At 66.0% G+C, this 55,820-nt stretch carries 58 protein-coding genes and 1 pseudogene (1 of these 59 cut by a window edge); 27 read left to right on the forward strand and 32 right to left on the reverse strand.

The features are described 5' to 3' along the window. From ACZY0Q_RS18640 to ACZY0Q_RS18650, 3 genes are all read right to left on the reverse strand, one after another. Positions 1–854, reverse strand: the 5' portion of a protein-coding gene (locus tag ACZY0Q_RS18640; RefSeq protein WP_463919043.1) for an alpha-ketoacid dehydrogenase subunit beta. 127 nt of this gene lie to the left of the window's left edge; 854 of the gene's 981 nt are visible here — the first part of the coding sequence; it begins with the start codon at positions 852–854; its stop codon lies off the left edge, out of view. Next, positions 854–2,137, reverse strand: coding sequence for a thiamine pyrophosphate-dependent dehydrogenase E1 component subunit alpha (locus ACZY0Q_RS18645; protein ID WP_463919045.1), 1,284 nt, complete (start codon positions 2,135–2,137; stop codon positions 854–856). The genes ACZY0Q_RS18640 and ACZY0Q_RS18645 overlap by 1 nt, the downstream gene beginning before the upstream one ends. A 149-nt stretch (positions 2,138–2,286) precedes the next feature. Further along, positions 2,287–3,405 carry a histidinol-phosphate transaminase gene (locus tag ACZY0Q_RS18650; protein WP_463919047.1) on the reverse strand — a complete coding sequence of 373 codons (1,119 nt, stop codon included), beginning with the start codon at positions 3,403–3,405 and terminating at the stop codon, positions 2,287–2,289. Between the two features lie 82 nt (positions 3,406–3,487). On the opposite strand from ACZY0Q_RS18650, the gene ACZY0Q_RS18655 reads away from it, so the two are divergent. Then, entirely contained in the window at positions 3,488–3,916 is a 429-nt protein-coding gene (locus ACZY0Q_RS18655) for a phage holin family protein (protein WP_463919048.1), read from the forward strand. Between the two features lie 86 nt (positions 3,917–4,002). On the opposite strand, the gene ACZY0Q_RS18660 is transcribed toward ACZY0Q_RS18655, so the two are convergent. Together ACZY0Q_RS18660 and ACZY0Q_RS18665 are read right to left on the reverse strand one after the other, a co-directional pair. Continuing rightward, on the reverse strand, positions 4,003–5,517 hold the full coding sequence (locus ACZY0Q_RS18660) for a hypothetical protein (RefSeq protein ID WP_463919049.1): 1,515 nt from the start codon (positions 5,515–5,517) through the stop codon (positions 4,003–4,005). After that, positions 5,514–5,831 carry a hypothetical protein gene (locus ACZY0Q_RS18665; RefSeq protein ID WP_463919050.1) on the reverse strand — a complete coding sequence of 106 codons (318 nt, stop codon included), beginning with the start codon at positions 5,829–5,831 and terminating at the stop codon, positions 5,514–5,516. Before ACZY0Q_RS18665 ends, ACZY0Q_RS18660 begins: the two co-directional genes overlap by 4 nt. 170 nt (positions 5,832–6,001) lie before the next feature. On the opposite strand from ACZY0Q_RS18665, the gene purB reads away from it, so the two are divergent. From purB to ACZY0Q_RS18705, 8 genes are all read left to right on the forward strand, one after another. Further along, on the forward strand, positions 6,002–7,444 hold the full coding sequence (gene purB, locus ACZY0Q_RS18670; protein WP_463919052.1) for an adenylosuccinate lyase: 1,443 nt from the start codon (positions 6,002–6,004) through the stop codon (positions 7,442–7,444). 103 nt (positions 7,445–7,547) lie between these two features. After that, entirely contained in the window at positions 7,548–8,219 is a 672-nt protein-coding gene (locus tag ACZY0Q_RS18675) for a histidine phosphatase family protein (RefSeq protein ID WP_463919054.1), read from the forward strand. Between the two features lie 97 nt (positions 8,220–8,316). Further along, on the forward strand, positions 8,317–8,820 hold the full coding sequence (locus ACZY0Q_RS18680; protein ID WP_463919056.1) for a GNAT family N-acetyltransferase: 504 nt from the start codon (positions 8,317–8,319) through the stop codon (positions 8,818–8,820). A 76-nt stretch (positions 8,821–8,896) separates the two neighbouring features. Then, entirely contained in the window at positions 8,897–9,331 is a 435-nt protein-coding gene (locus tag ACZY0Q_RS18685) for an acyl-CoA thioesterase (protein ID WP_463919058.1), read from the forward strand. 226 nt (positions 9,332–9,557) lie between these two features. Continuing rightward, positions 9,558–10,634, forward strand: a complete 1,077-nt coding sequence (locus ACZY0Q_RS18690) for an extracellular solute-binding protein (RefSeq protein ID WP_463919060.1) — start codon at positions 9,558–9,560, stop codon at positions 10,632–10,634. Positions 10,635–10,674: 40 nt separating this feature from the next. Further along, positions 10,675–11,742, forward strand: coding sequence for an ABC transporter ATP-binding protein (locus tag ACZY0Q_RS18695; protein WP_463919061.1), 1,068 nt, complete (start codon positions 10,675–10,677; stop codon positions 11,740–11,742). Further along, positions 11,739–13,595 (forward strand): ABC transporter permease, encoded by a 1,857-nt coding sequence (locus ACZY0Q_RS18700; protein ID WP_463919063.1) that lies wholly within the window; start codon positions 11,739–11,741, stop codon positions 13,593–13,595. Before ACZY0Q_RS18695 ends, ACZY0Q_RS18700 begins: the two co-directional genes overlap by 4 nt. Before the next feature lie 118 nt (positions 13,596–13,713). Beyond that, positions 13,714–14,340, forward strand: a complete 627-nt coding sequence (locus tag ACZY0Q_RS18705) for a thymidine kinase (protein WP_463919065.1) — start codon at positions 13,714–13,716, stop codon at positions 14,338–14,340. 61 nt (positions 14,341–14,401) lie between these two features. Here the strand turns inward: ACZY0Q_RS18705 and ACZY0Q_RS18710 are convergent, their stop codons facing one another. Then, positions 14,402–15,493, reverse strand: a complete 1,092-nt coding sequence (locus ACZY0Q_RS18710) for an FUSC family protein (protein WP_463919067.1) — start codon at positions 15,491–15,493, stop codon at positions 14,402–14,404. Between the two features lie 148 nt (positions 15,494–15,641). On the opposite strand from ACZY0Q_RS18710, the gene ACZY0Q_RS18715 reads away from it, so the two are divergent. The 6 genes from ACZY0Q_RS18715 to ACZY0Q_RS18740 all read left to right on the forward strand — a co-directional run bounded on the left by ACZY0Q_RS18715 (position 15,642) and on the right by ACZY0Q_RS18740 (position 21,957). Continuing rightward, positions 15,642–16,478, forward strand: coding sequence for an ACT domain-containing protein (locus tag ACZY0Q_RS18715; protein WP_463919069.1), 837 nt, complete (start codon positions 15,642–15,644; stop codon positions 16,476–16,478). A gap of 329 nt (positions 16,479–16,807) precedes the next feature. Next, positions 16,808–18,166 (forward strand): MFS transporter, encoded by a 1,359-nt coding sequence (locus tag ACZY0Q_RS18720; protein WP_463919071.1) that lies wholly within the window; start codon positions 16,808–16,810, stop codon positions 18,164–18,166. A gap of 108 nt (positions 18,167–18,274) precedes the next feature. Then, a complete protein-coding gene (locus ACZY0Q_RS18725) occupies positions 18,275–18,958 on the forward strand; it encodes a GntR family transcriptional regulator (protein WP_193341293.1) in 684 nt (227 codons plus the stop codon). Next, a complete protein-coding gene (locus tag ACZY0Q_RS18730; RefSeq protein WP_463919073.1) occupies positions 18,955–19,770 on the forward strand; it encodes an aspartate/glutamate racemase family protein in 816 nt (271 codons plus the stop codon). The genes ACZY0Q_RS18725 and ACZY0Q_RS18730 overlap by 4 nt, the downstream gene beginning before the upstream one ends. 7 nt (positions 19,771–19,777) lie before the next feature. After that, positions 19,778–21,220 (forward strand): amidohydrolase family protein, encoded by a 1,443-nt coding sequence (locus tag ACZY0Q_RS18735; RefSeq protein ID WP_463919075.1) that lies wholly within the window; start codon positions 19,778–19,780, stop codon positions 21,218–21,220. An 8-nt stretch (positions 21,221–21,228) separates the two neighbouring features. After that, entirely contained in the window at positions 21,229–21,957 is a 729-nt protein-coding gene (locus ACZY0Q_RS18740; protein WP_463919077.1) for a maleate cis-trans isomerase family protein, read from the forward strand. A 135-nt stretch (positions 21,958–22,092) separates the two neighbouring features. Here the strand turns inward: ACZY0Q_RS18740 and ACZY0Q_RS18745 are convergent, their stop codons facing one another. From ACZY0Q_RS18745 to ACZY0Q_RS18825, 17 genes are all read right to left on the reverse strand, one after another. After that, on the reverse strand, positions 22,093–23,010 hold the full coding sequence (locus ACZY0Q_RS18745; protein ID WP_463919078.1) for a diacylglycerol/lipid kinase family protein: 918 nt from the start codon (positions 23,008–23,010) through the stop codon (positions 22,093–22,095). A 42-nt stretch (positions 23,011–23,052) separates the two neighbouring features. Further along, complete coding sequence (locus ACZY0Q_RS18750; RefSeq protein WP_463919080.1) at positions 23,053–23,322, reverse strand: hypothetical protein; 270 nt, start codon at positions 23,320–23,322, stop codon at positions 23,053–23,055. Between the two features lie 61 nt (positions 23,323–23,383). Then, entirely contained in the window at positions 23,384–24,757 is a 1,374-nt protein-coding gene (locus tag ACZY0Q_RS18755; RefSeq protein WP_463919081.1) for an NAD(P)(+) transhydrogenase (Re/Si-specific) subunit beta, read from the reverse strand. After that, positions 24,754–25,074: an NAD(P) transhydrogenase subunit alpha part 2 gene (locus ACZY0Q_RS18760; protein WP_463919082.1), complete on the reverse strand. Its 321-nt coding sequence runs from the start codon at positions 25,072–25,074 to the stop codon at positions 24,754–24,756. The genes ACZY0Q_RS18755 and ACZY0Q_RS18760 overlap by 4 nt, the downstream gene beginning before the upstream one ends. Next, on the reverse strand, positions 25,074–26,327 hold the full coding sequence (locus ACZY0Q_RS18765) for a Re/Si-specific NAD(P)(+) transhydrogenase subunit alpha (RefSeq protein ID WP_463919084.1): 1,254 nt from the start codon (positions 26,325–26,327) through the stop codon (positions 25,074–25,076). Before ACZY0Q_RS18765 ends, ACZY0Q_RS18760 begins: the two co-directional genes overlap by 1 nt. Before the next feature lie 125 nt (positions 26,328–26,452). Next, positions 26,453–27,265, reverse strand: a complete 813-nt coding sequence (locus ACZY0Q_RS18770) for an IclR family transcriptional regulator domain-containing protein (RefSeq protein WP_463919086.1) — start codon at positions 27,263–27,265, stop codon at positions 26,453–26,455. Between the two features lie 108 nt (positions 27,266–27,373). After that, entirely contained in the window at positions 27,374–28,066 is a 693-nt protein-coding gene (locus tag ACZY0Q_RS18775; RefSeq protein WP_463919087.1) for a 3-oxoacid CoA-transferase subunit B, read from the reverse strand. Positions 28,067–28,068: 2 nt separating this feature from the next. Beyond that, positions 28,069–28,728, reverse strand: coding sequence for a 3-oxoacid CoA-transferase subunit A (locus ACZY0Q_RS18780; RefSeq protein WP_463919088.1), 660 nt, complete (start codon positions 28,726–28,728; stop codon positions 28,069–28,071). A gap of 3 nt (positions 28,729–28,731) precedes the next feature. Next, positions 28,732–29,946 (reverse strand): thiolase family protein, encoded by a 1,215-nt coding sequence (locus ACZY0Q_RS18785; RefSeq protein WP_463919089.1) that lies wholly within the window; start codon positions 29,944–29,946, stop codon positions 28,732–28,734. Next, a complete protein-coding gene (gene pcaC, locus ACZY0Q_RS18790; RefSeq protein ID WP_463919090.1) occupies positions 29,943–30,398 on the reverse strand; it encodes a 4-carboxymuconolactone decarboxylase in 456 nt (151 codons plus the stop codon). The genes ACZY0Q_RS18785 and pcaC overlap by 4 nt, the downstream gene beginning before the upstream one ends. Then, positions 30,395–31,213: an alpha/beta fold hydrolase gene (locus ACZY0Q_RS18795; RefSeq protein ID WP_463919091.1), complete on the reverse strand. Its 819-nt coding sequence runs from the start codon at positions 31,211–31,213 to the stop codon at positions 30,395–30,397. Before ACZY0Q_RS18795 ends, pcaC begins: the two co-directional genes overlap by 4 nt. Continuing rightward, positions 31,206–32,723 carry a lyase family protein gene (locus tag ACZY0Q_RS18800; RefSeq protein WP_463919093.1) on the reverse strand — a complete coding sequence of 506 codons (1,518 nt, stop codon included), beginning with the start codon at positions 32,721–32,723 and terminating at the stop codon, positions 31,206–31,208. Before ACZY0Q_RS18800 ends, ACZY0Q_RS18795 begins: the two co-directional genes overlap by 8 nt. Further along, positions 32,720–33,295, reverse strand: a complete 576-nt coding sequence (gene pcaG / locus ACZY0Q_RS18805; RefSeq protein WP_463919095.1) for a protocatechuate 3,4-dioxygenase subunit alpha — start codon at positions 33,293–33,295, stop codon at positions 32,720–32,722. The genes ACZY0Q_RS18800 and pcaG overlap by 4 nt, the downstream gene beginning before the upstream one ends. Continuing rightward, positions 33,285–34,067: a protocatechuate 3,4-dioxygenase subunit beta gene (gene pcaH, locus ACZY0Q_RS18810; RefSeq protein WP_463919096.1), complete on the reverse strand. Its 783-nt coding sequence runs from the start codon at positions 34,065–34,067 to the stop codon at positions 33,285–33,287. Before pcaH ends, pcaG begins: the two co-directional genes overlap by 11 nt. Before the next feature lie 67 nt (positions 34,068–34,134). Next, on the reverse strand, positions 34,135–36,042 hold the full coding sequence (locus ACZY0Q_RS18815; protein ID WP_463919098.1) for a bifunctional sugar phosphate isomerase/epimerase/4-hydroxyphenylpyruvate dioxygenase family protein: 1,908 nt from the start codon (positions 36,040–36,042) through the stop codon (positions 34,135–34,137). After that, on the reverse strand, positions 36,042–36,923 hold the full coding sequence (locus tag ACZY0Q_RS18820; RefSeq protein WP_463919099.1) for a shikimate dehydrogenase: 882 nt from the start codon (positions 36,921–36,923) through the stop codon (positions 36,042–36,044). The genes ACZY0Q_RS18815 and ACZY0Q_RS18820 overlap by 1 nt, the downstream gene beginning before the upstream one ends. Positions 36,924–37,062: 139 nt before the next feature. Beyond that, a complete protein-coding gene (locus tag ACZY0Q_RS18825) occupies positions 37,063–37,878 on the reverse strand; it encodes an IclR family transcriptional regulator (RefSeq protein ID WP_463919101.1) in 816 nt (271 codons plus the stop codon). 231 nt (positions 37,879–38,109) lie between these two features. Between ACZY0Q_RS18825 and ACZY0Q_RS18830 the strand changes: the two genes are divergently transcribed. Then, positions 38,110–39,429, forward strand: coding sequence for an MFS transporter (locus ACZY0Q_RS18830; protein ID WP_463919102.1), 1,320 nt, complete (start codon positions 38,110–38,112; stop codon positions 39,427–39,429). Between the two features lie 135 nt (positions 39,430–39,564). Here ACZY0Q_RS18830 and ACZY0Q_RS18835 read toward each other — a convergent pair whose 3' ends face one another. Then, a complete protein-coding gene (locus tag ACZY0Q_RS18835; RefSeq protein WP_463919104.1) occupies positions 39,565–40,653 on the reverse strand; it encodes an ATP-dependent DNA ligase in 1,089 nt (362 codons plus the stop codon). 123 nt (positions 40,654–40,776) lie between these two features. Between ACZY0Q_RS18835 and ACZY0Q_RS18840 the strand changes: the two are divergent. Next, positions 40,777–42,001 (forward strand): annotated as a pseudogene (locus ACZY0Q_RS18840) (pyridoxal phosphate-dependent aminotransferase). Between the two features lie 149 nt (positions 42,002–42,150). Next, the gene (locus tag ACZY0Q_RS18845) at positions 42,151–42,387 is read left to right on the forward strand and encodes a hypothetical protein (protein WP_463919106.1); all 237 of its coding nucleotides are present in this window, start codon (positions 42,151–42,153) and stop codon (positions 42,385–42,387) included. A gap of 168 nt (positions 42,388–42,555) precedes the next feature. Here ACZY0Q_RS18845 and ACZY0Q_RS18850 read toward each other — a convergent pair whose 3' ends face one another. The 3 genes from ACZY0Q_RS18850 to ACZY0Q_RS18860 form a co-directional block, all read right to left on the reverse strand. Beyond that, positions 42,556–42,843, reverse strand: coding sequence for a MoaD/ThiS family protein (locus ACZY0Q_RS18850; RefSeq protein WP_463919108.1), 288 nt, complete (start codon positions 42,841–42,843; stop codon positions 42,556–42,558). Beyond that, entirely contained in the window at positions 42,836–43,972 is a 1,137-nt protein-coding gene (locus ACZY0Q_RS18855) for a WD40/YVTN/BNR-like repeat-containing protein (protein WP_463919110.1), read from the reverse strand. Before ACZY0Q_RS18855 ends, ACZY0Q_RS18850 begins: the two co-directional genes overlap by 8 nt. Positions 43,973–44,089: 117 nt before the next feature. Beyond that, positions 44,090–44,290 carry a hypothetical protein gene (locus ACZY0Q_RS18860; protein ID WP_463919178.1) on the reverse strand — a complete coding sequence of 67 codons (201 nt, stop codon included), beginning with the start codon at positions 44,288–44,290 and terminating at the stop codon, positions 44,090–44,092. A gap of 276 nt (positions 44,291–44,566) precedes the next feature. Here ACZY0Q_RS18860 and ACZY0Q_RS18865 point away from each other — a divergent pair, with 276 nt between their 5' ends. From ACZY0Q_RS18865 to ACZY0Q_RS18890, 6 genes are all read left to right on the forward strand, one after another. Further along, positions 44,567–45,199, forward strand: a complete 633-nt coding sequence (locus tag ACZY0Q_RS18865) for a hypothetical protein (RefSeq protein WP_463919111.1) — start codon at positions 44,567–44,569, stop codon at positions 45,197–45,199. 102 nt (positions 45,200–45,301) lie between these two features. Further along, positions 45,302–46,045, forward strand: a complete 744-nt coding sequence (locus ACZY0Q_RS18870) for a class F sortase (RefSeq protein WP_463919113.1) — start codon at positions 45,302–45,304, stop codon at positions 46,043–46,045. Between the two features lie 65 nt (positions 46,046–46,110). Further along, entirely contained in the window at positions 46,111–46,629 is a 519-nt protein-coding gene (locus ACZY0Q_RS18875; protein ID WP_463919115.1) for a universal stress protein, read from the forward strand. Between the two features lie 325 nt (positions 46,630–46,954). Further along, on the forward strand, positions 46,955–47,302 hold the full coding sequence (locus ACZY0Q_RS18880; protein WP_463919117.1) for a metal-sensitive transcriptional regulator: 348 nt from the start codon (positions 46,955–46,957) through the stop codon (positions 47,300–47,302). Positions 47,303–47,365: 63 nt separating this feature from the next. Next, on the forward strand, positions 47,366–47,596 hold the full coding sequence (locus tag ACZY0Q_RS18885) for a heavy-metal-associated domain-containing protein (protein ID WP_185261998.1): 231 nt from the start codon (positions 47,366–47,368) through the stop codon (positions 47,594–47,596). Positions 47,597–47,620: 24 nt separating this feature from the next. Next, positions 47,621–50,038 (forward strand): heavy metal translocating P-type ATPase, encoded by a 2,418-nt coding sequence (locus ACZY0Q_RS18890; protein ID WP_463919119.1) that lies wholly within the window; start codon positions 47,621–47,623, stop codon positions 50,036–50,038. A gap of 20 nt (positions 50,039–50,058) precedes the next feature. Here the strand turns inward: ACZY0Q_RS18890 and ACZY0Q_RS18895 are convergent, their stop codons facing one another. Further along, entirely contained in the window at positions 50,059–50,331 is a 273-nt protein-coding gene (locus ACZY0Q_RS18895; RefSeq protein ID WP_058930686.1) for a DUF2277 domain-containing protein, read from the reverse strand. 289 nt (positions 50,332–50,620) lie between these two features. Here ACZY0Q_RS18895 and ACZY0Q_RS18900 point away from each other — a divergent pair, with 289 nt between their 5' ends. Then, positions 50,621–50,884 (forward strand): WXG100 family type VII secretion target, encoded by a 264-nt coding sequence (locus ACZY0Q_RS18900; protein ID WP_111908407.1) that lies wholly within the window; start codon positions 50,621–50,623, stop codon positions 50,882–50,884. A gap of 93 nt (positions 50,885–50,977) precedes the next feature. Here the strand turns inward: ACZY0Q_RS18900 and ACZY0Q_RS18905 are convergent, their stop codons facing one another. Continuing rightward, entirely contained in the window at positions 50,978–51,982 is a 1,005-nt protein-coding gene (locus tag ACZY0Q_RS18905) for an EamA family transporter (protein ID WP_463919121.1), read from the reverse strand. Between the two features lie 71 nt (positions 51,983–52,053). Between ACZY0Q_RS18905 and ACZY0Q_RS18910 the strand changes: the two genes are divergently transcribed. Then, positions 52,054–52,599, forward strand: a complete 546-nt coding sequence (locus tag ACZY0Q_RS18910) for a CGNR zinc finger domain-containing protein (protein ID WP_463919123.1) — start codon at positions 52,054–52,056, stop codon at positions 52,597–52,599. Between the two features lie 143 nt (positions 52,600–52,742). On the opposite strand, the gene ACZY0Q_RS18915 is transcribed toward ACZY0Q_RS18910, so the two are convergent. The 3 genes from ACZY0Q_RS18915 to ACZY0Q_RS18925 all read right to left on the reverse strand — a co-directional run bounded on the left by ACZY0Q_RS18915 (position 52,743) and on the right by ACZY0Q_RS18925 (position 55,188). Continuing rightward, positions 52,743–53,114, reverse strand: coding sequence for a hypothetical protein (locus ACZY0Q_RS18915; RefSeq protein WP_463919125.1), 372 nt, complete (start codon positions 53,112–53,114; stop codon positions 52,743–52,745). A 105-nt stretch (positions 53,115–53,219) separates the two neighbouring features. Continuing rightward, positions 53,220–53,810, reverse strand: a complete 591-nt coding sequence (locus tag ACZY0Q_RS18920; protein ID WP_463919127.1) for a hypothetical protein — start codon at positions 53,808–53,810, stop codon at positions 53,220–53,222. Positions 53,811–53,835: 25 nt separating this feature from the next. Then, complete coding sequence (locus tag ACZY0Q_RS18925; RefSeq protein ID WP_463919128.1) at positions 53,836–55,188, reverse strand: MATE family efflux transporter; 1,353 nt, start codon at positions 55,186–55,188, stop codon at positions 53,836–53,838. Positions 55,189–55,316: 128 nt separating this feature from the next. On the opposite strand from ACZY0Q_RS18925, the gene ACZY0Q_RS18930 reads away from it, so the two are divergent. Beyond that, positions 55,317–55,751, forward strand: coding sequence for a DoxX family protein (locus ACZY0Q_RS18930; protein WP_463919130.1), 435 nt, complete (start codon positions 55,317–55,319; stop codon positions 55,749–55,751). Positions 55,752–55,820 lie beyond the last annotated feature (69 nt).

Genomic DNA, 55,820 nt, shown 5'->3' on the forward strand with positions numbered 1-55,820 from the left:
GAGAGGAACGCGCGTTCGCTGATCCGGGCTGCGATCTCGCCCCCGATGCCGCCGAAGGTCGGTGCCTCGTGTGCCACAACAAGCCGGCCGGTCTTCTTGGCGGACGCCGTGACGGTGTCGAAGTCGATCGGCGAAATCGAACGCAGGTCGATGACCTCGATGCTGTGGCCGTCCTCGGCAGCGGCGTCGGCAGCGGCAAGGGCCACCGGCACGAGCGGGCCGTAGGCCACCACCGTGGCATCCGTGCCCTCGCGGAGCACATGCGCTTTGAAAGGATCGGCAGACGCGCCTGGAGATTCCGTGTCCACCTCGCCTTTGAGCCAGTAGCGGCGCTTGGGTTCGAAGACGATTACGGGGTCCTGGCATTCCACTGCCTGCCGGGTCATCCAGTAGGCGTCGTGGGCGTTGGACGGTGTGATGATCCGCAAGCCGGCAGTGTGGGCGAACAGCGCCTCCGGTGATTCCGAATGGTGCTCAATGGAACCGATGCCGCCGCCGTAAGGAATCCGCACAACGACGGGAACGGTGAGGTTGCCGTTGCTGCGGGCGTGCATCTTGGCCAGCTGGGTGGTGATCTGGTTGAAACCGGGGAACACAAACCCGTCGAACTGGATCTCGCAGACGGGCAGGTAGCCGCGCAGGGCAAGGCCGATCGCGGTGCCGATAATGCCGGACTCCGCGAGCGGTGTGTCCACCACGCGGTCCGCGCCGAACTCCGCGAGGAGGCCGTCGGTGACGCGGTAGACGCCGCCCAGTGCTCCGATGTCCTCGCCCATGAGCAGGGTCCGCGGATTGTTGTCCAGGGTGGCTCGCAGGCCTTCGTTAATGGCCTTGGCTATGGTCATGGTGGTCATCAGCGGGCCACTCCTGTCGCTGCATCATCCGGGGCCGGGCTGCCAGGTTTGGCGCTGTGGTGCTCCGGCGTTTCAGCGAACCCCGCGCTGTATTCCTCAAACCAGGCGAGTTCCTCAGCCACCAGGGGGTGGGCCTCAACGTAGGTGTTGGCGAATGCGGTCCTGATGTCCGGGGTTTCGAGGTCGTAGGTGGTCTTGCGGACGTAGGCGGCGAGTTCGTCGCCGTCCGCCTTGACTTTGTCAAAGAAGGCGTCATCTGCCAGCCCTTGGGCCCGCAGGTACTTTTCAAGGCGGTCAAGCGGATCCTTGGCCCGCCACAGGGTTTCCTCGGCGGATTCCCGGTACTTTGTGGGGTCATCAGCAGTGGTGTGCGCCCCGACGCGGTAGGTGAAGGCCTCGATCAGCACTGGCCCCTTGCCCTCGCGGGCATGTTCGAGCGCCCACTCGGTCACTGCGTGGACGGCGATCGCATCGTTGCCGTCCACCCGGATGCCAGGGAAACCGTAACCCTTGGCCCGGTTGGACAGCGGAATGCGGGTCTGCACCGAGCTGGGAACGGAGATGGCCCAGTGGTTGTTCTGGCAGAAGAACACCACCGGAGCGTTGTAGGAGGCGGCGAACACCATGGATTCGTGGACGTCGCCCTCGGAACTGGCACCGTCACCGAAGTAGACCATCACCGCCGCCTTAGGCTCGGTCGGCCGGTCCGCAGCTGCATCCGCGGCGACTGCCGCTGCCGCGAGCTTCTGGTCCCGCTGGATCCCCATGGCGTAGCCGACGGCGTGCGGCGTCTGCGCGGCCAGGACCAGGGTGTAGAGATGGAAATTGGTGTCCTTCGGGTTCCAACCGCCGTTCGAGACGCCGCGGAACTGGCGCAGGAGCTCAGCAAGGTCCACATTGCGGGTCAGGGCCACGCCGTGCTCGCGGTAGGTGGGGAAGATGTAGTCCTGGGGCTGGCTGGCCCGGCCGGAGCCGATCTGCGCGGCCTCCTGGCCGGTCAGCGGGACCCACAGGGCCAGCTGGCCTTGGCGCTGCAGTGCGGTTGCCTCCACGTCAAAGCGGCGGATCTTGGCCATGTCAGCGTAGAAGCCACGCAGCTTTTCACCGTCCAGCCGGTCCGCATACGCGGAGAAGACCGGGTCTGTCCCCAGGGTCCCGTCAGGCGCCAGCAGCTGCACCATAGGCTCGGTCGGGCTGCCCAGTTGGGCCTCGGCCTCAGCCTCGAGCTGGTCGTCTGCCGCTGTCTGATCGAACTCGGTGGAGGGCAGATGTGTGGCGCCCATACCGTCTCCTTGCTTGCCGCATGCGGATGCATTGCAATGTCGCTGGGATATATGCCGCTGGAGGAATGCATTCCGTTGTTGGCATATATATTGGCTTACTGGTCCTTACTTTATCTTCAGTAGGTGCCGCTCCTGACGCATGTTAAGCGCTAGGAACGTCGCGGCGCCTTTGTATAGTCTGCACAGAGTTCGAGGAACCGGCTATTGGCCTCCGCCTCCCCGATGCTGACCCGCACGCCTTCACTGCCGAACGCACGCACCGAAAGCGCCTGTGTCCCCGCCAGATCGGCAAACTCCGAGCTGTTTTCGCCCAGGTTCAACCAGATGAAGTTGCCCTCCGCCTTGGGCACAAACCAGCCGAGCTCACGCAACCCGCGGGTTACCCGGGTTCGTTCGTCCACGATGCTTTGTACCCTTTCTACAACCAGCGGGTAATTCTGCAACGAGACGATGGCTGCTTTCTCAGCGATCTGTGACACAGCGAATGGAGTGGCCGCCACACGCAGGTACTGCGTCAGCCCGGGGTTCGAGATGCTGTAGCCCACGCGCAGACCCGCCAGTCCGTGTGCCTTGGAGAACGTCCGGAGCACCACAACATTCGGGTATTTCCGGTACATCGAGATGCCGTCCACGGCGTACTTGTCGCGGACGAACTCCTGGTAGGCCTCATCAATAACCACCACAACGTCGGCCGGGACTGTCTGGATGAACCGCTCCGTTTCGGCGGTGGTCAGAATGGGGCCGGTGGGGTTGTTCGGGGTGCAGAGCAGGATGACCCTGGTGCGTACCGTGACGGCGGCAGCCATGGCCTCAAGGTCGTGGCGCCCCTCTGCCGTCAGCGGGATGCGGACGCTTTCCGCGCCCACCAGGCCCACGCTGATGGGGTAGGCCTCGAAGGACCGCCACGCGTAGATTACTTCGTCCGCTTTGCCGTCGTCATTCTGGCCCGCAAACGTGGACAGCAACTGGTTCAGGGCACCGAGGCTTCCGGCTCCGGTGACGATATCCTCGGCCGGCACCGCCAGGAACTCGGCGAGCGCAGCACGAAGCTTGCTGCTGAGGGGGTCGGGGTAGCGGTTGAAATCCGTCTGGTTGGAAATCGCCTCCAGCACCGCAGGAAGAGGGGGCAGGGGGTTCTCATTGGAGGACAGCTTGTAGCTGGCCAGCCCGTCAACGGCGACGGGAGGCTTTCCTGCGGCGTAGCGGGGAAGCCGGCCAACCACGGGCCGCGGCCGGATTTCGCCAGGCAGGATCTCTGATGAAGTCATGCAAACTAGCCTACTTCGCCTGAACGGCACGGGTTGGGCGGGCGCACAGGCGGGGCTCAGGGCAGTGTGACAGCATGGGCGTATGCGCTCTTTTATTGTTCGAGTCCTCATCAACGGGCTGGCCCTCTGGATTGCCAGCTGGATACTGCCGGGCCTTGATATCGCTACTTCGGCCACGACCGCGGCGGTGGCCGATACGGGCGTAACGCAGGGTACGGAGACCGTCGGCATCATTCTCGCGTACCTGTTCATCGGGTTGATCTTCGGTGTGGTGAACGCGTTTGTCCGCCCCCTGGTCAGCTTCCTGTCCTTGCCCATCACCATCCTCACGCTTGGGCTGTTCACCATCGTTATTAACGCCGCCATGCTGTACCTGACGTCCTGGCTCAGCAGCTACACGCCGGTGCATTTCACCATCGACTCGTTCTTCTGGACGGCGGTCCTCGCGGCCATCATTATCACGCTCATTTCTCTGGTTGCCGGGCGGCTGACAGGGGCCGGCAAGCGCTGACCGGCGATCCGTTCGGCCGGATTGCCTCGCAGAGTCACTGAGCGCTGTGTCGGCTGCGGCGACTAGCGCTGTGTCGGCTGCGGCGACTAGCGCTGTGTCGGCTGCGGCGACGGCCCCGGACTGTTGTCTCGCACCGGCTGGGGCGAGGACTGTTGCGCTGTGGATTGCGGCGGCTGCGGTGGCACCTGCGCCATGGGCGTCGGCACCGGCCCACGGCCTATCGCGGTCTCGGGAGGCTTCGAACGGGTCAGCGCGAAGCGGGTGGCCGTTGCCGTGCCGCCTGCCCCCAGGACGCCGCTCAGGACGGCGGTTGAGGCCATCAGGGAGGGATCGTCGCTTGCCGCGACCAGCCGGGCGCCTTCCTGATAGTTACTGAGCTTGTGACCGGGGCCCAATCCAGGGTCCTCGCCCGCTGGCGTCCACACTGGTTTGTTCAGCGTGACCGTAACCCTGTTCCGGGCGTCGGGACCTGGTGTGCCGTCACTTCCCGGAACCCAGTCTTCGCGGTGCTCCAGGTGAAGGCTGCTGACACCCTCATCCGGGATGATCCCGCCAACCGGGGAACCAGCGGTCAGAACATATTTCATGTCGTATTTGGACTGAAAGAGCTCGTCAGCAGCGAGATTCATGGCGTGCACGCCACCCTGGCTATAGCCAACGGCAACGACAGGAGAGCCTTCTGGTGCTCCTGCAGCCTGAAGGCTCTGCAGGACGCCGGCGCTGACTTCTGCCGAACCATAGCCGAGTCCCTCGGCGATCCCTGCAATATCGAAGGGGTTGTCGCCTCCAGTTTCAGCGCCCGCCTGTGTCCCGGGGATCACCACCACGTACGCCTTCTGACCGGCACTATCCACTTCGATTACTTCCACGTAGCCGTCCCCTCTTTCGTCGACGATCCGCGCACGGTCCAGTAGGCCGGCGAGGGAAGCATCCAGCTGGATGGGCACACTCTCACGCTGTTCAACAGTGAGGGAACGCGGTTTCAGCTCCGGCCTGGATCCGTCGGCGAGACTTCGAATCAGGGGACCAACCGCCGATATGTTCCTGCCGGCCGCCATGTCAGCCGCTAATGCGACCGCCAGGTGGGCCGGCGAGAGACCCAAGAGCGCACTGAGGGAGAGCGCCACGTTGCCGGTCAACAATTCCATCGCGTTCCTGTTAGGCAGGCCGGTTATTTGTTGGTCCGTGCATGAGTACAAGAAGTCTTTAACGCTGGGGATGCCTAGTCCGCGCGCAACGCCAGCCGCCAGCTCAGCGAGTTCGTAGTCGTTTTTGCTGGCCCGAACCTGGCCACTAATCCCTTGCAGGTCTGCGCGGACCGCCTGCACGCTTCGCTGGGCCTCCCCCAAGGAGATTTCGGCGTCCGTCCCGAAGGCCTGGGCCTGAGATAGGGCCTGGGACAGGCGCAAACAGCCCTGGATCCGGCTCACTTCGGCCTCTACCGCTGCCAGCTCGCTGGCTAGGTCATCGAGCTTTTCCGCCCCGCCAATGAGTTCCTCGAACTGGAAGGTGATGCCGCCAATTCCGCCCCTAATTTCCAGGGCACCATCGACAGCAGGTCCGCTGACCTGGATGGGGCCACCGCTGCCAGATGACGTCACCTCGGCCAACGGTACTGCCCAGCCTGGCTGGCGCCGGAGGACGGCCCCACTTCCTGCGCATGGCGGTTCACTGCCAGCCGTGCGTCTTCGAGCCGTGCGAGCGCTCTTCCGAGCGCAACCTCCTGCAGACCCACCGAGACCCGGTACGCCCGGCCGGCCGGTGACTGCCAGTCCAGCATCTGGATCTCCCTGAACCTGGCAAGAACGGTATCCACGCGTCCTTCACACACGGCAACCCGCCCCGCCAGGTGCTCAACCTCGTTGCCCCTCGCTACGAGCGCCGCCAAGTCAGGTGCTATCAAGTCGCTGCTCATTCCCTCTCCCCCTGCCACCACATGTGAAGCCCACCTCCTGAACCCCGACGCTACGTAAGGCCACCCACCCAACGGAAGCACCGGTGTCGGCTATGTGGACAAGTCACGACGATGTCCACATAGGACGGACCGCTTAAGCGGCAGTCAAGAGTTCATGAAACAATCAGCACATGCCTGAAACTGCCACCACAGCTGATACCCGCACGCCCTCTGGACGCCTGGCCCTGGCCGCGTCACCGGACCAGATCGCCCTGGGCCCGCTGGACGGCCGTTACCAGTCCGCCGTCGCACCCCTCGTTGACTACCTGTCCGAGGCAGCCCTGAACCGTGACCGTGTGGCCGTGGAAGTCGAGTGGCTCATCCACCTGACCAGCAACAACGTCCTCCCCGGCGCAGCCCGGCTCACCGCGGAACAGCAGGAAAAGCTCCGCGCGATCGTCACCGAATTCAACTCCGCCTCGGTGTCCGAGCTCGCCGAAATCGAAGCAGTCACCGTCCATGACGTCAAGGCCGTGGAGTACTACATTGGCCGCCGCCTGCCCGCCGTCGGCATCGAGAACCTGACCGCCATGGTGCACTTCGGCTGCACGTCCGAGGACATCAACAACCTCTCGTACGCCCTGGGCGTCAAGGGTGCTGTGGAGGACGTGTGGCTGCCCGCCGCACGCGCCCTCGTGGCCCAGATCAGCAAGATGGCCGAGGACAACCGCGCCGTCCCCATGCTGTCCCGCACGCACGGCCAGCCCGCCACGCCCACCACGCTGGGCAAGGAACTGGCCGTCATCGCGCACCGCCTGAGCCGCCAGCTGGACCGGATCGCGAAGACCGAATACCTGGGCAAGATCAACGGCGCCACCGGAACCTACGCCGCCCACGTCGCGTCCGTTCCGGGCGCCGACTGGCAGCAGGTGGCCAAGTCCTTCGTCGAGGGCCTCGGCCTGACCTGGAACCCGCTGACCACCCAGATCGAAAGCCACGACTGGCAGGCCGAGCTTTACGCCGACGTCGCCCGGTTCAACCGGATCCTGCACAACGTCTGCACGGACATGTGGAGCTATATCTCCATCGGCTACTTCGCCCAGATCCCCGTGGCCGGCGCCACCGGCTCCTCCACCATGCCGCACAAGGTCAACCCGATCCGGTTCGAGAACGCCGAGGCCAACCTGGAAATCTCCTCCGGCCTCCTGGACGTGCTGGGCTCCACGCTGGTGACCTCCCGCTGGCAGCGCGACCTCACCGACTCCTCCAGCCAGCGCAACATCGGTGTGGCATTCGGCCACTCCCTTCTGGCGATCTCCAACGTGGCCAAGGGCCTGGACCGCCTCGACGTTGCCGAAGACGTCCTCGCCGGCGACCTGGACACCAACTGGGAAGTCTTGGGCGAGGCCATCCAGATGGTCATGCGCGCCGAGGCGATCGCCGGCGTCGAGGGCATGGAAAACCCCTACGAGCGGCTCAAGGACCTCACCCGCGGCCAGCGTGTGGATGCGGCCCGCATGCAGGAATTCGTGCAGAGCCTGGGACTGTCCCCCGAGGCCGAGGCACGGCTCCTCGCCCTCACACCGGGCAAATACACCGGCATCGCGGACCAGTTGGTGGACCACCTCAAGTAAGCCGGCACCCCGGCATTAACGTACGACGGCGGCGTCGGGTCCTTTGAGGGCCCGGCGGCTTCCGGTGGTGGAGCCTCCCGCTGCCGGATGCGAAACTGGAGTCATGAAGCTGCTCCTCATCCGCCACGGACAGACCCCCGGAAACGTCCTCGGCCAACTGGACACCGCCCACCCCGGGCCCGGGCTAACCGAACTGGGCGAACGCCAGGCAGAGGCCATGGCACGGTCCCTGGCCAACGAGCAGATAGGCGCACTGTACGCGTCCACCCTTCTGCGCACCCAGATCACGGCCGCCCCGCTGTCACGGCTCCACGGGCTTGAGGTTGAAGTCCTGGATGGCGCGCACGAAATCGAGGCAGGGGCACTGGAGAAACTGACCGACCATGAATCGCACATGCGGTACATGGGCACGGTGTTTGCGTGGGCAGCCGGTGACCTGGACCGCAGGATGCCTGCCGGCCCGAACGGCCACGACTTTTTCGAACGGTTCGACGCGGCCATCAACCACATTGCCGAGCGCGCGGCCAGCAACGGGGGCCCCGCCGTCGCGGCCTTAGTGAGCCATGGCGCGGCCATTCGCACGTGGACAGGGCTCCGCGCCGCCGGAGCCGACCATAGGTTCGCGGCCCGCCACGTCCTGTCCAACACCGGCATCGTGGCCCTCGAAGGGGACCCCGGCGCCGGCTGGAAGCTGATCCATTGGGACGGGAGCCCGGTGGGCGGCCTCGCCCTTACGGATCCGACCGCCGAGGACCCCACCGGCACCCAGAGGTAGCGGGCAAGTTCTCCATCCCCTTACGCGCAGGAAACATGGCGTTAATGGTGGGCTCGTAGGCTTGTTCTGCATCACCCTTCGGCGAAACGAGGCAGTCATGCAGACCAATCCGCGGCTCAACATCCGTTCGGTCACCTGGTCCAACCCCGTGGGCGCCGATCTGCGCAGGGCCCAGCAGGCAGAACTGGACGCCCGCTTCGGTACGCCTGACCACGAACCGGGGACCCCGCCGTCGGGCGCCGACTGTGCAGTGTTCCTGGTGGCGTACGACAAAGGCTCGGGACAGCCCGTAGGCTGCGGCGGACTGAGGCTCCTGGACAGCGCCACGGCCGAAATCAAGCGGCTTTACGTACTCCCGTATACGCGGGGATCTGGTGTGGCCAGCTCCATTCTGGCGGCCCTCGAAGCAGAGGCGCACCAGCAGGGCATCACGCGCATCAAGGCCGAAGCCGGCTCGGCGCAGCCGGACGGCCGGAACTTCTACGAGAACTCCGGCTTCGAATCCGTCCCCAACTTTGGCGCTTACGTGGGCGTGGAGCATTCGTACTGCTACGCCAAGTCGATTGACTCGCACAGCGCCGCCCACACCGCCATGGCCTGAGCCAAATCCGGGCGGCGGCCCGTTACACAACAACCGACACGACGTAACGTGCGCCGCGGCACGCTACCCTCGCCATATGGAATCCACTGACATCACCTTCCGCACCCGCAAATGGATCCGGCCGGAGGACCTGAACGCCAACGGAACCCTTTTCGGCGGAAGCCTGCTGAAATGGATCGATGAGGAAGCCGCGATCTACGCCATCCTCCAGCTTGGCAACGGCCGCGCCGTCACGAAGTACATCTCGGAGATCAACTTCGTAAGCTCCGCAGTGCAGGGCGACCTGGTGGAAATGGGCCTGACGGCAACGCGCTTCGGCCGCACGTCGCTGACCATGCGCGCCGAAGTCCGCAACATGATCACGCGGCAGAGCATCCTCACCATCGAAGAGATCGTCTTTGTGAACCTCAGCCCGGCCGGTATGCCCGAGCCCCACGGCTACACAGAAATCACCTATGAGCGGGACCGGATTCCCACACATCACCTGACTGAAACGCTTATTCAGGACTGAGCCCCAGGACGTGTCAGTCATCCGTCGCTGACACGTCAGGAGCAGGTCCCTCAACGTTCACGGCAAGTTAATGAGCCATGCGCTGGATGTTCCCTTGACAGGACAAGACTAGTCAGCCGGGCTGTTTATCAAATCGATAGCAGATATAGCCTTCATCTGACCGGTCCGGCTATAGAGTTGCCGGAATATGCTCCGGTTCGCTCCTGTGAAGAAATGAGTCCTGATCGTGCGTAAAGTCCAAACCCTGGCCGCCGCCGTCCTCGCCGTCACCCTGCTTGCCGGTTGCGGCGGAGGAACACCCACGCCTGCAGCCTCCGGTGATGCCTCGTCCGTACCGGCCGGGGGTTCCGGCGAAACCCTCGTGATCTACACAAATTCCAATGGGGAGGGCCGGGGTGAGTGGCTGACCGCGGAGGCCGCCAAAGCAGGCTACAAAGTCGAAGTTGTTGGCGCCGGCGGAGCAGACGCCACCAACAAGCTGATCGCCGAAAAGAACAACCCGATTGCTGATGTGGCATATGGACTGAACAACATGTACTTCGCACAGATCAAGGCCGCGGACGCACTTGAGGCCTACAAACCAGCCTGGGCGGGCGAAGTTGACCCGGCGCTCGGTGACGGCGAAGCCTACTGGCCGCTGGTAAAGCAGGCCATCCTCCTGGGCTACAACTCGGACAAGATCGCCGCCGACGCCGCTCCCAAAGACTGGACGGACCTCTGGACCAAGAACGAGTTCAAGGACCGCTACGAACGGGTCACAGGCATGGGTACGGCCACGGCACAGCTCGTGTTCGCCGGTATCCTTACCCGCTACAAGGACGACTCCGGCGACCTCGGCATCTCCGACGAAGGCTGGAAGCAGGCGGAGCAGTACTTCCAGCACGGCAGCCCAGCGGTGCCCAAGACCGATCTGTTTGCCCGCATTGCCAGCGGCGAAGCGGACATGGGCCAGATGCCGTCCTCGATCGTCGCCGAACGTGAGAAGACCTTCAAGGTCAACGTGGAAACCGTCAAGCCGTCGGTCGGCGTTCCCCTCGCCGTCGAGCAGGTGGCCCTAGTCAAGGGGACAGACAAGAAGGAAGAAGCGCAGAAGTTCATCGACTGGTTCGGCAGCACGGACGTTCAGGGCGCCTGGGCCAAGAAGTTCAATTCGATGCCTGTGAACAAGCGTGCCGCCGCGCAGGCCAACCCTGACGTGGTGGACTTCTTCGCCGACCTCAAGCAGCAGGACATTGACTGGGAATTCGTCCAGAAAAACATGGGCTCGTGGGTGGAGAAAATCGAGCTGGAGTACATGCAGTAATCGTCCCCACCTTCCCAGCCCCACTCAGACAGGTGTCACCATGATCCGCTTGGACAACATCGAAGTCACGTTCGGCGATTTCACTGCCATCCCCAACCTTGACCTCCATGTCAGGCCGGGAGAATTCTTCACCCTGCTGGGTCCATCCGGCTGCGGCAAAACGACGGCGCTGCGTACGCTGGCGGGGTTCATTGAGCCCTCCAAGGGAACCGTGAATGTGGACGGAAAGAATGTCACGAAGCTGCCCAGCGACAAGCGACAGGTGGGCATGGTGTTCCAGAACTATGCCCTGTTCCCCAGCATGAGTGTGTGGGAAAACATCGCGTTCGGCCTCCGGGTCCGAAAGGAGGAATCGGCTGAAAGCGACCGCCTTGTGCGCGACATCGCGCACCGTGTGGAGCTCAGCGAAGAACAGCTGCACAAGAACGTGGCGGAGCTTTCGGGCGGCCAGCAGCAACGCGTGGCAGTTGCCCGCGCACTGGTGCTCAAGCCCAAGATCCTGCTCCTGGACGAACCGCTGTCCAACCTGGACGCGAAGCTCAGGCACCAGCTGCGCCAGCAGCTAAAGGACCTTCAAAGCGAGTTCGGGATCACCACGGTCTACGTCACGCACGACCAGGATGAGGCCCTGGCTATGAGCGACCGGGTGGCCGTCTTCAACAAGGGAGTGGTGGAGCAGGTGGGCACGCCCCAGAGCATCTACGACCAGGCAGCCACGGAGTTTGTCTGCAACTTCATCGGTGACAGCTCCGCCCTCACTCACGAGTTCATTGCCGAAGTGAACCGGATCTCCGGCGCCGGACTCAGCCTCGCGGCGAACTCCTACCTCCGTGTGGAAAAGGCGTCCCTGACCCCGCCAGCGGACGGAGGCACCGCCGTCGGCCTGTCCGGGAAAGTAGTGTCACGCACTTACCACGGCCTCCACAGCCGCTATGTTGTCCGCAGCCACGGCGCTGAGGTCCGGCTTCTGGTCAAGGAGGACGGCGGTGTGCACCCGGCTGCCGGCGCCCCGACCACCCTTTACGTCCAGCCCGGACACATTCTGCAGTACCACCCTGACAGCGGCAAGGCACTCGACAGGCAGGACCAGGCAGTGTCCCTGCCATGAGCGCACCGTCCACCAAGAGTATGGTTCGCTCCCCGTTCGTCCTGATCGTGGGGGTGATCCTCACCTGGTTCATCGCGGCGTTCCTGGTCTGGCCCAACCTCAACGTCCTCATCGCCACGTTCTTTCCGGACGGCAGCTTCTCCGGCCGCGCGGCCGAAAAGCTGTTCTCCTCGCAGCGGGCCATGAAGTCCCTGGGCAACAGCTTCCTGCTGGCGGTGGCACTGTCCGTCACGGTCAACGTGGTGGGGATTTTCATTGTGCTGGTCACGCAATATTTCAGGATCCGCGGATCACGAATCCTGTTCCTGGGCTACGCGTCCACGTTCATCTACGGCGGGATCGTGCTGGCGGCGGGCTACAAGTTCATTTACGGGGACAAGGGCATCGTCACGTCCCTGCTGGTGCAAGTGTTTCCCAGCATGGATCCGGCATGGTTCTCCGGATTCTTTGCAGTCCTGGTGGTCATGACGTTCGCCACCACCACCAATCACATGCTGTTCGTGGCCAACGCACTCAAAGGTGTGGATTACCAGACCATCGAGGCGGCCAAGAACCTCGGCGCGTCCGACTGGACCATTCTGCGCCGCGTTGTCCTTCCCATGCTCAAGCCCACGCTGTTTGCCGTCACCATCCTGTCTTTCCTCACCGGCCTGGGTGCCCTCAGCGCCCCCCAGGTACTGGGTGGCAGGGATTTCCAGACCATCACCCCCATGATCCTGACCTTCACCAACAGCCCCACATCCCGAGACCTGGCAGCCCTCCTTGCCGTCATTCTTGGCGTGGCCACCATCCTGATGCTCGCGGTGATGTCACGGCTGGAAAAGGGCGGCACGTACTTCTCGGTCTCCAAGGTCTCGTCAGCCCTGCAGAAACAGCAGATCTCTAACCCCGTGACCAATGCAGTCGTCCACATCATCGCCTATCTGCTGTTCGCGGTGTACACGCTTCCGGTGGTGCTGATTGTTGTGTACTCGTTCGCCGATGGCGCCGCCATCCAAACCGGGCAGATCTCGCCCGGCAGCCTCACCCTGGACAATTATGCGCGGGTCTTGACCCAACCGTCGGGGCTCCGGCCGTTCATCATCAGCGTCGTATACAGTGCCCTGGCCGCCATCATCGCGGTGGGCGGGCTGCTGTTTGTGGCCCGCCTGCTGCAGAAGTACAAGAACTGGGTCACCACGGTTTTCGAGTACCTGCTCCACATCCCTTGGATCCTGCCGTCGGCGCTCCTCGCCCTGGGACTGATCATCAGCTACGACCACCCCAATCCGCTGGTGGGCGGGGCGGTGCTCACGGGCACCACCGTGATCCTGCTGATCGCCTTCGTGACCGTCAAGATCCCGTTCACTCTCCGCATGCTCAAGGCATCATTCGCTTCGGTGAACTCGTCACTGGAGGAAGCGGCGGCCATCATGGGCGCCAAGACCCTGTACGTGTTCCGCCGCATCCTGCTGCCCTTGGTGCTTCCGGCCGCTGCCGCCATTACAGCGCTGAATTTCAACAGCATGCTGGACGACTACGACACCGCCATATTCCTGGCCCACCCGCTGGTCCAGCCCCTTGGCCTTGTCATCAAGGCAAACACCGATGGCGCTGAAGGCGTGGCCGGCGTTGCCAACACGTTCGTATACACCGTGCTGCTGATGGTCATCACCGGATTGACGATGTACTTGGTCTACGGCCGGACCAGCAGACGCCGCACCCCGCAAAAGCCCCGTGGGACCCCGGCCGCTGCGCCTTCTAGCCCGGGTCCGGGTCCGGATCCGGATCCGGATTCCACAGTGACCGATGCCTCGGGCGGCGCTTCGGGCAACGTTTCGGGCGACAAGGAGCCTGCGGCTCCCGTGCGCTGACCCGCCGGGCGGAACGGCGTCCGACGGCGGCGGGGCAGCGTCCGCGGAACGGGCGGCAGCCGCGTGCCCTGGGGCGTACGGCATAGGATCGATAGCCGGACCCCTTGAAAGGACTCTCTTGGCCAAGCTCTACTTCCGCTACGGCGCCATGAACTCCGGAAAGTCCACCGGACTCCTGCAGGCCGCCTTCAACTACGAGGAGCGCGGACAGCGCGTCCTGCTGGCCAAGCCCGGTGTGGACACCAAAGGCGATACGGACATTGTGTCCCGGCTGGGTATGACCCGGTCCGTGGACTTCCTGCTGGCCGCCACCACCCCCGTGCGCGAACTCTTCGCCGCCCATGCGGCCGGCGATGACCCGAATGCACTGCTGGAGCACATGGACCAGAAGCCGGTGGCCTGCTTTCTGGTGGACGAGGCACAGTTCCTGAAGCCGGACCAGGTGGATGACCTGTTCCGCATCGCCGTCCTGGACAACGTCCCGGTGCTGGCCTACGGCATCAGGACCGACTTCCTGACCCATGCGTTCCCGGGATCACGCCGGCTTCTGGAGGTGGCCCACACGCTGGAAGAGCTCAAAACCATCTGCCGGTGCGGGCGCAAGGCTATCTTCAACACGCGGCGCGTTGGCAACAAGGTGGTGTTCGACGGCGACCAGGTCGCCATCGACGGCCAGGACGTCTGGTACGAATCCCTCTGCGGTTCCTGCTACCTCGAGGAATCCGGCGGCCGCCTGGGCTCCTGAAGCCTGGCCCCACGCCTGAGCCCGTGCCCGGCACCCGCCTCGCGTCGGATTTACATCCGGCTCAGCTCACACCCGGCGAACCCGGCACACGCCGCTCCCGCCGCTCCCGCCGCTCCCGCCGCCAAAGGACCGGTGCCAGCACCACGGCAATCCCGACGGCGGCACCGATCACCGTCTCGACGATCCGGTCCCGGAGCAGGCTGGTGGGCGAGGCCGGCGCCACCAGAAGCGTGGAGATCAGGGCCAGCGGCGTCACGAAGACCTGCGCCAGCAAGTACTGGCGGGCAATGAACAACTCGGCGCCGAACTGACACAGGGCCATCACCAGGACGGTCTGCCAGGGTGCCAGGCCCAGCAACAGGATCCCCGCCAGCACCACGAGCCCAAGGACGGTGCCGATGATCCTCTGCACGCCGCGGCGGACGCGGTGCACAGTGGAGTGGCCTACCAGCGGCACCACCGCCGCCACCATGGCCCAGTAGTTGTGGCCAAAACCCAGGCGTTGCCCCACCAGAGTCGCCAACGAACCGGCCAGCCCGGCTGCCACGAAATAGCCCAGGCCCTCCAGCCAGGCCGCCCGCCGCTCATCCGGAGTCCGGCGAAGCGGGCGCGGCCACGCCCAGGGCGTGCGGTGGCTGGGCAGCACGCGCGAAGAGAAGCCGATCAGCAGGCAGAAAGCGGTGGTGAGGACGGCCACCAGCATCCCTTCCCAGAGCGGCGGCTGGTTGGGGATCGAGGCAATGGCCGCGAACGCGAAGATGTGGAACAGGGACCCGGCAGGCCGCAGCCGAAGCCAGGAGATGGCCACGGAACAGCCTCCGGCCACCACGGTGGTCGCTAGGACGAGCAGCCACGTGGTGCTGGCCCCGTCCAGGCCCCAGGCCCCGCCGACGCGTGCCGCGAGAGAGGCCAGGAGAATGACCAGCAGCATCAGCAGGCCGCCGCGGAGCTGAAGGAAGAAGCGTGAACCGTGCGGCTCGCCGCGGCCGTAGATCCCGGTGAACGCACCGAACGAGGCGAAGATCGCAAGGTCCAGCCGGCCCGTCACTACCAGGGTGAGGAGCGGAACAAACACTCCCACAGCGCAACGGAGGGCCGGGTGATGGTCCTTGTTTGCGGGAGCGATACTGAACATCTCAACGAAGATCTTCACGTGCTGAGGGCGCCTTCCTGCAGTCCAACCGGTACATCACTGGCGGGCGGCCGCGCTGACGTCCACATCGATCCTACGCCGCAGCATGTTCCCACGAACGGAACGGCAGGGCAACGCCACCGAAACACCACCCTGTGATCCTTGACGCATGAAGCCCACTGCAAGGAACCATGCCGCGGCTGATTTGAGCTGTGAAGTCTGCGGCCTCATGCCGGAACCCACGAAGGCCCGCCTGACCTTGGCCAACGTGGCCGTTATGCTCCCGATCGAACTGCTGGTCCATGCCCTCGTGGTGGAAACGCACCTGCCATATTTTGCCAAGGTCCTGGTCCTCACTCTCACCGCCACCGTGCTGGTGATCTGGGTGGCGGAGCCCTCCGCCGCCCGCATGCTCCGCGGCTGGCTGCACGCGCCGGCGCTCCGGCACCGCAGGAAGCTGGGCAGCGCACCGGCGCTGTGGCGGGCGCGCACGGTACTCCAGGACCACCCGGGTTCGCTGCAGAAAATCACCCGGGCGCTGGCCCGCCTGGATACCAACATCCTCAGCATCCACGTTCACCCCGTTGCCGGCGGCGTGCTGGACGAGTTTGTGCTCTCGGCGCCGGGGAGCCTCAGTGAACGGCATCTGCTGGAGGCACTGGACGACGGCGGCGGCTCACGTTCGCGGGTCTGGCCCACCACCGCGCTGGCCATGGCGGACGGCCAGACGAAGGCCCTGAGCCTGGCGGCCAGGATCGCCGATGCCCCGGACGAACTGCCGCTGGCAGTGGCCGAACTGCTTCATGCCCGCATCCTCACGCCTGCGGAGGCGATCCTGGAAAAGCACGACGCCGGCACGCGCCTGAAGATCCCCACCGCCTGGCACGGACCCATCACGTTCTCCCGTCCCGGCGAACCTTTCACACCCGCCGAGTCAGCCCGCGCGCACCGGCTTGCCGAGCTTGCCGAAATCCTGGCCCACCGGCCGGCCGCCAGCGGCCAGTAGCAGCACACGGCACTGGGCCGTCGTCGACCTGAACCCGGCAAGCGGAGGGCCGAACCAAACGTTTCCATGCCGTGGCGCGGCCAGTCACAATCCGTATTTAGGGCCCGCGCCGGTGGAATTCCAGAAAACCCTTGACAGTGGCGCGGGTCACTTCTACCTTTAATTTTGGGATCCCAAAACGGGATCCCAAAAATGCAGAATACTTTCCGGCGCTCCCCAACGCGCCATCCGAAGCCTCGCTCTTCAATCCCCGCCCACCCCGCGGGCCTTATTTCCAATACCGGATCTCTCCATTCCCCCATCCGTAACTTCCCCGTGAAGGAGAAGCTGTGTCCATTCCGAACACCGAAACAGCACCCGCTGACGGCACCTTGAATCCCGCGACCAGCGACGAGCAGCAGAAGGACGGCGTGCAACGGCGCACCAACGTCCGGTGGAAGCTGTTCCTGCTGTTGCTGGTCCTCGTGGCCGTCAATTACATCGACCGGGGGTCCATCTCGGTGGCCCTCCCGATCATCCAGAAAGAATTCAATCTCGCCCCGGAGCTCGTGGGGCTCCTGCTCTCCGCCTTCTTCTGGACCTACGCGCTGATGCAGGTCCCGGTAGGCCTGCTGATCGACAAGTTCGGTCCCCGCAAGGTCATGACGGCATCCTGCGTCGGATGGGGGGCGGCCACGGCCGCCTCCGGCTTCGCCGGCGGCTTCCTCAGCATGTTCATTGCCCGGATGGGTATCGGCGTTACGGAAGCCGGCGTTATGCCGGCCGGCGGCAAGCTGAACGCCATCTGGATGCACAAATCCGAACGTGGCCGCGGTGCCACCATCCTCGACGCCGGGGCCCCCCTCGGTGCCGGCCTGGGCGGCATCCTCATTGCCGGCCTGATCGCCTCCACCGGCAGTTGGCGCCTCGCGTTCATCATCGCCGGCGCCGCCACCGTCCTGATGGGCCTTGCCGTGTGGTGGTACGTCCGGGACAACCCGCGGCAGCACCCCGGGGTCAACGAAGCAGAGGCGGAATACCTTGAGGCCTCTCACGCCGCGGAGGATTCGGAAGCTGAGCTGGGCGGCAGCAAAGGAAAGCGCGCGCTTCTGCCCTACCTGCGATTCCGGTCTTTCTGGGCAATGTGCTTCGGCTGGCTGGGTTTCAACGGCGTTTTCTATGGCCTGCTGACGTGGGGCCCGCTGTACTTGGCCCAGGCCAAGGGTTTTGACCTCAAGACCATCGGCTGGTCCACCTTCGTGATCTTCGGGGCCGGATTCGTCGGGGAAATCCTGGGCGGCACCATCGCCGACAAATGGCGCAACTCCGGAGCTTCGGCCAACCTCGTTATGCGGACCCTCCTCGGTATCTCCAGCATCGTGGTAATCGGCGGCCTCATCGGAGTTACCATCGTTGCCGATTCGACGACCGCTGTTGTCCTCCTGTCCGTGGTCATGTTCTTCCTCCGCTGGGTGGGCCTGTTCTGGAGCATCCCCTCCATCCTGGGCGGCCGGACGAACGCCGGCGTCCTGGGCGGCGCCATGAACTTCAGCGGCAACATCGCCGGTTTCGTCACTCCGATAGCCGTGGGCCTGATCGTCGGGGCGACCGGCTCCTACACGTGGGCTCTGCTGTACTTCGTGGGATCCGCAATCATCATGGGCGCCTCTGTCCTGACGTTGAACTACAACAAGCGGCTTCCCGTCTAGGCCACCTGTTAGGACAACCGTCCACGCCGGCCCGCCCTAAGCTAGGCCACAGCACCATCTCCCGGCCGCCGGGAGCGCAACGTCACCAAAGAATCCGAATGGAGCACCATGCTTACCGCCGAAGAGACCCAGGACAAGGAACGCCCTCTCCGCGAGACTGTCCGGGACACCCTCCGCACCAGGATCTTTGAAGGGCATTACGCTCCCGGCACACGGCTGGTGGAGCGCGACCTGGCAGCCGAGTTCAATGTCTCCCGGCTGCCGGTCCGCGAGGCGCTCCGGATGCTGCGCCAGGAGGGCCTCCTCAGCGACCGGGGAGCCCGCGGAGCCGAGGTCAGCTCACTCAGCCCCAAGGACGTGGAGGATCTCTTCGACGTCCGGCAGTCACTCGAGGTGCTGGCCTGCCGGCTTGCCGCCGTCCGCGCAACACCGGAGGACCTGGGCTACCTCGACGGCCTGCTGGAGGAGGCCGAACGCTGCCTCGCCAAGGGCGCCGTCATGGAAGCCCACCGGGCCAACAGCGAATTCCACGACGCCATCACCCGGATCGCGGACAACGGCTTCCTCAAATCCGCACTGGAACCACTGCAGGGCCGCATGCACTGGCTGTTCCGGCACGTCAGCGACCTGCCCGAACTGATCCAGGAACACCGGGAATTGTACGGCGCCATCGCCAGCGGCGATCCGGACCGTGCCGCGGCCCAGTCTGCGTCGCACATCGGCAAGTACCGCGAGCAGTTCCCCGACGACTTCCAGAAAACAGAACCCGCTCTTCACCGGAAGAAAAAATGAAACTCCTTGTCATCAACCCCAACATCAGCCACGACGTTACGGCCCTGATTGAATCCGAAGCCCTCCGCTCGGCCGCGCCGGACACCGAACTCGTGGTCCGCACGGCAGGGCACGGCGTCGAATACATCGAAACCCGCTTTGAGTCCCTGATCGCCGCCGGCGCGGTGGCAGAGGTCATTGCCGAATTCACCGCAGAAGCTGCCAGCGGCACCATCTCTGACGGCGCCTCACACGGGGACCGCATCGACGGTGTCGTCGTGGCGGCCTTCGGCGATCCGGGCATGCCTGCCCTGAAGGAACTCACAGACGTGCCCGTCATCGGCATCACGGAAGCCGCCCTGTGCGCCGCCGCCCTGCAGGGCCACCGTTTCTCCATCATCGCCATCTCGGACCGGATCAAACCCTGGTACCTGGACTGCGTGGAACGCTTCGGCCTCGGCGGCCGGCTGGCCTCCATCCGCTCCATCAACGAAAGCCTCAACGGCATCGGTTCCGTGCAGCAGGACTTCAAGGAAACCCTTCTGGCACTTAGCCGGCAGGCCGTCACCGAGGACGGCGCCGACGTCGTGATCCTCGCCGGGGCACCCCTCGCCGGGCTGGCGCGCGAACTCCGGGGCCAGATCCCTGTTCCGGTGGTGGACGGAATCTCAGCCGGCATCCGCATGGCGGAGGCCGTCGTCGGGCTTCAGTCCGGCCCGCACCGGGCCGGCGCCTTCGCGCCGCCGCCGGTCAAGGCCCGCAGCGGCCTCTCCGAAAACCTCGACGCCGCACTGGCCGCCGCCCAGTCCGCACCCGCCGCTTCAAAGAACTAGGAGGACAATGATGTCCCGCCAGCCCGACCTTGTCATCGCCAACGCCACCGTAGTTAACAGCTTTGGCCGCCAGAACGCCCACATCGTGATCCAGGATGGCCTGATCACCCAACTCGTGGAGGCCGCGGAACCTGTACCCGCAGCTGAACGCACCATCGACGCCGCCGGCCTCCTTGCGGTCCCCGGCGGGGTGGACGGACACTGCCACGTGGCCCAGGTGACCGGACGCTTCCGCACCCTCGACGACTACCGCACCACGTCGACCGCGGCGCTGTGGGGCGGCACCACCACGATCATCGACTTTGGCATCCCCCGGGACGCCCAGGAAACCCCGCTGGCCGCCGTCCGGCATAAGAAGGAACTCGCCGTTGAGTCCCGCTGTGACGTTGCCCTGCACGGTGCGGTGGTGAGCTGGGACGAAACAGTGCCGTGGCAGCTGGAGCAGCTCGCCGCCGAAGGTGTGCGCTCCGTGAAGATGTACACCACCAACCGCGGCTCCACCATGGCGGACGGGGACACCATCCTGAAGGTCATGCGCGAGATGGTCCGGCTGGACGGCCTCACCTACATCCACGCCGAACACGACCCCATCATCAGCGACTGCACACAGCAGCACGCCGACGACGGCAGGATCGGCATCGAACACCTGCACCGCACACGCCCGGAGCTCGCCGAGGAAATCTCGGTTAGGGAAACGCTGGCCATGGCCGAGTACACCCGGGCCCCCGTCTACTTCGTGCACCAGTCCACGCCGGGTGCCGTGGATCTGGTCACCGAGGCACGTGCCCGCGGCCAGGAAGCGTATTCCGAGACGTGCCCGCACTACCTCACGCTCGACGACACGGTGTACGGGTCAGCTTTCCCGGAGTGGTACGCCTGCTGCCCGCCCATGCGCAGCCCCGAAACTGTGGCCGCGCTCAAGGAACGGCTGGCTGGCGGCGCCATCCACACCGTCTCCTCGGACCACTCCTGCTACGACCTGTCCCAGAAACGCGAGCGCACGGACGACGTCCGCGCCATGCCGCACGGCCTGCCCGGCGTGGAAACCCGGATGCCCGTCACCTTCACGGCCATGGCTTCCGCCGGCAGCTCGGTGGAAGAATTCGTGGAGGTCTTCGCCGCAGGCCCGGCGCGCATCAACGCGGTGCCCGGCAAAGGCCGAATCGCCGAAGGCTTCGACGCCGACCTGGTGCTCTTTGACCCCGCCGAGGAACGGACGGTCGACGGCAGTGCATTGCACATGGGCACTGATTTCTCGCCGTTCGACGGCCGGACGCTCACGGGGTGGCCTGCCGTCGTTGTGTCCGCCGGACGTGTGGTGCTCGACGGCGGCGGCTTCCACGATCCCGGCGCCGTGGGGCGTTTCGTGGCCCGCAACGGCTTCCGCGAACACCTCTCGTCCGCCGCGGCGCCCGTCACCACCCCCGCAACCCTTTCTGCAGCAAAGTAGGAGCAGCCATGCCATCCGCAGCACGCAAGACCCGCATCGGCATGATCGTGCCGTCCTCGAATACCTGCCTGGAGCCGCAGAGCTACCGCATCCTGGGCGACCGGGACGACGTCACCATCCACTTCACCCGGATACCCGTCACCCGGATCGCCCTGGATGACTCCTCGGACAGGCAGTTTGATCCCGCGGTCATGCGCACCGCCGCCGAGCTGCTGGCAACGGCCGATGTGGATGTCATCGCCTGGAATGGCACGTCGGGCTCGTGGCTCGGCGCGGACCACGACCGGGAGCTGGTCGGCGAGATCACGGACGCGACGGACATCCCGGCCACCACCTCCACGCTGGCCTATCTGGCGGCTTTCGAGTCCTTCGGCACGGAGCGGATAGGGCTTTTCACGCCGTACACGGAAGACGTCAACCGCGCGATCATGGAGTCCTACCAGCGGGACGGCATCAAAACCATCGGCCACCGCGCCCTGGGGCTGAGCGACAACGAGTCGTTCGCCCGGGTCACGGAGGACGAGATGCGGCCGGGGTCGCTGGAGCTGGCGGCAGCCCGTCCGGATGCCCTCGTCTACCTCTGCACCAACCTGTACGGCGCCAACATCGCGGCGGAAGTGGAGGCAGAAACCGGCGTTCCGGTGCTGGACTCCGTGGCCGTGACGCTGTGGCACTGCCTCAAACTTGCCGGGTCCCCCTTGCTCGCACCGAGGTGGGGCAGGCTGCTGGCCGGCTAACGGCCAGGCAGCAGGTCAGTGGCCTGCTGTTCCAGCAGCCCAGGCAAGAAAACGACGGCGGCCCGCCCACTGGGAGCGGGCCGCCGTCGACCCCTAACGTCTGTGCCCGGGCTGCCCGAGTTCCTGCGTCCCGGGCTACATGCGCACGGTCAGCGCGCCGGGTTCAATGGTCATCAGGAACTGCTTGCCGTCGCCTTCGTGATCGCCGTCGAGCTGGTAGTCATCGTCGTGTTCGAGCGTGATCTCCACGGATTTGCCCTGGTAGTACTCCACGGACGTGTCCTTGCCCTTTCCCTTTCCGATCATGCCGGCGATCACGGAGAACCAGCCCAGCTTCCCCCTTGGGGCAAGCACCGCCACGTCCAGCAGGCCGTCGTCCATCTTGGCGTCCGGGAAGATCTCGAGCCCGCCCTGGACCTTGCCGCAGTTGCCCACCATCACGCTGCGGACACCGCGGTGCACCACGTCCTTGCCGTCCACCACAATGGTGGCCTTCACCGGCTTGCCCGGCAGGTTGCGGATGCCGGCGTCCACGTAGGCCAGCCAGCCCACCTTGTCCTTGAGGTCCTCATTGGTGTCGGCCATGATGGTGGCGTCGTAGCCCACGCCCGCCATGACCAGGAAGACCTGCTCCTTGTCCGGGTCATTGCGGACGGCCCGGACCACGTCGATCTTCCGCTCCGTGCCCGCCAGCGCCCCGGCCATGGCGCCGTCAAAGTCGGTGACGTCCATGCCCAGGTTCCGGGCCAGCAGGTTTCCCGTGCCGAACGGAAGCAGCCCCATGGGCACGTCCCCGCCGGCGAGGACCTCGGCCACGCACCGCACGGTACCGTCGCCGCCGGCGGCAATAACGACGTCGGCCCCTTGCTTGAGTGCCTCCTTCGCCTGGCCGACGCCGGGGTCCTCCTTGGTGGTTTCCAGCCAGATTGGCTCGCCCCAGCCATTCTCCGAGCAGTGCTTGGCCGCCAGGGCGCGCACGTCAATCTCCACCGGCTTGGCAGGATTGATGATGATGGCCGGGCGCTTGAGGGAAGTGGGGCTGTTGGCTGTCATGGTGTCCTTTGACGTGACGTGGAATGTGGCTGTTGGAAAGCGTTAGGGGCGGTTCCGGGTTTCCTGGTTCAGGATTTCCTGGGCTCGGGCGTCCTGGTTCAGGGCGTTGTTCCGGGCCGTTCGGATGATGGTGAAGACGCCGAGGGCATCAACCAAGGCAATGACGGCGATCATCCAGTACAGGCCCTGCCCCGCCACCAGGACCATGCCGATCACGCCGGTGGCAATGGTCATGATGACCGGCAGAAGCCAGACCGGACGTGCCGACCGGGGAGCTGCGGATACGTCAGGCGGCGTCTGCGGGTTGCTCAAGGGTCTCCTCGTGAATCTTTTCAGGGCGTGAAGTGTCTGGGTTGATCCTACGGCCCGCACGTTAGAGCGCCTTCACCGCGCCCAGCACCTTGGCCAGGGAATCCTTGGCGTCGCCGAACAGCAGGGAGGTCTGCGGTTCGTATAGGAGCTCGTTCTCGATTCCGGCGAATCCGGGCCGCATGGAGCGTTTCAGGAAGATCACCTGCCGGGCGTCGGCCACTTCCAGGATGGGCATGCCGTAGATCGGCGAGCCGGAGGACGTCTTCGCGGCGGGGTTCACGACGTCGTTGGCGCCCACTACCAAAGCGACGTCGGCCATGCGGAACTCGGAGTTGATCTCGCCCATCTCCTTGAGTGATTCGTACGGCACGTTGGCCTCGGCCAGGAGCACGTTCATGTGCCCCGGCATCCGGCCGGCCACGGGATGGATGGCGAAGTCCACCTCGATCCCGCGGGCTTCGAGGGCCAGGGCCAGCTCTGCGGCTGTGTGCTGGCCCTGCGCCACCGCCAGGCCGTAGCCGGGGACAATGATCACCCGCTGCGCGTAGCCCAGGAGCACAGCGACGTCCTCCGGGCTGGAGGACCTGACGGGACGTTCGCTCACGGCGGTGGATCCCGCCGTCGACCCTCCCTTGAACGCGCCGAACAGGATGCCGGCCACGCTGCGGCCCATCGCGGCCGCCATGGCCCGGGTGAGGATGGTACCGGAGGCGCCCACCAGCGTGCCGGCCACCACCAGCAGCACGTTGCCGAGCACCACGCCCGACGCCGCCACGGCCAGGCCGGTGAACGCGTTCAGGAGCGAGATGACGATGGGCACGTCCGCGCCGCCCACTGGCAGCACCAGCAGCGCGCCGGCCGCCAGGCTCAGCACCATCAGCAGCACCGCGAGCGCCAGGGAACCCGTCAGGACAACGGCGACGGCGGTGCCCACCGCTGCGAGCAGCACCGCGGCCATCACCACGGGGAGGCCCGGAAAAACGACAGGCCGGGTGGTCATAAGTTCCTGCAGTTTGGCGAAGGTGACCCCGGAGCCCGCGAAGGACACGGCCCCCACGAGGAGGGTAAAGACGATGGCCAGCCGGACCCAGGGGTCTGCGGTGTGGCTGAGTTCCAGCAGCGCCACCAGGGCTGCGGCGCCGCCGCCAACCCCGTTGAACAGCGCGACGAGCTGGGGCATCTGGGTCATCTGCACGCGCCGGGCCACCGGCGCCGCCACCGCGGTCCCCACAGCGATGGCACCGATGATCCAGGGGATGTTGTCCAGCCGGGCGGAAAGGAAGACCGTGACCACGGCGAGCAGCGCACCGAAGGCGCCGATCAGGTTGCCGCGGCGGGCAGTCCGGGGCGAGCTGAGGCCGCGTAGCGCCAGGATGAAGAACACCGCGGCGGCGAGGTAGAGGAGCGAGGTCCAGACCGGAGCGAGGAGGCTCATTTTGCGTCCTCCTTGCCGGTGGCGCCTTGGCGGACGGCGTCCTTCCGGGCACGGAACATATGCAGCATCCGGTCCGTCACCACAAAGCCGCCCACCAGGTTGGCGGTGGCCAGCACCACGGCGAGCAGCGCCACGGCCAGGATCCACGGGTCCGCGGCCTGGCCGGCCACGATGATGGCGCCCACCAGGATGATGCCGTGGATGGCGTTGGCGCCGGACATCAGCGGTGTGTGCAGGGTGCTGGAGACCTTGGAAACCACTTCGAAGCCCACAAACACCGCCAGGACGGTGACCGTCAGCAGGCTCATGCCGTCCATCAGATTCCCCCCTCGTTCTGGAACCTATCGCTACGGATCCCCTCGGTCTGGACCCGATCGTTCTGGACCCCTTCGTTCTGGAGCTGGGGCGCATGGTCGGGCAGGGCAGGCACGAGTGCCGCCAGAGCCTCGGCCGTGGGCGGGTGCCGCACCGCGCCGTCGTGCGTGAGGCACGCGCCCGCGATCACCTCGTCGGCGAAATCGGGGGCAACGGCGCCGTCCCGGACCATCAGGGCAAGCAGGTTGGCCACGTTCTTGGCATACAGCCGGGACGCGTCCTGCGCCATCGCGGACGGCGCGTCCTTCAGCCCCACCAGCGTGACGTGGCCTTGGCCGTCGGCGGTGGGCACCAGGATGTCCTCGCCGGGAACGGCGCCCTCCACGTTGCCGCCGGACTCTGCGGCGAGGTCGACGACGACAGAACCGGGGCGCATGCCCTGCACCATCTGGCGGCTGACGAGGAGCGGTGCGCGCCTGCCCGGGACGGCCGCCGTCGTAATCAGGACATCCGCGGCGGCGACGTGCGGGGCGAGGAGTTCACGCTGCAGGGCGCCGCGGTCGGCACTGAGTTCGCGGGCGTAACCGCCGGAAGCCTCGGCCGTTTCCAAATCCAGTTTGATGAAGGTGCCGCCCATCGACGCGACCTCGTCAGCGGAGGCGGGCCGGATGTCGTTGGCAGACACTCGGGCACCGAGCCGTTTCGCGGTGCCGATGGCCTGCAGCCCGGCAACCCCTGCGCCGAGCACCAGCACCCTGGCAGGCGGGACGGTGCCGGCCGCGGTCATGTACAGCGGGAAGAAGCGCGGCAGCCGGATGGCGGCTTCCAGCACGCAGCGGTAGCCGGCCACCAAGGCCTGGGAGCTGAGCGCATCCATGGACTGGGCCCTGGAGATGCGGGGCACCAGTTCCAGGGCGAAGGCGGTCACGCCGGCCTCCACGAGCGCCTGCACGGTGGCGAGTTCGGACGACGGCGACGCCAGGCCAACGGTGACGGCGCCCCTTTTCAGGGCTGCCGCCGTCGGGGGTTCCAGCGGGCGGACGTGGACCAGAACGTCCAGGTCGCCGGGGTCCAGGTCCTGGACAATGCGGGCGCCCGCGTCATCGTAATCGTGGTCAGAATGGCCGGCGGCGGTCCCTGCTCCTGCCTCGATCAGGACGTCCAGGCCCAGCCCGGCCAACTGCTTGACCGTTTCCGGCGTGGCGGCCACACGCTGCTCACCCTCATGACGTTCCCGCGGTATGCCCAGTTTCAAACCGCCAACTCCCTTACGGACGTAGTTGGCTCGAGTCTATGGCGCCTTGCGCGAACTGGCAGCTAATTCCCCCAGATTCGCGTTTTGGGGGCATTTGCTGCGTGATCGTGGCGGTGCTGCCGTGGTCAGCGCCGCGCGGTCAAGTCCGCTGAAATAAGGTTCGCTGTCGCCACGATTTCGCGGGCCACGGCGGCCAGGTACGCTTCCGGGTCCGGCTGGGCCGCCACCGACTGGGCCTGGAGGGACACATTCACCGCGGCCACCACCTTGGTTGGCCCGTCGTACACGGGAGCGGCAACGGACATCAGCCCGAGCTCAAGCTCCTGGTCCAACAGGCACCAGCCCTGGCCGCGGACCGTGTCCAGCTCGGCCAGCAGCTCGGGGACAGTATCCAGCCCGCGCGGCGTCAGCGGTTTGATATCCGCCGCCGCCAGGTAGTCCTTGAGCCCGGCGGGCGGCAGTGCGGCGAGCAGCACCCTGCCCATGGACGTGGCGTAAGCCGGGAAGCGGGTGCCCACCGTGATGCCCACATTCATGATGCGGCGGGTGGTCACCCGGGCGATGTAGGCGATGTCCGTGCCGTCCAGCACCGCCGCGGACGTGGACTCGCCCAGCTTGAGGGACAGTTCCTCCAGGTGCGGCTGGGCAAGCTGCGGCAAAGACAGCCCGCTGAGGTAGGCGTAGCCGAGCTGCAGCACCTTGGCCGTGAGCGCAAACGTCTTGCCGTCGGTCCGGACGTAGTCCAGCTCAACGAGGGTGTGGAGGAAGCGCCGGGCCGTGGCGCGGGTCAGGTCCGTCCGGGCCGCGACCTCGGTGAGGGTCATGACCGGGTGGTCGGTATCAAAGGCGCGGATCACGGCCAGCCCGCGCGCCAGCGACTGCACGTACTGGTCGCTCGCCTGCGGGGCGGCCCGTGAGTCTGCTGCTGCGTTGGTCATGGTTACCAATCCTATTCGGCGCGAACGTACACTTGCGGCCCTGGAAACGCCGGTTTTTGGGGCCCCAAGTGTACGTTCGCGCAGAAGGTGGGTTGAGGGGCGACAGGCTCAACCAACGACGGCGGGGGCTGCCTTGAGCGGGACGGGCACGAGGTCCTGGAGTTCCGCGAGGGTGCAGCCGAACGTTTCGCGGACGGTCACGCCGCCGGGCCCGGTGAGGAAGACGGCTTTGTCGGTGTACACGCGGGTCACGCAGCCGACGCCGGTGAGCGGGTAGGTGCACGCTTCCACGATCTTGGAGGCCCCCTCGCGGGTCAGGAGCGTCATCATCACAAACACGTCCTTGGCGCCGGTGGCCAGGTCCATCGCGCCGCCTACGGCCGGGATGGCGTCAGGGGCACCGGTGTGCCAGTTGGCGAGGTCGCCCGTGGCCGAGACCTGGAACGCGCCGAGCACGCAGATGTCCAGGTGTCCCCCACGCATGATCGCGAAGGAGTCCGCGTGGTGGAAGTAGGACGCCCCGGGCAGCTCCGTGACCGGGATCTTGCCGGCATTGATCAGGTCGCCGTCGATGTCGTCCCCTTCAGCCGCGGGGCCCATGCCCAGCATGCCGTTCTCCGTGTGCAGCGTGATGTTCTGCTCCGGCTTGAGGTAGTTGGAGACCAGTGTGGGCTGGCCGATGCCGAGGTTCACGAACGAGCCCGGCGCGATGTCGCGGGCCACAAGTTCGGCGAGGTCGTCGCGGCCCAGGGGCGTATCGGACGTCTGAATGCTGGCCTGGCTGTTGGTCCGTGCGCTCATTCTCAGGCCACCTTCACGATGCTGTTGACGTAGATTCCAGGGGTGACCACGTTCTCCGGGTCGAGTCCGCCGGTGGGGACGATTTCGGACACCTGGACCACCGTGTGCTTGGCCGCGGCGGCCATGATGGGGCCGAAGTTCCGGGCGGTCTTGCGGTACACAAGGTTACCCACGCCGTCGGCTTTCAGGGCCTTGATCAGCGCCACGTCGGCGTGGATGGGGGTTTCGAACACCTGGCCGCGGCCGTCGATGATGCGGGTTTCCTTGCCCTCGGCCAGCATCGTGCCGTAGCCGGTGGGGGTGAAGAACCCGCCGATGCCGGCTCCGGCCGCGCGGATCCGCTCGGCCAGGTTGCCCTGCGGCACCAGTTCCAGCTCGATCTCGCCCGCGTGGAACTTGGCGTCGAAGTGCCATGAATCGGACTGCCGCGGGAAGGAGCAGATCATCTTCTTCACCCGGCCCTCCTTGATCAGCAGCGCCAGGCCCTGGTCTCCCTGGCCGGCGTTGTTGTTCACCACGGTCAGGTCCTTGGCGCCGCAGTCCATCAGCGCGTCGATCAGTTCGAATGGCTGCCCGGCGTTGCCGAACCCGCCGATCATCACGGTGGAGCCGTCCTTGATGCCGGACACGGCGTCGGCAACGGTATCTACAAAAGTCAGCATCTCTTAGCCCTTCACTGGGTGTGCCGACGGGGCGGCGGTGACGTTTTCGAGCACCACGGCCAGGCCCTGGCCCACGCCGATGCAGATCGCCGCGACACCCCACCGCTGCCCGGAGGCCTGCAGGGACCGGGCGAGGGTGCCCAGGATCCGGGTGCCGGACGCGCCCAACGGGTGGCCCATGGCGAGCGCGCCGCCGTGCCGGTTCACGATGGTTGGGTCGATGCCCCAGGCGTTGATGCACGCCAGGGACTGTGCGGCGAACGCTTCGTTAAGTTCGACGGCGCCCACCTGGTCCCAGCCGATGCCCGCCTTCGCGAGGGCCTTGTTCGCGGCCTCCACCGGGGCGTAGCCGAAGAACTGAGGGTCGTTGCCGTGCGCGCCGCGCCCGGCAATGCGGGCCAGCGGTTCCAGGCCCAGCAGCCCGGCGGCGGCTTCGGATCCGATCCAGGCCGCGGAGGCGCCGTCGGACAGCGGGGACGAGTTCCCGGCGGTGACGGTGCCGCTCTCGGCACGGAATACAGTTTTCAGCCCGGCGAGCTTCTCGGCCGAAGAACCGGCGCGGATCCCCTCGTCACGGACCAGGTCAGTGCCCGGCACCGGGGCCACGAGGTTGTCGTAGAAGCCCTCGTCCCAGGCGGCGGCGGAGAGGTTGTGGGAGTCCGCGGCGAACTCGTCCTGCTGCTCACGGGTCACGCCGTACTTCTCGCGAAGCCGCTCGGTGGCCTCGCCCAGGGAGATGGTCCACTCCTTCGGCATGGCCTTGTTCACCAGGCGCCAGCCCAGCGTGGTGGATGCCAGGGTCATGTCCCCGGCCTGGTACGGCTTCTCCGTCTTGGGCAGCACCCAGGGGGCGCGGGACATCGACTCGGCTCCGCCCACGAGCATCAGCTCGGCGTCGCCGGCGTTGATCTGGCGCGAGGCGATGATCGCCGCGTCCAGCGAGGAGCCACAGAGCCTGTTCACCGTGGTGCCCGGAATCGACACCGGCAGGCCGGCCAGCAGGGTTCCCATCCTGGCGATGTTGCGGTTCTCCTCACCGGCACCGTTGGCGTTCCCGAAGACGACCTCATCAATCCGCTCAGGGTCCAGCCCGGGGGCGCGCTTCACCGCTTCGGTGATCACGTGCGCCGCCAAGTCATCCGGGCGGACTCCCGCGAGGCCGGAGCCGAACTTACCGAACGGGGTGCGCACGGCGTCGTACACAAAAGCCTGATTCATGAATTGCTGTCCATTTCTGCGTTGTCCATGGAATGGAATACCTGCTGTGCTGTCTTGAAAGCTGTATTGGCGGAGGGAACTCCGCAGTAGATCGCGGTCTGGAGCAGGATTTCCTTGATCTCGTCCCGGCTCAGGCCGTTGGTGATGGCCGCACGGATGTGCATGGCCAGCTCCTCCCAGTGCCCGTGCGCCACCATGGCGGTGATGGTCACGGCAGAGCGCATCTGCCGGGTGAGGCCCGGGCGGGTCCAGATGCCACCCCACGCGATCCGCGTGATCATGTCCTGGAAATCCTCGGTGAACCCGTCCTTGTTGGCATTGGCCCGGTCCACATGCGCGGCCCCCAGCACCTCGCGGCGGACCACCATGCCGCCGTCGTAAATCTCCTGGCTGGTGGCGTTCGGCCGGACCACACCGCCCCGGTCTGCGTTTGGAACGTCTGCCCCGCTCATTTGGATGCTCCCTGGGATTCGGCCCACGAGATGAGGTTCCGGAGCAGGTCGGCCACGTGCCCGGGCGCCTCAAACGGGGCCAGATGGGCCACTCCGCCCAGCGTCACGGCGTTGGCGGTGCCCCCGCCGGCGGTGATGCCCGCCGCCACTTCCTCCGCGAACGACGGCGGCGCAACAGTGTCCTCCGCACCGGCCAGCGCCTGCGTGGGGACGCTGATGCTGCCGAGGTCCGCGCGGACGTCAAAGGATGCCAGGGCCTCGCAGCAGAAAGCGTAGCTGAAGCGGTCGGCGTCGCGCAGGGCGTGCAGGAGGCGGCTGCTCCGCGCGGGTTCGCGGTCCATAAAGCCAGGCGCGAACCAGCGCTGTGCGGAGCCCTGGATCATCACTGGGGTGCCCTGGTTGCGGACGGTTTCGGCGCGTTCCAGCCAACCTTCCGGGGTGCCGAGCTTGGCACCGCTGCACTGGACCGAGAGGCTCTTGAGCCGTTCGCCGTGCTTGATCCCCAGCTGCAGGCCGGTGGCGCCGCCAAGGGAAACGCCCGCGTAGTGGAAGCCGGCGCCGGGCGCGATGGTGTCCACGAGGTCCACTACGGCGTCCGCGAGGTCGGCCACGTCAAAGCTTTCGGTGGCTGCCGGTGAGACGCCGTGGCCGGGCAGGTCCCAGGCCACCACGTCGTAATCGGTGCCGAGCAGTGTTGCCGCCTCGGTCCACAGAAGGGTTGACGTGCCGAGGGACGGTCCGGCTACGAGCAGGGGCCGGTCCCCCAGCGGGCGCTGGGGCGACAGCAGCACTGCCTTCAGGGTCGGTTTAGCCACGGTTGGCTCCGTTCGCGTCGTTGGGTGCTGAATTGTTGACTGCCGAAGAATCCGATGCGGCGATCGCAAGGTCCGGAAACGCGGCGAGGATGCGCCGGGAGATCTCGGCGGCCTGACCCAGGTAACTGGCCGGGTCAAGGAGTTCCGCCAGTTGTCCATCGGAAAGCGTCTGCATCGGGACGGCTTGCCGGAGCAGCCGGCGGTAGGTGGCACCCTGCTCGGCGGCGGGCGCCTCGAGGGTCCGGTCCACCACGGACTGGAGCTGCTGCTTGCCCGTGGCACCGTCCTTTTCCTCCAAAAGCGGGGCCACTGCGGCGCCCACCCCCTCGGCCAGGAGCAGCGGTCCGGCAAGGTCCAGGTTGCGGCGCATGGCGTCGGGGAAAACCTGGAGGCCTTCGGCGAGCTCCCGGAGGTGCCCGGCTGCCCCGAGTGCCAGGCGGAGTAGCTGGCGCAGGGCCGGCCATTCCGTGTGCCAGGCGGCGTCGGGGCGTTCGTCGTTGAAGTTGGCTGCGGCCAGGTGCAACTGGGCCACCAATTGCGGCGCCTGGAGCGCGGCGCTGCGGATGAGTACCGACAACACCGGGTTCTGCTTCTGCGGCATGGCGGAGGAGACGCCGCGGCCGGCGGCGCGCGGTTCGGCGAGTTCGGCCACCTCGGGCCGGCTCAGGAACAGGACGTCCGTGGCGATCTTGCCAGCCGCATCAAGCACCGAGGCAAGCGCGCTGCCCACGGCTGTGACGGCCAGCCGGTTCGTGTGCCACGGTGCGGGCGCCGCGGCCAGGCCCAGTTGCCGGGCCAGCGAATCCGCCAGGTCAAAGGGGTTGGTCGCCGAGGTGGCGGTGAGCACGGTCCCGGCGGCCAGCGTTCCGGCCGCCCCGCCGAACTGCACCGGGAACTGCATATTGTCCAGCTGCCGGCCTGCAGCGGCGAGCCCGTGGAACCACTGCGCGGCCCGCAGCCCGAACGTATACGGAAGCGAGTGCTGGGTCAGGCTCCTGCCCACGCCCAGCGTGTCCGCATGCTGCTCCGCCAGCGAGGCGAGCGCCGCCGTCGTGCATTTCAGGTCCGCCAGCAGCGCCTCGACGGTGTTGCGCGCGAGCAGCATCAGGGCCGTGTCCAGCACGTCCTGGCTGGTCAGCGAGGTGTGGACCGCCTGCACGGCGCCGGTGCGGGCGCCATCCAGCGCCGTGACGTGCCTCCGCAGGTCTGCCAGCAGCGGGATGACGGGGTTGCCGCCGCCCTGGGCCCGGAGCGCGATGTCTGCTGCGTCGTAGCGTCCCGCCTCGGCGGCGGAGGCCACGACGGCGGCGGCACCGGCAGGCGCCAGGCCCGCCTTTTCCAGCACCGCGGCCCAACCGGACTCGACGGCGAGGATCGCCGCCAGCACGGCACGGTCACCGGTCAGCGCCGTCACCAGGGGCGACGCCGAGACCGGGCTCAGCAGGCCGACGTCGCCGTCGGCTGCGCTTCCGAAGCGGACGGTACCTCCCGTGCCGGGGGTCTCGTTCACTGGAAATCCAGGAAGACTGTTTCGCCGTCGCCCTGCAGGCGGATGTCCCAGGTGAGTCCGCCGTCGGGATCGCGGCGGGCAATGAGCGTCTTGCGGCGCTCCGGGTCCAGCGAGCTGAGCAGCGGGTCCGTGGCGAGGGCTTCCTCGTTCTCCGGCAGGTACAGGCGGGTGAACAGGCGGTTCATGAGGCCACGGGCAAACACAGCCACGGAGATGAAGGGTGCCGCTCCGGACTCGGTGGGGCCCGGGTTTACGGTGGTGAACGTGTACACGCCGGAGTGGCCCACGGAGGCGCGGCCCCAGCCGGTAAAGGTGTAGCCGTCGCGGACCAGGGAACCGGTCTGCTGCACGATCCTGCCGTCGGCGTCGGGCTGCCAGATCTCCAGGATGGCGTCCGGGATGGTTTCCCCGGCGCCGTCGTACACGGTGCCCTGGAGGCGGATGGAGCCGGGCGAGCCGGGCGCCAGGAGTTCGTTGTCCTTCTCGAACGGCAGCGCGTACCCGTAGAACGGGCCCACGGTCTGCCCGGGGGTGGGAACAAGCTTGGTGGTTGGGCTCACGTTATTCCTCATCTCCTGCTGCGCCGAGCGCTTCGTTTTCGGTCCAGGTCCGCTTGGAGCCGGTGAGGACGATGTCCCAGTTGTAGCCCAGCGCCCACTCGGGTTCGGTCAGGTTGTGGTCATAGCTGGCCACCAGCCGGTCGCGGGCATCCTGGTCCACGATGGACTGGTAGATGGGGTCCAGAGGGAACAGCTGATCTCCGGGGAAGTACATCTGGGTGACGATGCGCTGGGTGAACTCCGTGCCGAACATCGAGAAGTGGATGTGGGCCGGGCGCCAGGCGTTGACATGGTTCTTCCAGGGGTAGGCGCCGGGCTTGATGGTGGTGAACCGGTACGAGCCGTCCGGGCCCGTGATGCAGCGGCCCACACCGGTGAAGTTGGGGTCCAGCGGGGCCGGGTGCTGGTCACGCTTGTGGATGTAGCGGCCGGACGCATTGGCCTGCCAGATCTCCACGAGCTGCCCGGCCACGGGGCGGCCGTCACCGTCCAGGACCTTGCCGGCCACAATGATGCGCTCACCCTGGGGTTCGCCGTTGTGCTGGATGGTCAGGTCCGACTCCAGGGCGTGCACGTCCTGGTGGCCGAACGCCGGCGAGTACAGCTCGATGGTTTCCGGGTCTGCGTGGTGGAGGCTTTTGGTGGGGTGCCGCAGGATGCTGCTGCGGTAGGGCGCATAGTCCAGCCGGGGCTGGGTTTCGGCCGGCGCGCCATCCTTGAGTGCCCGCGCGTAGGCGTCGCCCATGGCGTTGATCTCTGCACTGAGATCCTGCTGTGTCTCCACTGCGGCCTCCTTTTCTCTGGTTGTTGCTGCTGAGTGTTGATGGTTTTTGCGGGTGGGTGGTGCTGTCCTAGCGGTGCTGCAGGTGGTCGTACTGGACTGCGTGGCGCACCGGGGCGTTGGGGGCGCCGTAGCCGTCGTAGGCGCCGCGGCGTTCCACCATTTCGAAGAACACACTGCCCACGGTGGCCGTATAGAAGTGGAGGAACTCGCCGTCGGCGTCCCGGTCATACAGAAGATTCAGGTCCTGCAGCGTGGCCAGAAAGTCCGGTGCCAGGCCGAACCGTGCGTCCAGGTCCTCGTAGTAGTTCGCCGGGATCTGCAGGAACTCCAGGCCGCGGGACCTGCAGTCCCTCGCGGTGGCCACCAGGTCATCCACCGCGAAGGCGATGTGTTCCTGGTAGGTCTTGCGCTGCTGGTTCAGCGGCGCCAGGTTCAGCACCAGCCGCACGGTGCGGTCCCCGGTGGCCATGACCTGCGAGCGGACCAGGCCGGTGGGGCTGGGAACCTCCGCGAACGGCTGGGGCTCCAGGGCGAGGGCGCTGGTGTAGAAGAGGACGGCCTCGTCAAAATGCTGCCACGGCTGTGCCAGGTTGACGTGGTCAATCATGGCGGTGGCTCCGGCGGACGGCTTCTCCAGCCCCTCCCCGAATTCACTGGTCCAGGCCGCGGTGCCGTCCGAGGTGCCCTGGCACAGGAAGATCTCGGTGGAGTCCGGGGCGGCGAAGCCCTGGAACACCTCCTCGTTGGCCTGGCTCTTGCGCGGGACCGCGGGGGCCTTGAGCTGCTGGGCCCGGGCGGAGGCAATGACCGGGGAGGCGACGTCAAACCCCAAAGCGGCGATGGCGGGCGACGCATCCCCCGCTGACGCGTCTCCCTCGACGTGTGCGGCCTCGTTGATGATCACCCGGGCGTGGCCCATGCTCCAGAGCTGCACGTCCTTGGTGCGGTGCCGGCCGTTGAATTCGAAGCCGAGCTGGCCCAGGACCGTTTCCAGCCCCTTGGTGTCCGCGGCCCTGACCTCGGCGAAGTTGTATCCTGCCGGTTCGGCTACCTGCGGGAGCGTGGCCAGTTCCATGGGATAACGACGGCGGCCGTGGGCCGTAGGACCACCAGCAACAGTGCCACCGGCACCGCCACTGTCACCGTCAGAAGCAGCATCCAGCCACTTGGCGCTCTGTTCCTCCAGCCAGATGAGCGAGCGCATGGCGTCGACGGCGGTGCGCTCCACGTCCGACTGGCGGAAGACGTCGTTGAAGATTTCCAGCGACACCGGGCCGCTGTACCCCGCCCGGACCACGTGGCCCATGAACTTGGCGAGCTCGAACTGGCCCTCGCCCGGGAAGACCCGGTAGTGCCGGCTCCAGGAGAGGACGTCCAGGGAGAGCTTGGGGGCGTCGGCCACCTGGACGAAGAAGATCTTTTCCGGGTTGAAGGCCTCGATGGGGGCGGTGTCCCAGTTGCGGGACAGGATGTGGAAGGAGTCCAGGCAGGTGCCCAGGTTGGGGTGGTCCACGGCTTCCACCAGCTTGTGGGCGTGCTCGTAGTCGCTGACGTACTTGCCCCAGGCCAGGGCCTCGTAGGCAACCTTGACGCCGTGGTCCCCCGCCAGCGCAGCCAGTTTGCCGAGCTGTTCCACCCGGAGATCGTCGCTGTCGATGCTGGCGGTGGCAACGTTGGAGCAGACCAGGATGGTGTCCATGCCCAGCCGCGCCATGAGTTTGAATTTTCCGTCGGCGCGCCGGAGGTTGGCGGCCAGGAGGTCTTCGGAGACGCTGTCGAAGTCGCGGAACGGCTGGTAAAGATCCAGCGTGAGGCCAAGGTCGGCCGCCATTTTGCGGACGTCCTCGGGCATGAGAGGCGACGTAACCAGGTCCTGCTCGAAGATTTCGATCCCGTCAAAGCCGGCGATGGCGCAGGCCTGCATCTTTTCCTTCAGGGTGCCGGAGAAGCAGACCGTGGCGATTCCGGTGCGCATCAGGCAGCCACCTCTTCCTTAGCCACAAGTTCCAGGAAATGGCTGCGCATGCGTTCCGCATCGGCTTCCAGCCCGGTAAAGATCCGGAAGGAATCCGCCGCCTGCCCTACGGCCATGCGGCCACCGTCCAGGACCTCGCAGCCTTTGGCACGGGCGCCGCGGACCAGTTCGGTATCGATCGGGCGGTAGACGATGTCCGCCACCCAGTGCCGCGTTTCCAGCAGGTCCAGGTCCAGCGGGACTCCCGGGTGGGCGGCCATACCTACGGGCGTGCAGTGCACCAGACCGTCGCCCAGCGGCAGCAGCTGCGGCAGCTCCGCCGTCGTACGCGCCGTGACGGTGCTGTCCGGGAAAAAGCCGGCCAGCTCTGCGGCGCGTGCCGCGCAGCGGACGGGGTCCACGTCCACCAGGTCCAGCGCCTTCACGCCGGCGGTGAGCAGGGCGTAGGCGACGGCGGAACCCGCCCCTCCCGCGCCCAGCTGGACAACGCGGTCCAGCCGCGCGCCCGGAAGGCCGGAGGCGAGCGCGGCGGCGAAGCCGGAGAAGTCGGTGTTGTGGCCGATGAAGCGTCCGTCCTCGATGACCACGGTGTTGACGGCGCCGAGCCTGAGGGCATCCGGTGAGACCTCGTCCAGGTGCGCCAGCACAAGCTGCTTGCACGGATGGGTGATGTTCAGGCCGTTGAAGCCCAGGCTGCGGGCACTCTTGAGCAGGTCCCCCACGGCATCGCCGGAAAGCCCGAGCTCCAGCAGGTCAATGGGGCGGTAGAGGTAGCGCAGGCCCAGCACATCGCCTTCGCGTTCGTGCATGGGGGGAGTGAGTGACGGCATAACACCGTCGCCGACCAGTCCCACGAGGTAGGACTCAGTTCGATTGCTCATCCGGGCAGCTCCTTTGATACGGCACCCGGCGGGCGACGGCGCTCGGGGCGTCCGCGGCGGGTCGGGTGATTGGGATTACAGTACAACACTTGTTCACTTCTCGCACGCTTGTTCTACATATGAACATTTGCGGAGTAAATTACCGCTGTGGCAACCGCGCTGCCAGCTCTGCTGCGGCATCCTGCAGCAGGGGCACATGGGCCTGCAGGGCTTCGATGCTGAGGCGGAAGACGGGAACCGCGGTGGCCAGGGAGGCGAACGCATGGCCCTGGGAATTGAGCAGCGGCACAGCCACGGCGCGCATGCCGTTCTCGTTCTCCTCGTCCATCACGGCATATCCCTGCCGGCGCACCTTCTCGATTTCCGCACGGAAGGCGGCCCGATCCGTGATGGTGCGCTCGGTGAGGGAATCCAGCTCGAGCTCCTCGAGCAGCGCCTTACGCTCCGCATCCTCGGCAAAAGCCACCAGCGCTTTACCCACGGCCGTCGCGTGCAGGGCGCCCAGATGCCCGGGATCACTCGTGACGCGGAAGGTCTGCGGGCCGTCCACCTTGTTGACCGTCAGGTGGTGGTGGCCGTCGCGGACGCTGAGGATGGTGGCCTCTCCAGTCTGCTCGGTCACGCGGCGAAGGACCGGCAGCGCCGTGCCGGCAAATCCGTGATGGTTGGAGACCCGCTGCCCCAGCTGGAAGATCCGCAGGCCCAGGTGGTAGCGGCGGCCGTCCGGCTCGTAGTCCACAAATCCGTCCCGCGTTAGGGATCCCAGTAGGCGGTAGGTGGTACTGAAGGGGAGATCGGCGCGGCGCGAGATCTCCGCGGCACTGGCCCCACGCGGTTCGTCACCCAGGAGGACCAGCAGGCCCAGGGCCTTGCCCACCATGTCCGTACGGTCACCCTTGGGCGTCTTTGGATCAGCGGCGACGTCATCGGGCGCTGTGGTTTGATTCACACTCATACGTCGATGTTGCCACATCGTGGGAACTATTTCTAGATGGTGATTATTTTCTTGACAAGTGACTGCGCTCACAGCCATCATTGCTGTATCGCACAAGTAGCTCCCACCATGTGGCTACTGGTCCGGGTCTTTCCACGGACTCCAGCCGCACCGCACCAGCTCCACTCAGGCCGCTGCGGCTGCGACCCTCCAGATCCATCCGCGACAACGTCGTCACATCTAAGGAACTCCATGAGCCAGACACTTCCGTCCGCCGGGCCGGGCACTGTTGCCCCTGCCGGGACGCCAAAGAAGGCAGCCCTCGCCAGCTTCCTGGGCAGCGCCGTCGAATACTACGACTTCTTCATCTTCGGTTCCGCAGCAGCCCTGATCTTCCCCACCGTGTTCTTCCCGGACGCCGGAGCAAACGCTGCAATCATGTCCTTCGCCACCTTCGGCTTCGCCTACGTGGCACGGCCGGTGGGCGCCGTCATCCTGGGTCACTTTGGTGACCGCGTAGGCCGGCGGAAGGTCCTGATGTTCACGCTGCTGCTGATGGGAGCCTCGACGTTCCTGATCGGCTGCCTGCCCGATTTCAACACCGTGGGCTGGTGGGCTCCCGCCCTGCTGGTGCTGGCTCGGCTTTGCCAGGGCCTCTCCGCCGCCGGCGAGCAGGCCGGCGCATCATCCATGACGCTGGAACACGCACCGGACAACCGCCGCTCCTTCTTCACCTCCTGGACCCTCACCGGCACCCAGGGCGGCCAGATCCTCGCCGCCCTCGTCTTCATCCCAGTCCTTGCCCTCCCGGACGAGATCAAGTACGGCATCGGCTGGCGCGTCCCGTTCTGGCTCAGCGCCGTCGTCGTTCTTGTTGCTTTCTTTATCCGCCGCACCCTGCACGAGCCGCCGGCGTTCGAGGAAGCCCAGAAGACCGCGCAGATCTCCAAGCTGCCGGTCGCCGACCTCCTCAAGGACCACTGGCGCGACGTGCTCCGCGTGGTCTGCTGTGCCTTCATCGCTGCCGTCTCCACCGTGTTCGGCACACTCGCCATCAGCTACGCCAAAACCGTTGCCGGCGTTGACGGCACCACCACGCTGTGGCTGGTGGTCGGCGCCAACCTGGTCGCTTTGGGCACCCAGCCGCTGTTCGGCAAACTCGCGGACCGGATCGGCCGTAAGCCGGTCTTCATCTACGGCGCCGTGGCCAGCGCCATCCTGACGCCGGTGTTCCTGCTCAGCCTGGAATCCGGCAGCATCCCGCTGATGTTCCTCGCGGCCATCGGCTTCTTCTCCTTCGGCTACGCGGCCTCCAACGCGGTCTGGCCCTCGTTCTACGCCGAGATGTTCAGCACCAAAGTCCGCTTCTCCGGCCTGGCGATCGGCACCCAGCTGGGTTTCCTGATGGCAGGTTTCGCCCCGGCGATCGTGGCAGCGATGGGCGGCATCAAGCCCGGCGGCTGGGTCCAGATCAGCATCTTCACCGCCGTCATCTGCGGCATCGCGGCCATCTCCGCCCTGACGGCCAAGGAAACCTTCAAGGTCCCCACGAAGCAGCTCGGCTTGAAGTAACGCACCAGCCCAGTTTTGAGACCGGAGAGCCCGCCATTCCACGGAATGGCGGGCTTTCCCCGTTGAAAAATGGGCCATTCAGGGAGCGAGTACGACGGCGGCAGGCGGCCTGGGTGCCTACGGGGCACCGGACGCCTACGGCCGGCCGGCGTCCAGGACCGAGGCAAGATCGAAGCTGACCGGTTCCTCCAGCTGTTCGTACGTGCAGGATTCGGGGTCCCGGTCGGGCCGCCAGCGGTTGAACTGCGCGGTATGCCGGAAACGATCACCTTCCATGTGGTCGTACCTGACCTCCACCACCAGCTCGGGCCGCAGCGGTACAAAGGACAGGTCCTTGCCGGCGCTCCACCGGCTGCCTTCCGCGTTGCGCGGGGTCCGTTCGCCTTCCCCCTGCTTGGCCCAGGCCCAGGGGTGTCCGTCGAAGTCGGTGACCAGCGCCTGGAGTTCCGCGAACAATTCCTGGCGGCGCTTCATCGGGAAGGCGCCGATCACGCCCACGCTGGCTAGGCCGCCGTCGTCCTTGTACAGTCCCAGCAGGAGGGAGCCGATCGCGTCCGGGCCGCTTTTGTGCACGCGGTAGCCGGCCACCACGCAGTCGGCGGTGCGTTCGTGTTTGACCTTGAACATCACGCGCTTGTCCGGCTGGTAGGAGCCGTCCAGCGGCTTGGCCACGATCCCGTCCAGGCCAGCGCCCTCAAACTGCCGGAACCACTGTTCAGCGACGGTTTTGTCCTGGGTCGCAGCGGTGACGTGGACGGGAGCCTTGCTGCCTTTGAGAGCCTTTTCCAGCGCTGCCCGACGCTCGGCGAAAGGCCGGCCGGTGTAGTCGTCGTCGCCCAGGGCAAGCAGGTCAAAGGCCACGAACTTGGCCGGCGTCTGTTCCGCGAGAAGCTTCACGCGGCTGGCGGCGGGATGGATGCGCTGCTGCAGGGCATCGAAGTCCAGCCGGTCACCGGCTGACCCCACCAGGACAATCTCACCGTCCAGCACACAGCGGGGCGGCAGGTTCTCCTTCAGGGCCTCCACCAGCTCAGGAAAATACCTGGTCATGGGCTTTTCGTTGCGGCTGCCGATCTCCACCTCGTCGCCGTCGCGGAAGATAATGGACCGGAACCCGTCCCATTTGGGCTCGTAGCTGAGGGCACCCCTTTCCGGGATACCACCAATTCGGCTGACGGCCTTGGCGAGCATCGGCGAAACGGGAGGCATCACGGGAAGTTGCATAGTGCCCATTCTTGCCCGGCAGCAGCGCGGGCGGTAGGCCTGAACGCGTAAAGCCCCAGCTAGGAGCCGTCTTCACACTGGACCATCCGTGCGGTGAACCATACTGCTGTGAAATGATCAACCATGCGCGCCATGCAACACTCCAGCAAACTCCAGAACGTCCGGTATGAGCTCCGCGGGCCCATCCTCCAGGCCGCCAAGAACATGGAGGCCGAGGGGCACCGCATCCTCAAGATGAACCTGGGGGACACCGCCCCCTTCGGACTGGAGACGCCGGAGTCCGTGGTGGTGGACATGATCCACCACCTGAGAGGTGCCCAGGGCTACAGCGATTCCAAGGGGATCTTCTCCGCCCGGACGGCCATTTCGCAGTACTACCAGACCCGCGGCCTGATGCAGATCGGTGTGGAGGATATCTTCATCGGCAACGGCGTCAGCGAGCTCATCTCCATGTGCCTGCAGGCCTTTATGGAAAACGGCGACGAAATCCTCGTCCCGGCGCCTGACTATCCCCTGTGGACGGCGGCCGTCACCCTGACCGGCGGCAAACCGGTGCACTACCTCTGCGACGAAGCCGAGGAATGGTGGCCCGATATGGCCGACGTCGAAGCCAAGATCACCCGCCGCACCAAAGGCATCGTGATCATCAACCCGAACAACCCCACAGGTGCCGTGTACCCCCGGCACATCCTGGAGCAGTTCGCGGCCCTGGCCAGGAAACACAACCTGGTCCTGTTCTCCGACGATCTACGAAAAAGTGCTCTACGAGGAAGCCCAGCACATCCACACGGCCTCCGTGGCAGAAGACGTGTGCTGCCTGACTTTCAGCGGCCTGTCCAAGGCCTACCGCATGCCCGGGTACCGGTCTGGCTGGGTGGCCATCACCGGGCCGCTGGCCGCCACCGCCGGCTACCGGGAGGGGCTGGAACTGCTGGCCTCCCTGCGCCTGTGCCCCAACGTGCCCGCCCAACACGCGATCCAGACCTGCCTGGGCGGCTATCAGAGTATCGATGCCCTGGTGAAGCCCGGTGGCAGGCTGCGCGAACAGCGCGACCTCGCATACAGGCTCCTGACGGCAATTCCCGGCGTAACGTGCGTGCCCGCCGCCGGGGCCATGTACCTGTTCCCCCGCCTGGACCCGGAACTTTACCCGATCACCAGCGACGAACAGTTTGTCCTGGACCTCCTTCAGGACCAGAAGATCCTGGTCTCCCACGGCACCGCCTTCAACTGGCCGGCACCGGACCATTTCCGTTTTGTGATCCTTCCATCGGTCCTGGACATCGAAGAAGCCGTGCGCAGGATCGCGGCGTTCCTGGCCACGTACCGCAGCAGTGTCGCGGCCTGACTTTCCGGCAGGGTATCGCCGGCACCGGAAACGAATCGATCGCCGAGAACTAACCGGCTCCTAACGTTGAGGAAACGCGGGCGCAACATTGCCCCGCCACACTGGAAGTGCCGGCATTCGCAGGCACCAGCTCCAGCCAGGAGGCCCCCATGTTGAAGGAAGCCAAAGCCCATGTAACAAGAATCCGCGCCCTGGACCAGCTCCACCGCGGCGATGAAATCGAAGCCCGCCTCTCCGTAGGCCCCAGCTATGACGACGTGGTCATCCGCCGAGGCCTTGTCCAGGAGACAGCACCGGGAATCGGCGTTGTCTGGATCATGGACCATCACACCGGCTCGCGGAAAGCGATCAATACGGACGAATGCAGCGTCTGGCGGATTGCCTGACCCGGACCCGGGCCTCTGCGGGAGTACCTCCTTGCGGAACCGGCCCCAGGAAACTTGCAGGGCAGAGCTTGCACCGCGGAATCTTGCACCGCGACGGCGGGCGCAGTCAGTCAGGACTGCCCGCCGCACGGCTCAGCCGGACCGGATCGCCCACGAGACGCTTCGGCCTTAACCTCCAGCCACCGACTGGATGATCAGCACCTCCTGCCCGGGCGACACCTCGGTTTGCAGGCCCTGGAGCCGGCGCACTTCGTCGCCGGCAACGTATATATTCACGTACCGGCGAAGCGCTCCCGCTTCGTCCCGCAGCCTTCTGGCCAGCACCGGGTAACCCCCAGTCACCGTATCCAGCAGGCTTCCCACGGTCACCGTCGCGTCGGCGGGCGCAGTCAGGATGGACTGCCCGCCGGCCAGCGGCTGGAGAATGCTGGGCAGTACCACGCTGATGTCAGGCACCGCGGGCCGCCACCGTGTCCGGAACCGCCAGTCCAGCCCCGGCGACCACAGCGGCGCGGACGCACAGGACATCGGGGAGATGGCTGACAACTTCAGCAAACGTCTCCCCTTCATCCGCACTGGCGTACACCGTGCCGCCGCGGGTTCCAAAGTAAACACCGGCCGGCTCGGCTGAATCCACGCCCGCGGCGTCACGGAGCACACTGTTGTACTCGCCCTCGGGCAGCCCTGTATCCAGGCGCTTCCAGCTGGCCCCGGCATCGTCCGTTCGGTGCACGGCAAGCTTGCCATCCGGCGGGATCCGCTCGCCGTCGGCTTTGAGCGGCACAACCCAGGCTGTGCCCTCGCGCCGGGGGTGCGTCAGCATCACAAACCCGAAGTCGGCCGGAAGGCCGTCGGCGATGGAGTCCCAGTTTTCGCCGTTGTCATCCGTGCGGTAGACGCCGTGATGGTTCTGCGCGTACAGCCGTCCTTCCACAGCAGCATCCGCCGCGATCTTGTGGACGCACTGGCCGAATTCAGGATTGGGGTCCGGCATGAAGTAGGCCGAGATACCCTTGTTGCGGGGCTCCCACGACGCACCGCCGTCGAGCGAGCGGTACACACCACCGGTGCTCATGGCGACGTGGACGTTGTCCCCCGCCGGATTCACCACGATGGAGTGCGCGGCGGCCCCGCCGTAACCCGCACCCCAGTCGCTGCGGTGAGGATGGTCCCAGAGCCCGCGGTTGAGCTCGAAATGCTCGCCGCCATCAGTGGATTTCCAGACCGAAATCGGTTCGGCACCTGCCCACACCACCCCTGGCCGCGACTCTGCGTCCGGGTAGATCTGCCAGATGCGCTCCACCGCCGCGCCAGTGTCCTCGGGAAACGTGATGGCGCCCTGTTCAGGTTCGGTCCAGGTGGCGCCAAGGTCATCGGAGTGGGCCACGGTGGGTCCCCAGTGCTCGGACCTGACACCCACCATGATCCGGGTCCGGCCGTCCCGCGTGTCGATCCCGATACTGGGGATTTCGCTCATCAGGAAATGCGGGCCGGAGAAGGACCATTGCTTACGGTCCTGGCTGGTGGCCAGCCAGAGGCCTTTTTTGGTCCCGATCGCTAAGACAAAGTTCTCTGCGGTTGCCATGCACCCATGCAACCACCCCGGCCGGAGGGCCGCAACGCTTTTCTTCGCTATGTGGACTGGCTCGGGTGTATTGGTCCTGCATGGACTGGACGCTTGGGCCGTGCCGGCGGCGCCCTGTCAGTCCACGAATTCGGACTGCGTTTCGATGAAATCCCAGTCGGCTTCGGTGAGGACAGCCACCGGGGTACCCGGGTGCGGGCCGCCGGCTTCGGCGATGCCCTGCAGCACCGGTAACGGCAGTTCCAGCGCACGGAGGTTTTCCCGCAGCCATTCCTTGGTTTGCAGGTTCAGATCCAGCCACCACATGTAGATTTCCATGCCGGTCACGCACCTTTCGTATGCTTCAACGTTAGGCGCCGCCCTGTCCACGTTCAAGGGTGGCAACATTCCAGTGGCGGGCTCCCGTTTTCGCGTACAGGCAGGTATCGCCGCAGGTCAACGTGGCACAAAGACGAGTACCCGATACCCGCGACCGCACCTGTCCGCCGCCCCTAGCCTGAACAGACAAGCAAGCTGACCGTGCTGCTGGGGCACTCAGAGCCACCGCTACTCCCCCTCATCATGGTCCGTTTCAGACAATCTGGGGAGAAAACAATGAAACGCACCTTAGCAACACTGGGGGTCATGGGGCTGGCATTGCTCACCGTCTCGGCCCCGGCCAGCGCGGCAGACAACTTCACTCTCTGCCACAACGGACATGACATCAGTATCGACCTCAACGGGGTGAACGGCCTGGGTGCCCATAGTGGACACTCCGACGACATCATCCCGCCCAATGCACTGCTGCCTGCCGGCTTGAACTGGGACGCCCAAGGGATGGCGGACTTTGCCAATGGCTGTGAAAGCGTGACGCTACCGCCCGTTGTGGTGGTCCCACCGGTAGTAGTGCCGCCCGTTGTGGTGGTCCCGCCAGTCGTGGTGCCGCCCGCCGTCGTCCCGCCCGCCGAAGAGCCCGTAGTGGTCCCCCCGGCCGTGGTGGAGACGCCGGTGCTGGAGTCGGCAGCCGTTGTCCAGACGCCAGTCACCACAGTCACCCCCACCGTACAGACCCCTGCCGGCGCCGGGGCAGCGGCGGTTAGCCAGGGCACCAACCAGGGCTATAACGCGCAGACCTCAGTTGGCGGAGCCGAGAGCGCTCCTACCTGGCTCGCGGGCTTGGGCCTGATGCTCGGCGCCGGCGCACTGGTGGCCGTACGCCGCAGGTCCCTGGAACCAAAGGCAGACTAGGCCGCAGCTCGGACTGGGCCGAGCTGACACGCAGGGCGCCCCGCCAACTCAAGGCGGGGCGCCCTTCCTGTAAGCACACTTTCCAACGGCGTGAGGAGCATCGTGGCAAAGCAAACCGGACGGCACGAAGTGCCGAAACGGCCCCGCGGCCTGAACCGCGGAGACATCGCCATCCTGGCCTGCGGTGTCCTGGCCTTCCTGTCCTTCACGTTCGGTGGGCCGCTGCTGGACCAGCACGGCGCCGCAACACCGGGAACGAGCACTGCAGGCTACTCTTCCGGTACCTCATCGATCCAGCTGCCGTTACCCCTTGCCGTTTCGGGCCACCCAACCGCGCAGTCTCCAACCGCACCGCCTGTTTCCGCGCCGGTTGCGGCGGCACCCGTGGCCACCGGCCCGGTCCTCCCTGAGGCCTCGGCCCCGCAGCGGATCGTCTATCCGAAAGCAGCGATGGACACGGCCGTGCATCCGCTGGCGCCGGACAGCAGCGCCGTCGAAAGCCAGACGATCGTGCCGCCCACCACTATGGACGGGTATTGGCTGACACCGTTCGGGACTCCCGGCAACGGGTCGGGCAACACGACGTACATCATCGGGCATAGCTGGGAGGGCCGGGATGCCCCGTTCAACCACCTCAGCTCCGCAGCCGCCGTCGGCGACACGTTCGACGTCGTCATGGAAACCGGCACCATCCCCTACCGCGTGGACAGCGTCACCACCTACCTCAAGGACAGTCTCAAAGACAGCCCCATCTGGGACATGGTGCCCAGCCGCGTGGTCCTGATCAGCTGCTACACGGAAGACCCGTGGGGCAAGAACGTGGTGGTCTCGGCGTCGCCCGTTTGAGGCGTCCGTTTCCGTCGGCCCCCGCGGCCCTGTTCAAGCGGTCCGTGCAGGCACAGAATGGCCTTATGAGTCCAGAACGTTTCAGTGGCCCGCCTCCACTCCTGGTGGGCGTGTTGCCCGATCAGCATCCCGAGGTGCTGAAGACCGCCACGGCCCTTGCGGCCCGACTGTCAGCGCCGTTGCTGTTCGCCTATATTGACGAGGCCAGCTACCTGGTCGAATGGGATCCAACCAGATCCGCGCACCGGCTTTCGCTGCACCCGGACAAGGACGACGACGATATCCGCTCGGTCACGACGGAACTCAGGGCGGTGATCACCGTAGCCGTGGCTGATGCCGCGGGGTTGGGCACCCCCGTGGACTGGACGCTGCGGACCCTCGCCGGCGATCCGGGCCGCGCCCTTGCCCGGCTCGCCGCTGAAAGCAACTCCCCCATGATCATTGTTGGAACATCGGAGCGCGGCCTGACCCACCGGATCTCCGAACTGCTCAACGGATCGGTGGGACTCTGGTTGACGCATCATCAAAGCCGTCCCGTGCTGGTGGTTCCCTACCGGAGGCCGGCCCATCAGGACGATGCCTGAGCCGGGAGCCTGACCCGGCACCTGTTGCCTGCCCCATTCGGGGAGGTTTCCGGGTGACCGAATAATAAAGCGAAAGTAGTTATTCGAGGTGGTAGCGGACGGCAGTACTGGCAAGTAAGCTAGTTCAAGCAGAGGGATCCGGCCGCAACGGCTGGCGATTCTGCCCAAATGCTGCTCCGGAGTGCGTATCCCCCAATAACGCACTCCGGAGCTTTTTTGTGCCCTTCCACGGCTACGCCAGCCCCGGACGCGCGTCGCGCGCTTAGGAATAAAATACCCCTAGGGGGTACTTGCGCTATACCCCCACCGGGTATAAGTTGTCAGCATGGAACCTTCGCAGGAAACCCTGACACCCCACTCCGGCATTGCCCCGGCGCCGCCGCATGGCTACACCGCAAACAAAGACGCCTACCTGCGCCGGCTCAAGCGAATCGAGGGCCAGGTCCGCGGCATCGCCCGGATGGTGGATGAGGACAAGTACTGCATCGACATCCTGACCCAGGTCTCCGCGGTTACCAAGGCCCTGCACGCCGTCAGCCTGGGACTCGTTGAAGAGCACATCGGCCACTGCGTGGTGGGCGCCGCGGGCGAACCCGATCCGGCCCTTCGCGCTGAGGCCATAGACGTCAAAGTCAAGGAAGCCACGGAGGCCATCGGGCGCCTCCTGCGCTGACCACCCGCTACCGACCACCCATTCACGGCCGGCCACCGCCGGTCCCGTTTCAAGGAGCCAGCCATGAGCACCACCTCCACCACCGTCAACGTGTCCGGTATGACCTGCGGCCACTGCGTTTCGTCCGTCAGCGAGGAACTTGAATCGCTCGCAGGGGTTGAAACGGTCGACGTCGAACTCAACGCCGGCGGCATTTCCACCGTCACCATCACCTCAAGCCAGCAGCTGTCGCCGTCCGAGATCGGCGAAGCGGTAGCCGAAGCCGGCTACCTGGTTGTTGCCAACAACGCGTAACGCTGTCCTAACAGGGGATCCACTATGAGCACAGACCATCTCCATCATCAACCCCAAAACCGGGTGCTTGAACTGGACATTGAGGGCATGACCTGCGCCTCCTGCGTGAACCGCGTGGAAAAGAAGCTGGGCAAACTCGACGGCGTCGAAGCTTCCGTCAACCTGCCGCTGGAATCCGCCCACGTCACCGTCCCGGCCGGCATCACGGACCAGCAAATTGTGGACACGGTCAACGCCACGGGCTACAAGGCAAAAGTCCGCCTCCCCCGCTATCCGAGCCAAAGTGCCAGCCACGAGCACCACGACGCCGATGACGAAACGGAACGCGACCACAGCGGCGACATGAGAGACATGCGGCAGCGTGCGTCTAAGCGAGGCACGAGCGAGCACGCCGAGCATGTGTCCCATGGCGCCGCGTCAGGCGATCACACAGACCACATGCAACACGGCGGAACCGCGGCCCAACTACGCCCGCGCCTGATCGTGGCCGCGATCCTGACACTCCCTGTCCTGGCAATTTCGATGGTCCCGGCACTTCAGTTTCCCAACTGGGGCTGGGTAGCCGGGGCCCTGGCACTTCCGGTGGTCAGCTGGGCGGCCTGGCCCTTCCACCGCGCTGCGGCCGTGAATGCGCGCCATCTGGCGTCCACCATGGACACGCTTGTCTCGATTGGCGTCGCCGCGGCGTACCTGTTCAGTGTGTGGCAGCTCGCCACGGATCCCGGCTTGACCGCCCAGCCGGCCATGGATGGGATGGAGTCCGCGGGCCTCTACTTCGAAGTGGCCGCCGTGGTCACCACCTTTCTGCTCCTTGGCAGGTTCCTCGAAGCCAACGCCAAGCAGAAGGCCGGCGACGCCCTCAAGGCGTTGCTGAATCTCGGCGCCAAGGATGCCACCATCCTTCACGAGGGCTCCGAACATAAAGTCCCCGCCGACCAGCTCCGCGTGGGAGACGTTGTGGTGGTGCGCCCCGGCGAAAAGATCGCCACGGACGGAGAGGTGATCGACGGTATTTCAGCTGTTGACGCGTCCCTGCTGACCGGCGAATCCGTCCCGGTGGAGGTAGCGCCAGGGAGCAAAGTCACCGGCGCCACCATCAACACGTCCGGGCGGCTCCTGGTCCGTGCCACCCGGGTGGGCTCCGAAACCACGCTGGCCCAGATGGCCCGGTTGGTCTCGCAGGCGCAAACCGGGAAGACCCCCATCGCGCGCCTCGCCGACCGGATCAGCGCCGTGTTCGTCCCCATAGTTCTTGCCCTCGCCGTGCTCACGTTTGGGCTGTGGCTCGCGTTCAACGGACCGGTGATTGAGTCCGCCGAGCTCAGGGCAGCTTTTACCGCCGCAGTTACCGTGTTGGTCATCGCTTGCCCGTGCGCCCTGGGGCTGGCCACTCCCGTGGGGCTGCTCACCGGAACCGGCCGCGGCGCCCAGCTGGGCATCCTGATCAAGGGCCCACAGGTCCTGGAAGACACCCGCACGGTGGACACCATCCTGCTCGACAAGACCGGCACCGTTACCACCGGAAAACTCGCCGTGGGCAATACCCTCGCGTTTGACGGCTACCAGGGCAGGGAGGTGCTGCGGCTCGCCGGCGCCGTCGAAGCGGCATCGGAGCACCCGATCGCACACGCCATCGCGGCCGCGGCCGTGGAGGCACAAACCCGGCACGACGACGGCGCGCGGCTTCCCGCCGTCGAACACTTCCGTTCGGCACCCGGCGGCGGAGTGGTAGGAACCACCGAGGGGCACGTCATCCTGGCAGGCCGCACCGGCTGGCTCACGGAGAACGGCGTCAGCCCCTCCGGCGCGCAGCTGGAGGCACTGGCCGACGCGGAAGCCACGGGTGCCACGGCCATCTGGGTGGCGGTGGACGGCGCCCCGGCCGGAATCATCAGTCTCCGGGACACCGTAAAGCCGGGCTCCGCCGAAGCCGTAGCAAAGCTGAAGAAGCTCGGGCTGCGCCCCATTCTGCTGACCGGGGACAACGCCGCGGTGGCCGCACAGGTCGCTGCCGCCGTCGGGATTTCCCCTGGCGATGTCCATGCCGGCGTCCTGCCTGCCGGGAAGGTGGACGCTGTCCGACGGCTCCAGGCGGGCGGGGCCATTGTGGCGATGGCCGGCGACGGCGTGAATGATGCTGCCGCGCTGGCGCAGGCTGACCTCGGCATTGCCATGGGATCCGGTACGGATGTGGCCATCGAGGCGGCGGACCTCACCGTCATGGGCAACGATCTGGGTCAGGTGGCACAGGCGATCGAATTGTCGCGGCGGACGCTGGCCACCATCAAGACCAACCTGTTCTGGGCGTTCTTCTATAACGCCATCGGCATTCCCGTGGCCGCCCTGGGCCTGTTGAACCCGATGATTGCCGGTGCCGCGATGGCGGCGAGTTCCGTCCTGGTGGTGGCTAACTCGCTCCGGCTGCGCAGCTTCGGCAAGTAGGTCCCCAGGCGGCTAGGTCCTCAGGCGGTGCCGAAGCGGACGGCCGCGCGGGCCCTTGCTTTAGCGGCCTCTTCGTCCCGGTGCTTGGCCGGAGCGTGGGTGACCAGCGCATCGAGCAGGTGTTGGGTGATGTGGGCGATCTCGTGCACCGCCGCTTCGAAGGCGTCCTCGTTGGCCTTGGATGGCTTGGTGCTGCCGCTGACCTTGCGTACATACTGCAGCGCGGCGGCATGCACTTCCTCAGAGGTGGCGTGCGGTTCAAAGTTGTGGAGGGTTCGTATATTCCGGCACATATGCCCATGCTAGGCTCTGGAACGCCTCGGATCGACCCCCAGCCCTGCGGTGCTCGAGCCTGGGGCCACGACCGCAGGGTTCCCTGCCTGAGCTTGCGAGGGTGAGGGGGCGGTTGGGGAGCGAGATTGGACGGGCTCAACCACCGATATGTTGTCGAGCATGGGCAGCGGTGCCCATCGACAGTATTTTGGGGCCGGGATAGGTTCTAGGTAATGGATCTTCCGGATCAACCGGAGGCCACTGGGGATGCCGATCTGGATCGGATCCAAGACAACGAGGAGAAAACTGATGGCTATTTGGGGCGCAGATGTAGAGCAGCTCAGGACCCTTGGCAGCAAGCTGCAGGCCGGTGCCGGCGAGATTGAGCAGCAGCGATCCAACCTCTCCCGCGTGCTGGACAGCACCAACTGGGAAGGCCCGGACGCCACCCACTTCCGTGGCGAATGGTCAGGCACGCACACCGCGGCGCTGAACCAGGTCATCCAGGCGCTGAAGGATGCCGGCCAGAAGGCCACCAAGAACGCCAACGAGCAGGACCAGGCTTCACGCTAACCGCAGAAGCTCTGCCGCGGGGGCCCGGACACATCACAGTGTCCGGGCCCCCGCGGCATTTAACTGGATCGTAAGGGTCTGGGCAACCGGCACTCAGGGCACAGGTTCGACGTCGTTCGCGTGCTCGAGCGGGGCGCGCGTCCCGACTACAGCTGCGGCCGTTCCGGAGCGTAGCTCGTCCAGCCGGACCAGAACCACCCCGCCCACTATGAGGGCTCCGCCCAGGAGCTGGATGGCACCGGGAAGCTCACCCAGGAGCAGCCAGGCCCAGACCACAGCGAACAGCACCTCGGTCAGGGAAACGAAGGAGGCGACCTTGGAGCCAAGGGCGCGGGCAGCGACGATGCCGGAAACGTACGCCAGGACTGTTGCCATGATGATCAGGCCGCCCAGCGAGACCCACCAGGGCGCTGTCCAAGGGCCCAGCCTGGTATCCGCGGTGCTGAAGGCCATGGGAAGCAGTCCCGTGGCGGCCGCCAGCCACATAACGGACGCCCCCACCAGCAGCCCGACGGACGCCAGGACGATGGGAGGCAGGGAATCATTTTCCTTGGCCGTGATGAAGAAGTAAATGGCAAGGCAAACGGCAGCGGCCATCCCCCACAGGACCCCGATGATGTCGATCTTGACCGTTCCGGTGAGGTCCAGCACCAGGATCAGGCCGCCGAGCGAGAGCACTGTCCCGCCGAAGGTCAACGCCCGTGGGCGCTTCTTGCTCGCTCCCCACAGCCAAAGCACGATGAGCACAGGAGCCAGGTATTCCAGCAACAGCGCTACGCCCACGGAGAGTCGGGCTACGGCATTGAAGTAGAACAGCTGGCACGCGGCCACGCCGATCAGGCCGAAAAGACCGATGGTGACCCAGTTGTCGCGCAGCTGGTACCACCGTCCGCGTAAGGCCAGAATCGCAGGAATTGCGAGGATCAGCGCGGCACCGGTCAGGCGGGCCGTCACGGCAGCGCCCGGGGACCAGCCGGTTTCCAGGAGCGCCTTGGCGAAGGAGCCGGAAAGCCCGAAGACGGCAGAAGAGAACAACGCGATTCCAAGCCCGGAGCCAAGGAATCCGCCCGCGGCTGCGGGGTTAGGGGCGGCAGTCACCGACGCCTCCTGTCAGGAGTAAAGTGGGGTAATGGTCCTGACATTACGCCCGCTCCCAGTAAGGAGTCAAGATGGTCTTTGCCCCTGACACCGAAATAGCCCTGCGCACCGTGGTCAACCTGATCAACACGGCAGCCAACGGACGCGAATTACTCGCCACGGTGGCAGAGCTGGATGGCTTCCTCCATTCCGAAGGGTTCAGTGGATCCCGCGCCGGCGATGCGGCGGAGCTGTCGAGTGTCTACGAACTGCGTGAGCGGCTTGGTGCTCTCTGGACTGCAGATGAAGACACTGCTGTGGCGGGCGTCAACCGCCTTTTGCGCGATGCCAACGCGCTCCCCCAGCTGATGAAGCACGATGAGTGGGACTGGCATCTGCACGCCACTGCCAGGGACGCACCGTTGGCTGAGCGAATGGGCACCGAAGCCGCCATGGCCCTGGCGGACGTGATCCGCAGCAAGGAAATGGACCGCATGCTGGTGTGCGAGGCCGAGGACTGCGACGCCGTGGTCCTGGACCTCAGCCGCAACCGGTCGAAACGGTATTGCGACACCGGGAACTGTGCCAACCGAGCGCACGTGGCAGCGTACCGGGCGCGGCAGGCGACGGTCCGCTGAGCCAGCGCCGGGGACCTTGGGCAGGACCGGCGCGCGAGAAGCCGGTGCGCGGGAATTCCGCGTACGGGAAGGCGGTTGGCGGGTATCCCGTCTGTGCGGGAAGGCGGTTGGCGGGTATCCCGTCTGTGCGGGAAGGCGGTGCGCTAGGAGTGGCTGGAGCCGGGGCTGTCAGAGTCCGGAGTCTCAGGGGCGCTGCCGGCTTGGCTTGAGCTGTGTCCCCCGAATCCATGCGACGGCTTCCGCGCTGAACTCAGGTTGACGCCCGATCCCTTGCCCAGGCCTTCGGGGTTCTCCTTGTGGCTCATCGCCAGCATGGCCGCGATCACCAGCGTGACGATGAACGCGATGCCTGCGCCCGTGAAGGCGAGATCGAACCGGGGGGTCTTCGAACTGCCGCCGGAAGCGAAGATCAGCACCGCGACGAAGGCGAGGACGGCCCAGAACGCAGAGAACATCAGCGGCCCCTTCACCGAGGTCCGCAGATTGCGCGGTTTTCCTGGTTTCTGGTCTGCCAAGGTAGTTCCTCTCCTACAGCCATGCCGAAGGGCGTGCTGGTTCGAATGTATGCGGGGTTGTTCCGGGCGTGTTTTCTACGCCGGGTAGAACCTTTCGCTTCTAGTTTACGGCTTCGCGGAGGCGGGCCGGGAATCGTGCCTTAGCGACAGCCCGGACAGGACCCAGAGCACACCGGAGATGATGGCTCCGCCGCCGGCTACGCCAAGCAGGGCATGCGCTCCGAGACTGATGAAGAAAGGCAGGAACGCAGCGGTACCAAGCCCGATAATGCCCGAGGCCACCCAGTCACGGGCCAGCACGCTCCGGCCGCGATACCGGAGTCCGCAGTACAGCTCCACCGCTCCGGCCAAGCCAAGTCCCACAGTCGCAACTACGCCAAAGACGCGGTCTCCGTGAAGCAGCGCCACGGCAACGCCGGCGCCTGCCAGGGCCGCCCCGGCGGCGGAGAGGATTTTGCCGGGCATGCCGTCACGCGCGTAGCCGGTCTTCGGGATGGCCCAGAGAACCAGCAGGCCCGTGACCAGCAGATACAGCCCACCTGACCAGCCCATGACCTGGACCGACGGTCCGGCCCAGAAAATGGTCACGGCACCGAAGGCCAGTGCGGCCAAGGCCCGGAGCAATACCGGCTTCCACAGGTCTGCCTGCTGGGCGGTGCCGGCGGGAGCATCTGTGGGTGTCAGTGGTTGGTTCACCGGTCCAGTTTAGTGGCCGCCGGCCCTATGGCGAACCCAGCACCATCCAGCGGTCCGACCGGGCACGCAGTCCCAGCGTCAGCGCCCGGGCGGCCATATAGCCCAGCGCAAAGGCGGCCCACAGCCACACAAGGCCCGAAACTGCGGACATGCCGGTGACCGCAACGGCTACAAGCATGGGGATGTAGACGGCGAGGTTGACCACGCCCGCAAGTGCCAGGTACTTGGCGTCCCCGGCGCCGATCAGCACTCCGTCCAGGACAAAAACATAGCCGGCAATGGGCTGGCCGGCGGCCAGGATCCACAGGGCGTAGGTCAGCACGGACTGCACGCCGGCGTCGGAAGTGAACAGCGCCCCGGCCCAGGGCGCAGCGACGGCCAGCAGGGCCCCCGTGACCATGCCGAATCCGACACCCCAGCGGATCATGGTCCGGGTCAGTTGCCGCGCCCTGACAGGGTTGGCGGCGCCCAGTTCCTTGCCGATCAGGGCCTGGGCGGCGATGGCAAGGGCATCGAGGGCAAAGGCGAGGAACGAGAAGATGGTCATGGCCAGCTGGTGCGCCGCCAGGTTGACGGCACCTTGCCCCGTGACCACAACAACCGTGGCCAGGATGGCAATGCGCAGGCTCAGGGTGCGGAGCATAAGCCAGGAACCGACGCGGGTCATCGCGCGGATACCGCTCCAGTCGGGCCACAGGCTGATGCCATGCCGGGAAGCATTTCGCTGGACCATCAGCAGATAGATAGCCGCCATGGCCCATTGCGCCACGCTGGTGCCTGCCGCCGAGCCGGCAACGGACCAGCCCAGCCCGTAGACCAGCCACAGGTTAAGGACAATATTCAGGGCAAAGCCTGCGGTAGCGACGAGCAGCGGCGTCCTGGTGTCCTGCAATCCGCGGAGGACACCAGTGCCGGCAAAGATGAGCAGCATGGCCACCAGGCCGGGCATGGACCAACGCAGATAGTCAACGGCGAATGAACGAACCTCGCCCGCCGCGCCCATCAGGGACACCAGCGGTTCAGCGGTCCAGAAGCCGGCCACCGCCAGGACGGTGCCCAGCAGAAGAGCCAGCCAGACGCCGTCGCGCCCTGCCGCAAGCGCCTTGCCCAACTGGCCGTGTCCCATCGCGCGGGCCACCGCCGGCGTGGTGGAGTACGCGAGGAAAACCATCAGGCCGACGGCGGTGTGCAGCACCGCCGAGGCAAGCCCGACGCCGGCCAGCTGGGCCACGCCGAGGTGGCCCACAATGGCCGAATCCGCGAGCAGGAACAGCGGTTCGGCGATCAGTGCGCCGAATGCCGGCACGGCGAGCCGCAGGATTTCCCGGGTATGGCTGGCGGGACGCTGCACGGCGGCGGGGGCGGATTGATTGGGCACAGTTTCAGACTAACGGCCGGCACCTACCACCCGGCGGCCCTGCTTCCGTGACGCCGGAAGTCATGACAAAGGACACAATTCCGGACTATTAGTTGACACTTCAACCAATGGACGGGGAGACTCGACTTATGAATCAGCCACGACTTGTCACCACCGCCATCACCATCCTGCGCGTCATCCTCGGCTTCCTCTTTGCCGCCCACGGCTGGCAGAAGTTCAATGAATGGACCATCGCCGGCACCCAGGCCGCGTTCACCCAGATGGGCGTGCCCGTAGCCAACGTGTCAGCACCGCTGGTCGCAGGCCTCGAGCTCGCCGGCGGCATTGCCCTCATCCTCGGCATACTCACCCGCGTGGTGGCTGGCCTGCTGGCCGTGAACATGATCGGCGCCCTATTCCTGGTGCACGCCTCGGCAGGAGTCTTCGCCGACAAGGGCGGGTACGAACTGGTACTGCTCCTGGGCGCCGCCGCGTTGGCACTCGCACTCACCGGAGCCGGCCGCGTATCCGTGGACCGCGTCCTGTTCGGCCGCAAGGGCTCCAAACTGGCAGTCCTCGCCTAAGCGGACTCCACTAAACGAGCAACGCCCGACGGCGGCCCGGCACCCAGGTGCCGGGCCGCCGTCGGGAGT

This window comes from Pseudarthrobacter lactosi (assembly GCF_055412785.1).

Coding starts and splice junctions, on each gene's coding strand:
- ACZY0Q_RS18645 (WP_463919045.1), bottom strand. CDS start 2,137: ATGGGCGCCACACATCTGCCCTCCACCGAGTTCGATCAGACAGCGGCA.
- ACZY0Q_RS18650 (WP_463919047.1), bottom strand. CDS start 3,405: ATGACTTCATCAGAGATCCTGCCTGGCGAAATCCGGCCGCGGCCCGTG.
- ACZY0Q_RS18655 (WP_463919048.1), top strand. CDS start 3,488: ATGCGCTCTTTTATTGTTCGAGTCCTCATCAACGGGCTGGCCCTCTGG.
- ACZY0Q_RS18665 (WP_463919050.1), bottom strand. CDS start 5,831: ATGAGCAGCGACTTGATAGCACCTGACTTGGCGGCGCTCGTAGCGAGG.
- purB (WP_463919052.1), top strand. CDS start 6,002: ATGCCTGAAACTGCCACCACAGCTGATACCCGCACGCCCTCTGGACGC.
- ACZY0Q_RS18675 (WP_463919054.1), top strand. CDS start 7,548: ATGAAGCTGCTCCTCATCCGCCACGGACAGACCCCCGGAAACGTCCTC.
- ACZY0Q_RS18680 (WP_463919056.1), top strand. CDS start 8,317: ATGCAGACCAATCCGCGGCTCAACATCCGTTCGGTCACCTGGTCCAAC.
- ACZY0Q_RS18685 (WP_463919058.1), top strand. CDS start 8,897: ATGGAATCCACTGACATCACCTTCCGCACCCGCAAATGGATCCGGCCG.
- ACZY0Q_RS18695 (WP_463919061.1), top strand. CDS start 10,675: ATGATCCGCTTGGACAACATCGAAGTCACGTTCGGCGATTTCACTGCC.
- ACZY0Q_RS18700 (WP_463919063.1), top strand. CDS start 11,739: ATGAGCGCACCGTCCACCAAGAGTATGGTTCGCTCCCCGTTCGTCCTG.
- ACZY0Q_RS18715 (WP_463919069.1), top strand. CDS start 15,642: ATGAAGCCCACTGCAAGGAACCATGCCGCGGCTGATTTGAGCTGTGAA.
- ACZY0Q_RS18725 (WP_193341293.1), top strand. CDS start 18,275: ATGCTTACCGCCGAAGAGACCCAGGACAAGGAACGCCCTCTCCGCGAG.
- ACZY0Q_RS18730 (WP_463919073.1), top strand. CDS start 18,955: ATGAAACTCCTTGTCATCAACCCCAACATCAGCCACGACGTTACGGCC.
- ACZY0Q_RS18735 (WP_463919075.1), top strand. CDS start 19,778: ATGATGTCCCGCCAGCCCGACCTTGTCATCGCCAACGCCACCGTAGTT.
- ACZY0Q_RS18740 (WP_463919077.1), top strand. CDS start 21,229: ATGCCATCCGCAGCACGCAAGACCCGCATCGGCATGATCGTGCCGTCC.
- ACZY0Q_RS18745 (WP_463919078.1), bottom strand. CDS start 23,010: ATGACAGCCAACAGCCCCACTTCCCTCAAGCGCCCGGCCATCATCATC.
- ACZY0Q_RS18755 (WP_463919081.1), bottom strand. CDS start 24,757: ATGAGCCTCCTCGCTCCGGTCTGGACCTCGCTCCTCTACCTCGCCGCC.
- ACZY0Q_RS18760 (WP_463919082.1), bottom strand. CDS start 25,074: ATGGACGGCATGAGCCTGCTGACGGTCACCGTCCTGGCGGTGTTTGTG.
- ACZY0Q_RS18770 (WP_463919086.1), bottom strand. CDS start 27,265: ATGACCAACGCAGCAGCAGACTCACGGGCCGCCCCGCAGGCGAGCGAC.
- ACZY0Q_RS18775 (WP_463919087.1), bottom strand. CDS start 28,066: ATGAGCGCACGGACCAACAGCCAGGCCAGCATTCAGACGTCCGATACG.
- ACZY0Q_RS18780 (WP_463919088.1), bottom strand. CDS start 28,728: ATGCTGACTTTTGTAGATACCGTTGCCGACGCCGTGTCCGGCATCAAG.
- ACZY0Q_RS18785 (WP_463919089.1), bottom strand. CDS start 29,946: ATGAATCAGGCTTTTGTGTACGACGCCGTGCGCACCCCGTTCGGTAAG.
- pcaC (WP_463919090.1), bottom strand. CDS start 30,398: ATGAGCGGGGCAGACGTTCCAAACGCAGACCGGGGCGGTGTGGTCCGG.
- pcaG (WP_463919095.1), bottom strand. CDS start 33,295: ATGAGGAATAACGTGAGCCCAACCACCAAGCTTGTTCCCACCCCCGGG.
- ACZY0Q_RS18815 (WP_463919098.1), bottom strand. CDS start 36,042: ATGCGCACCGGAATCGCCACGGTCTGCTTCTCCGGCACCCTGAAGGAA.
- ACZY0Q_RS18820 (WP_463919099.1), bottom strand. CDS start 36,923: ATGAGCAATCGAACTGAGTCCTACCTCGTGGGACTGGTCGGCGACGGT.
- ACZY0Q_RS18825 (WP_463919101.1), bottom strand. CDS start 37,878: ATGAGTGTGAATCAAACCACAGCGCCCGATGACGTCGCCGCTGATCCA.
- ACZY0Q_RS18830 (WP_463919102.1), top strand. CDS start 38,110: ATGAGCCAGACACTTCCGTCCGCCGGGCCGGGCACTGTTGCCCCTGCC.
- ACZY0Q_RS18835 (WP_463919104.1), bottom strand. CDS start 40,653: ATGCAACTTCCCGTGATGCCTCCCGTTTCGCCGATGCTCGCCAAGGCC.
- ACZY0Q_RS18845 (WP_463919106.1), top strand. CDS start 42,151: ATGTTGAAGGAAGCCAAAGCCCATGTAACAAGAATCCGCGCCCTGGAC.
- ACZY0Q_RS18855 (WP_463919110.1), bottom strand. CDS start 43,972: ATGGCAACCGCAGAGAACTTTGTCTTAGCGATCGGGACCAAAAAAGGC.
- ACZY0Q_RS18860 (WP_463919178.1), bottom strand. CDS start 44,290: ATGGAAATCTACATGTGGTGGCTGGATCTGAACCTGCAAACCAAGGAA.
- ACZY0Q_RS18865 (WP_463919111.1), top strand. CDS start 44,567: ATGAAACGCACCTTAGCAACACTGGGGGTCATGGGGCTGGCATTGCTC.
- ACZY0Q_RS18875 (WP_463919115.1), top strand. CDS start 46,111: ATGAGTCCAGAACGTTTCAGTGGCCCGCCTCCACTCCTGGTGGGCGTG.
- ACZY0Q_RS18880 (WP_463919117.1), top strand. CDS start 46,955: ATGGAACCTTCGCAGGAAACCCTGACACCCCACTCCGGCATTGCCCCG.
- ACZY0Q_RS18885 (WP_185261998.1), top strand. CDS start 47,366: ATGAGCACCACCTCCACCACCGTCAACGTGTCCGGTATGACCTGCGGC.
- ACZY0Q_RS18890 (WP_463919119.1), top strand. CDS start 47,621: ATGAGCACAGACCATCTCCATCATCAACCCCAAAACCGGGTGCTTGAA.
- ACZY0Q_RS18895 (WP_058930686.1), bottom strand. CDS start 50,331: ATGTGCCGGAATATACGAACCCTCCACAACTTTGAACCGCACGCCACC.
- ACZY0Q_RS18900 (WP_111908407.1), top strand. CDS start 50,621: ATGGCTATTTGGGGCGCAGATGTAGAGCAGCTCAGGACCCTTGGCAGC.
- ACZY0Q_RS18910 (WP_463919123.1), top strand. CDS start 52,054: ATGGTCTTTGCCCCTGACACCGAAATAGCCCTGCGCACCGTGGTCAAC.
- ACZY0Q_RS18930 (WP_463919130.1), top strand. CDS start 55,317: ATGAATCAGCCACGACTTGTCACCACCGCCATCACCATCCTGCGCGTC.